This window comes from Lactobacillus colini (assembly GCF_017874575.1).
Taxonomy (GTDB): domain Bacteria; phylum Bacillota; class Bacilli; order Lactobacillales; family Lactobacillaceae; genus Lactobacillus; species Lactobacillus colini.
The window spans coordinates 1-57,671 of record NZ_JAGGLU010000010.1 but is presented as its reverse complement, the minus strand read 5'-3'; the positions used below and the strand labels follow the sequence as shown (position 1 = coordinate 57,671).

Annotated in this window: 50 protein-coding genes; 44 read left to right on the top strand and 6 right to left on the bottom strand. The window is 33.2% G+C overall.

Translation table 11 applies throughout. From position 1 onward, the window contains the following. Nucleotides 1-436 precede the first annotated feature (436 nt). From J2Z60_RS08315 to J2Z60_RS08285, 7 genes are read left to right on the top strand one after another with little or no spacing between them, the layout of a single operon-like run. On the top strand, nucleotides 437-2,485 hold the full coding sequence (locus tag J2Z60_RS08315) for a PTS sugar transporter subunit IIA (RefSeq protein ID WP_209687233.1): 2,049 nt from the start codon (nucleotides 437-439) through the stop codon (nucleotides 2,483-2,485). Beyond that, nucleotides 2,485-3,102 carry a bifunctional 4-hydroxy-2-oxoglutarate aldolase/2-dehydro-3-deoxy-phosphogluconate aldolase gene (locus J2Z60_RS08310; protein WP_209687232.1) on the top strand — a complete coding sequence of 206 codons (618 nt, stop codon included), beginning with the start codon at nucleotides 2,485-2,487 and terminating at the stop codon, nucleotides 3,100-3,102. Before J2Z60_RS08315 ends, J2Z60_RS08310 begins: the two co-directional genes overlap by 1 nt. A 13-nt stretch (nucleotides 3,103-3,115) precedes the next feature. Beyond that, nucleotides 3,116-3,586 carry a PTS sugar transporter subunit IIA gene (locus J2Z60_RS08305; RefSeq protein ID WP_209687231.1) on the top strand — a complete coding sequence of 157 codons (471 nt, stop codon included), beginning with the start codon at nucleotides 3,116-3,118 and terminating at the stop codon, nucleotides 3,584-3,586. Nucleotide 3,587: 1 nt separating this feature from the next. Beyond that, nucleotides 3,588-3,878, top strand: coding sequence for a PTS sugar transporter subunit IIB (locus J2Z60_RS08300; protein ID WP_209687230.1), 291 nt, complete (start codon nucleotides 3,588-3,590; stop codon nucleotides 3,876-3,878). A 24-nt stretch (nucleotides 3,879-3,902) separates the two neighbouring features. Then, nucleotides 3,903-5,297, top strand: coding sequence for a PTS galactitol transporter subunit IIC (locus J2Z60_RS08295; protein ID WP_209687229.1), 1,395 nt, complete (start codon nucleotides 3,903-3,905; stop codon nucleotides 5,295-5,297). A gap of 20 nt (nucleotides 5,298-5,317) precedes the next feature. Then, nucleotides 5,318-6,463, top strand: coding sequence for a galactonate dehydratase (gene dgoD / locus J2Z60_RS08290; protein WP_209687228.1), 1,146 nt, complete (start codon nucleotides 5,318-5,320; stop codon nucleotides 6,461-6,463). A gap of 23 nt (nucleotides 6,464-6,486) precedes the next feature. Next, nucleotides 6,487-6,939 (top strand): hypothetical protein, encoded by a 453-nt coding sequence (locus tag J2Z60_RS08285; protein ID WP_209687227.1) that lies wholly within the window; start codon nucleotides 6,487-6,489, stop codon nucleotides 6,937-6,939. Nucleotides 6,940-7,066: 127 nt separating this feature from the next. On the opposite strand, the gene J2Z60_RS08280 is transcribed toward J2Z60_RS08285, so the two are convergent. Continuing rightward, a complete protein-coding gene (locus J2Z60_RS08280; protein ID WP_209687226.1) occupies nucleotides 7,067-7,816 on the bottom strand; it encodes a MurR/RpiR family transcriptional regulator in 750 nt (249 codons plus the stop codon). Between the two features lie 151 nt (nucleotides 7,817-7,967). Between J2Z60_RS08280 and J2Z60_RS08275 the strand changes: the two genes are divergently transcribed. From J2Z60_RS08275 to J2Z60_RS08180, 20 genes are all read left to right on the top strand, one after another. Continuing rightward, nucleotides 7,968-9,830, top strand: coding sequence for a glucose PTS transporter subunit IIA (locus J2Z60_RS08275; protein WP_209687225.1), 1,863 nt, complete (start codon nucleotides 7,968-7,970; stop codon nucleotides 9,828-9,830). Between the two features lie 12 nt (nucleotides 9,831-9,842). Next, entirely contained in the window at nucleotides 9,843-11,324 is a 1,482-nt protein-coding gene (locus J2Z60_RS08270; protein WP_209687224.1) for a glycoside hydrolase family 1 protein, read from the top strand. 201 nt (nucleotides 11,325-11,525) lie between these two features. Continuing rightward, nucleotides 11,526-12,398, top strand: a complete 873-nt coding sequence (locus J2Z60_RS08265) for a LysR family transcriptional regulator (RefSeq protein ID WP_209687223.1) — start codon at nucleotides 11,526-11,528, stop codon at nucleotides 12,396-12,398. Between the two features lie 103 nt (nucleotides 12,399-12,501). Further along, on the top strand, nucleotides 12,502-13,443 hold the full coding sequence (locus J2Z60_RS08260; RefSeq protein ID WP_209687222.1) for an NmrA family NAD(P)-binding protein: 942 nt from the start codon (nucleotides 12,502-12,504) through the stop codon (nucleotides 13,441-13,443). Nucleotides 13,444-13,464: 21 nt separating this feature from the next. Further along, nucleotides 13,465-14,403, top strand: a complete 939-nt coding sequence (locus J2Z60_RS08255; protein WP_209687221.1) for an NAD(P)H-binding protein — start codon at nucleotides 13,465-13,467, stop codon at nucleotides 14,401-14,403. Nucleotides 14,404-14,635: 232 nt separating this feature from the next. Beyond that, nucleotides 14,636-14,944 (top strand): PTS sugar transporter subunit IIB, encoded by a 309-nt coding sequence (locus J2Z60_RS08250; protein ID WP_209687220.1) that lies wholly within the window; start codon nucleotides 14,636-14,638, stop codon nucleotides 14,942-14,944. Nucleotides 14,945-14,971: 27 nt separating this feature from the next. Further along, the gene (locus tag J2Z60_RS08245; protein WP_209687219.1) at nucleotides 14,972-16,210 is read left to right on the top strand and encodes a PTS sugar transporter subunit IIC; all 1,239 of its coding nucleotides are present in this window, start codon (nucleotides 14,972-14,974) and stop codon (nucleotides 16,208-16,210) included. A 19-nt stretch (nucleotides 16,211-16,229) separates the two neighbouring features. Beyond that, nucleotides 16,230-16,604, top strand: coding sequence for a PTS sugar transporter subunit IIA (locus tag J2Z60_RS08240; protein WP_209687218.1), 375 nt, complete (start codon nucleotides 16,230-16,232; stop codon nucleotides 16,602-16,604). A gap of 12 nt (nucleotides 16,605-16,616) precedes the next feature. Beyond that, nucleotides 16,617-18,086 carry a glycoside hydrolase family 1 protein gene (locus J2Z60_RS08235; protein WP_245328768.1) on the top strand — a complete coding sequence of 490 codons (1,470 nt, stop codon included), beginning with the start codon at nucleotides 16,617-16,619 and terminating at the stop codon, nucleotides 18,084-18,086. Nucleotides 18,087-18,100: 14 nt separating this feature from the next. Beyond that, a complete protein-coding gene (locus J2Z60_RS08230; protein WP_209687217.1) occupies nucleotides 18,101-19,984 on the top strand; it encodes a BglG family transcription antiterminator in 1,884 nt (627 codons plus the stop codon). Nucleotides 19,985-20,184: 200 nt separating this feature from the next. Further along, complete coding sequence (locus tag J2Z60_RS08225) at nucleotides 20,185-21,063, top strand: Rpn family recombination-promoting nuclease/putative transposase (protein ID WP_209687216.1); 879 nt, start codon at nucleotides 20,185-20,187, stop codon at nucleotides 21,061-21,063. 173 nt (nucleotides 21,064-21,236) lie between these two features. Beyond that, nucleotides 21,237-22,637, top strand: coding sequence for an AAA family ATPase (locus J2Z60_RS08220; protein WP_209687215.1), 1,401 nt, complete (start codon nucleotides 21,237-21,239; stop codon nucleotides 22,635-22,637). 213 nt (nucleotides 22,638-22,850) lie between these two features. Further along, the gene (locus J2Z60_RS08215; protein ID WP_209687214.1) at nucleotides 22,851-23,312 is read left to right on the top strand and encodes a fructose PTS transporter subunit IIA; all 462 of its coding nucleotides are present in this window, start codon (nucleotides 22,851-22,853) and stop codon (nucleotides 23,310-23,312) included. Further along, on the top strand, nucleotides 23,305-24,738 hold the full coding sequence (locus J2Z60_RS08210) for a fructose-specific PTS transporter subunit EIIC (RefSeq protein WP_245328767.1): 1,434 nt from the start codon (nucleotides 23,305-23,307) through the stop codon (nucleotides 24,736-24,738). Before J2Z60_RS08215 ends, J2Z60_RS08210 begins: the two co-directional genes overlap by 8 nt. A 10-nt stretch (nucleotides 24,739-24,748) precedes the next feature. Continuing rightward, on the top strand, nucleotides 24,749-25,903 hold the full coding sequence (locus tag J2Z60_RS08205) for a MalY/PatB family protein (RefSeq protein WP_209687212.1): 1,155 nt from the start codon (nucleotides 24,749-24,751) through the stop codon (nucleotides 25,901-25,903). Nucleotides 25,904-25,915: 12 nt separating this feature from the next. Next, nucleotides 25,916-27,502, top strand: coding sequence for a PTS sugar transporter subunit IIA (locus J2Z60_RS08200; protein ID WP_209687211.1), 1,587 nt, complete (start codon nucleotides 25,916-25,918; stop codon nucleotides 27,500-27,502). Nucleotides 27,503-27,608: 106 nt separating this feature from the next. Continuing rightward, entirely contained in the window at nucleotides 27,609-27,779 is a 171-nt protein-coding gene (locus tag J2Z60_RS08195) for a hypothetical protein (protein WP_209687210.1), read from the top strand. A 346-nt stretch (nucleotides 27,780-28,125) separates the two neighbouring features. Beyond that, the gene (locus tag J2Z60_RS08190; RefSeq protein ID WP_209687209.1) at nucleotides 28,126-29,118 is read left to right on the top strand and encodes a LacI family DNA-binding transcriptional regulator; all 993 of its coding nucleotides are present in this window, start codon (nucleotides 28,126-28,128) and stop codon (nucleotides 29,116-29,118) included. 55 nt (nucleotides 29,119-29,173) lie between these two features. Continuing rightward, nucleotides 29,174-30,841, top strand: a complete 1,668-nt coding sequence (locus J2Z60_RS08185; RefSeq protein ID WP_209687208.1) for an alpha-glucosidase — start codon at nucleotides 29,174-29,176, stop codon at nucleotides 30,839-30,841. Beyond that, nucleotides 30,834-32,798, top strand: a complete 1,965-nt coding sequence (locus tag J2Z60_RS08180; RefSeq protein ID WP_209687207.1) for a PTS sucrose transporter subunit IIABC — start codon at nucleotides 30,834-30,836, stop codon at nucleotides 32,796-32,798. Before J2Z60_RS08185 ends, J2Z60_RS08180 begins: the two co-directional genes overlap by 8 nt. 245 nt (nucleotides 32,799-33,043) lie before the next feature. On the opposite strand, the gene J2Z60_RS08175 is transcribed toward J2Z60_RS08180, so the two are convergent. From J2Z60_RS08175 to J2Z60_RS08165, 3 genes are read right to left on the bottom strand one after another with little or no spacing between them, the layout of a single operon-like run. Then, on the bottom strand, nucleotides 33,044-34,492 hold the full coding sequence (locus tag J2Z60_RS08175; RefSeq protein WP_209687206.1) for an FGGY-family carbohydrate kinase: 1,449 nt from the start codon (nucleotides 34,490-34,492) through the stop codon (nucleotides 33,044-33,046). A gap of 9 nt (nucleotides 34,493-34,501) precedes the next feature. Next, nucleotides 34,502-35,446, bottom strand: a complete 945-nt coding sequence (locus J2Z60_RS08170) for a transketolase family protein (protein WP_209687205.1) — start codon at nucleotides 35,444-35,446, stop codon at nucleotides 34,502-34,504. Further along, a complete protein-coding gene (locus tag J2Z60_RS08165) occupies nucleotides 35,439-36,272 on the bottom strand; it encodes a transketolase (protein WP_209687204.1) in 834 nt (277 codons plus the stop codon). The genes J2Z60_RS08170 and J2Z60_RS08165 overlap by 8 nt, the downstream gene beginning before the upstream one ends. Before the next feature lie 131 nt (nucleotides 36,273-36,403). Between J2Z60_RS08165 and J2Z60_RS08160 the strand changes: the two genes are divergently transcribed. From J2Z60_RS08160 to rpe, 11 genes are all read left to right on the top strand, one after another. Next, complete coding sequence (locus tag J2Z60_RS08160; protein WP_209687203.1) at nucleotides 36,404-37,426, top strand: LacI family DNA-binding transcriptional regulator; 1,023 nt, start codon at nucleotides 36,404-36,406, stop codon at nucleotides 37,424-37,426. 104 nt (nucleotides 37,427-37,530) lie between these two features. Next, on the top strand, nucleotides 37,531-38,985 hold the full coding sequence (locus J2Z60_RS08155) for an L-fucose/L-arabinose isomerase family protein (RefSeq protein WP_209687202.1): 1,455 nt from the start codon (nucleotides 37,531-37,533) through the stop codon (nucleotides 38,983-38,985). 84 nt (nucleotides 38,986-39,069) lie between these two features. Beyond that, on the top strand, nucleotides 39,070-40,371 hold the full coding sequence (locus tag J2Z60_RS08150) for a glycoside hydrolase family 140 protein (protein ID WP_209687201.1): 1,302 nt from the start codon (nucleotides 39,070-39,072) through the stop codon (nucleotides 40,369-40,371). 240 nt (nucleotides 40,372-40,611) lie between these two features. Beyond that, a complete protein-coding gene (locus tag J2Z60_RS08145; protein ID WP_245328766.1) occupies nucleotides 40,612-41,454 on the top strand; it encodes a PRD domain-containing protein in 843 nt (280 codons plus the stop codon). 15 nt (nucleotides 41,455-41,469) lie between these two features. Further along, nucleotides 41,470-43,680, top strand: a complete 2,211-nt coding sequence (locus J2Z60_RS08140; RefSeq protein ID WP_209687200.1) for a beta-glucoside-specific PTS transporter subunit IIABC — start codon at nucleotides 41,470-41,472, stop codon at nucleotides 43,678-43,680. A 211-nt stretch (nucleotides 43,681-43,891) separates the two neighbouring features. Further along, complete coding sequence (gene rbsK / locus J2Z60_RS08135; protein WP_209687199.1) at nucleotides 43,892-44,815, top strand: ribokinase; 924 nt, start codon at nucleotides 43,892-43,894, stop codon at nucleotides 44,813-44,815. A 5-nt stretch (nucleotides 44,816-44,820) separates the two neighbouring features. Next, nucleotides 44,821-45,216, top strand: coding sequence for a D-ribose pyranase (gene rbsD, locus J2Z60_RS08130; RefSeq protein WP_209687198.1), 396 nt, complete (start codon nucleotides 44,821-44,823; stop codon nucleotides 45,214-45,216). 15 nt (nucleotides 45,217-45,231) lie between these two features. Then, nucleotides 45,232-46,710, top strand: a complete 1,479-nt coding sequence (locus J2Z60_RS08125; protein ID WP_209687197.1) for a sugar ABC transporter ATP-binding protein — start codon at nucleotides 45,232-45,234, stop codon at nucleotides 46,708-46,710. A gap of 1 nt (nucleotide 46,711) precedes the next feature. Continuing rightward, nucleotides 46,712-47,668, top strand: coding sequence for an ABC transporter permease (locus J2Z60_RS08120; RefSeq protein WP_209687196.1), 957 nt, complete (start codon nucleotides 46,712-46,714; stop codon nucleotides 47,666-47,668). Between the two features lie 40 nt (nucleotides 47,669-47,708). Then, the gene (locus tag J2Z60_RS08115; RefSeq protein WP_209687195.1) at nucleotides 47,709-48,707 is read left to right on the top strand and encodes a substrate-binding domain-containing protein; all 999 of its coding nucleotides are present in this window, start codon (nucleotides 47,709-47,711) and stop codon (nucleotides 48,705-48,707) included. Nucleotides 48,708-48,791: 84 nt separating this feature from the next. Then, on the top strand, nucleotides 48,792-49,436 hold the full coding sequence (gene rpe / locus J2Z60_RS08110) for a ribulose-phosphate 3-epimerase (protein ID WP_209687194.1): 645 nt from the start codon (nucleotides 48,792-48,794) through the stop codon (nucleotides 49,434-49,436). Nucleotides 49,437-49,463: 27 nt separating this feature from the next. On the opposite strand, the gene tnpA is transcribed toward rpe, so the two are convergent. After that, nucleotides 49,464-49,928 carry an IS200/IS605 family transposase gene (gene tnpA / locus J2Z60_RS08105; protein WP_209687193.1) on the bottom strand — a complete coding sequence of 155 codons (465 nt, stop codon included), beginning with the start codon at nucleotides 49,926-49,928 and terminating at the stop codon, nucleotides 49,464-49,466. A 95-nt stretch (nucleotides 49,929-50,023) separates the two neighbouring features. Between tnpA and J2Z60_RS08100 the strand changes: the two genes are divergently transcribed. Further along, the gene (locus J2Z60_RS08100) at nucleotides 50,024-51,343 is read left to right on the top strand and encodes an RNA-guided endonuclease InsQ/TnpB family protein (protein WP_209687192.1); all 1,320 of its coding nucleotides are present in this window, start codon (nucleotides 50,024-50,026) and stop codon (nucleotides 51,341-51,343) included. Nucleotides 51,344-51,638: 295 nt separating this feature from the next. On the opposite strand, the gene J2Z60_RS08095 is transcribed toward J2Z60_RS08100, so the two are convergent. Further along, the gene (locus tag J2Z60_RS08095) at nucleotides 51,639-52,598 is read right to left on the bottom strand and encodes a LacI family DNA-binding transcriptional regulator (protein ID WP_209687191.1); all 960 of its coding nucleotides are present in this window, start codon (nucleotides 52,596-52,598) and stop codon (nucleotides 51,639-51,641) included. Between the two features lie 146 nt (nucleotides 52,599-52,744). Between J2Z60_RS08095 and J2Z60_RS08090 the strand changes: the two genes are divergently transcribed. The 5 genes from J2Z60_RS08090 (at nucleotide 52,745) to J2Z60_RS08070 (ending at nucleotide 57,620) form a co-directional block, all read left to right on the top strand. Continuing rightward, the gene (locus J2Z60_RS08090; RefSeq protein WP_209687190.1) at nucleotides 52,745-53,959 is read left to right on the top strand and encodes an MFS transporter; all 1,215 of its coding nucleotides are present in this window, start codon (nucleotides 52,745-52,747) and stop codon (nucleotides 53,957-53,959) included. A 33-nt stretch (nucleotides 53,960-53,992) separates the two neighbouring features. After that, a complete protein-coding gene (locus J2Z60_RS08085; RefSeq protein WP_245328765.1) occupies nucleotides 53,993-55,522 on the top strand; it encodes a DUF5060 domain-containing protein in 1,530 nt (509 codons plus the stop codon). 314 nt (nucleotides 55,523-55,836) lie between these two features. Continuing rightward, the gene (locus J2Z60_RS08080; protein WP_209687189.1) at nucleotides 55,837-56,250 is read left to right on the top strand and encodes a heme-binding protein; all 414 of its coding nucleotides are present in this window, start codon (nucleotides 55,837-55,839) and stop codon (nucleotides 56,248-56,250) included. Next, nucleotides 56,247-57,230, top strand: coding sequence for a Gfo/Idh/MocA family protein (locus J2Z60_RS08075; protein ID WP_209687188.1), 984 nt, complete (start codon nucleotides 56,247-56,249; stop codon nucleotides 57,228-57,230). The genes J2Z60_RS08080 and J2Z60_RS08075 overlap by 4 nt, the downstream gene beginning before the upstream one ends. A gap of 9 nt (nucleotides 57,231-57,239) precedes the next feature. Continuing rightward, nucleotides 57,240-57,620: a VOC family protein gene (locus J2Z60_RS08070; protein WP_209687187.1), complete on the top strand. Its 381-nt coding sequence runs from the start codon at nucleotides 57,240-57,242 to the stop codon at nucleotides 57,618-57,620. Nucleotides 57,621-57,671: the final 51 nt, after the last annotated feature.

Here is a 57,671-nt window from a genome sequence, read left to right as displayed (position 1 = left end):
AAGCATCTTAGAAGCTTATTTACCGTGAGCAGAATAAATTCAGGGAAACTGTAAATAAACTACTAGCAAATGAAACCCGATCCTACCCACCATAGTTAGAACCGGGTTTTTAGATACTCTGTTATGATACGTGATACGCTTACGATAAAAACTTCAAAATTAGAATAAGAGTTTTAAAATCATTTAATAAAAATTGAAGAGCTGATACATTGGAATTTAAAACTCATGTGTATTAACTCTTTTATATTATAAATTTTCAATATTTACTTTTATTTTCTGACAATTACAAGATACCGTTGACTAACAATAACGTATCTATTCATAATTCTACAAATTTTGTATTGTTATCAATGTCTATAATACACTTTTTGAAATGAAAAGGCATACATGGCGCAAAAAAGTAATGTAACATTATGAATGAAAGGGGAGATTAAATGTGAACGATAGAATTCAAAAAATAATATCCCTTTTTCTTGAGAAACCAAATATAAAGATTACGGAGATGATGCAAGAGTTATCGCTAACTAAGAGACAAATTAATTATGCAATTAATATTATTAATCAGAAATTGTATGACAATGGATTTTCACTGATAAAACATCATAGAGACGGTAGTTTTTCTTATCCAAATGAGTTAAAACTTTTCTTACTAAAGCCTAAAAAGTATAGCACAGATAATACTTATTCTGATAAAGAAAGAGTGACTATGATTGTATTTTATCTTATTGCAAATAATAAATATGTCTCATTAGATCATTTAGTCAACTTTTTACAATATAGTAAAACAACTGTTTTGCAAGATATTAAATCTGCAGAAGCTGAAGTTAAAAAATATAATCTGGGTATTATCTATGATAGGACTAAGGGTTATTCATTAAAGGGTGACGAGCAAGATATTTTTTTAATGATGACCAATTTGATTTTACAGAATAGAAAGTTATTAACTAGTGATTTAGCGTCAGAAGTCATTGGCAATCCAAAGGTAGAGAAAAAAGCCATTTTAATCATCATTGAATTTGAGCAAAAATTTAAGATGACTTTTTCTGATAAGTACTTTGAAGTTTTAAAAACTATAATTCAGCTTATTTATATTAGAACCACCCATAAAAAAGATATAGGAATACAAGTAGATTCCTTTATTGAAAGAACAGCAGAATATAAGTATCTGAAACAATTGTCATTGCTTAAAGATACAAGCGATATAGGGATAAAGTGGATAGCCTTAGAAATATTATCATCTAATGTATACGATAAGGCTACATCATCTTTTAATTATGAAGAACTAAAGATCAATGACTTTATTGACCAAATGATCATTAGTTTTGAAGCTAAAACATTGGTGAAGATTCAAGATAAAGAGAATTTTGAACAAAGATTATTGAATCATTTGAGACCAGCATGCTATAGAGTTAAATATCATATTTATGGTATTGATCATATTGAAGTAAAAAATGATGATCATAAGTTTCTAATAGCAATTATAAAAGAACTTATTAAACCTTTAGAAAAGTGGATAGGACAAAAATTTCCAGACTATGAAATTCAACTCTTAACTTATTACTTTGGATATCAGTTAGTTAACGGATTAGACAATGTTTCATCACTTATACCAAAGTATAAAGCTGTTGTTGTATGTTCTAATGGAATAATGATGTCTAGTATTCTAATTCGAAATTTAAAAGAATTATTTCCAGAATTAAACTTTCTTTTTACTCTTTCTGCTAGAGAATTTGAAAATTCAGAACAAAATTTTGATGTAGTTTTTACAACTATACCATTAAAGACCAAATGTCGGCAATACATCGTAAAGCTAAATATAGATTATTCAGAAAAAATCAGCTTAAGATATAGAGTTTTAAATGAATTAGGAATTGAAAAGACAGACTTAAAAGTTCAGAAATTATTAAAACTAATTTCTAAATATGCTGATGTTTACGATAGTGAGTCCTTAAAAAATGATATGGAAAAATTATTGATTTCTAATCATTCAACAGTTAGCGATAATAACCAAAAAGATAATCTTCCAAATCTACTTGAGTTTATACATCCTGAATATATTAGAGTAGTTAACCAGAAAATCATTGATTGGCATACTGCTTTAACAACAGCCTTGCAACCACTTAAGGATGCTAAAAAAGTTAAAGATAGTTATTATCAAGAACTAGAAAAACAAATTGATACTCCTTATAATTACAGCTTTTTAGGTCAGTATATGGCGATACCTCATTCTTCCCCAGAAAAAGGTGTTATTGATGATGGATTTTCTTTACTTATTTCTAAAAGTCCGATCTTCTTACCATATGGAAAACAAGCCAGAATAATAGCCCCCATAGCAGTTCTTAATCATGAGAGATCTAAAAAAGCGATTAATCAATTGGCAATGCTTGCAACAAATGAGATTGTTATTCAGAGATTAATCAACTCGAAAGATTCAAAAGAAGCGTATAAAATTTTAAAAAAATATATTCAAGAAAGGAGTAAATAATGCAGATAGGAAAATATCCTAGATACACTATTATAATGCGAGAATACTCACTTGATGAATCTCGCTCAATACTTAAAGCTTTAAAAGGTTTAGAAAATGAATTTGCAGTTGAAATAACTATGAATACTGTTGGCGCAACCGATATTATAAAAAAACTAAATGATGAGTTTGGTGAAAAAATAATTATTGGTGCAGGTACAGTTTTAAATTTCGATAGTGAGGTTAGAGCTATAAATTCAGGAGCTAAATTTATTTTAAGTGCATGTACCTTTGATAAAAAAATGATAGATTATGCAAAAGAACACAATGTTTTAACTATACCAGGTGCGATGACTCCTACGGAAATTTATAGTCAACTATCTTTGGGTGCCGATATTGTTAAAGTGTTTCCAGCTAATACTGTTGGAGCTGATTATTTTAAAAACATATTTGGTCCATTAAATGGAATTAGGTTAATGGCAGTTGGTGGTATATCTAAAAGTAACGCAGAATCTTTTTTTAAAAATGGAGTTAGATATTTAGGAATAGGTTCGGGTGCTTTTAATAAGGAAGATGTTAGAAACATGGATATTTCAAAATTGCATCAGTCATTAATTGACTTGGTACATATTTCTTAGAGAGGCAGTTATTATGGAACAAATCAATTTAGATGACAGATTATTCTTTAGAAACTGTTCCTTTAATTCTAGTAATGAAGTCGAAAGTTTTTTGTCAGATCAATTATTTAAGTATGGATATGTCAAAAAAGAATATAAAAATGCAATTTTGAAGCGAGAAAAAGAATTTCCTACGGGCTTACCATCTTCATCACCAGCCATTGCAATTCCTCATGCAGATACTAATTTAGTAAATAAAACTACAATTGCGGTACTAACTTTAGATAAAGCTGTTACTTTTAAAAATATGGCTGTTATTAATGAAAATGTAGATGTTCAAATAGTTATTATGCTAGCTCTATCTGAACCACATAGTCAAGTTGAGATGCTTCAAAAAATTGTTGAAATTGTTCAAAGCGAAAACTTGAGACGGAAGATTTGTAATACGAATAGTAATCAAGAATTAATAAGTTTAATAAAAAAAGAATTACAGGGAGAAATTTAAAATGTCAAAGAAGATTTTAGTAGCTTGCGGTAATGGAATTGCAACTTCTACAGTTGTTGCAACAAAAATTAAAAAATATTTAGCTGAGGAGGGCATAGATGCTGAAACGACTCAAACTAGATTGACAGAAGTAACTGGTAAGGTAGCAAGTTATGACTTACTGGTAACCACTGGTCAATTTAGTGGTCAGACACATGGAGTGCCTTATGTTTTAGGGATGTCATTGCTCACAGGTATTGGAGCAGATGAGACTTTAAAGAAGATAAAGGAAGTCTTAATGCAAAACAGTTAGTTGGATTCTTGTGGAGGAATAACTATGTGGATACAAGTCGGTAAGATATTTATGGATGGCTTCCAATTTATTATTAATTGTGGGGCCACTGTAATGTTACCAATAATTATTACGATAGTTGGTTTAATATTTGGTCTTAAAATTACAACAGCGTTTAAGTCTGGATTAACTTTAGGTATCGGTTTTGCGGGGATTAAATTAGTTTTAGACTTTATGACTACTAACATTGGTCCTGCCGCAAAAGCCATGGTAGAAAGAACGCATGTTCATCTTGATGCTTTGGATGTTGGATGGGGCTCAATAGCAGCTATAACTTGGGCTTCACCAATTATTGCTATTCTAATTTTTGTGATTTTAGCTATTAATATTATTTTGTTAATTTTAAAGGCCACACATACATTAGATGTTGATATTTGGAACTACCACCATATGGCCATTGTTGGTATTATGGTTTACTTCGTGACTAAGAATGTTTTTCTAGGAGTTGGAGCTGCAGCGGTTATGGCTGTATTAACATTTAAAATGTCTGACTGGTCTCAACCTATGGTTGAAAAATTTTTCCAGATGCCTGGAGTTTCTTTACCAACTGTTTCAGCCTTATCAAGTTTAGTGATAGCAGTTCCTTTAAACTGGTTATTAGATAAAATTCCTCTTTTTAGAAAATCAAAATTTAGTATTAGAGATGCACAAAAATATTTAGGATTTTTTGGGGATTCTATGATTATGGGCCTTTTGATAGGGCTAGCTATTGGTGCATTGGCTGGATATGATTTGCAGCGTGTCCTTCAATTAGGAGTAAGCATGTCAGCTGTTTTAGTATTAATTCCAAAAATGACAGCAATGTTTATGGAAGGATTGATGCCTATTTCCGAATCAGCACAAAAATGGTCACAAAAGAAATTTAAAGGCCGCAAGTTATTTATTGGATTAGATGCAGCTGTAATAGTTGGTAATCCTGATGTTATCACTACGGCACTTATCATAATTCCTTTAACTATTGCAATGGCAATTGTTTTGCCAGGGAATAGGGTGCTGCCGTTCGCTGATTTAGCCGTTGTTCCATTTAGAGTTGCAATGGTTGTTGCATTAACTAATGGTAATTTACTAAAGAATATCATTATAGGGTTAGTTGTTACTGCCTCCCTATTATGGTGCGGCTCTGCAACTTCTCCAGTTTTAACAGCTATAGCAAAATCAGTAGGTATTAAATTAACTACTGGTGGTAGTTTATTAATCTCATCATTTGCTTCAACAGCTATGATTCAAAGTTTTATCGTATATTTTGCATTTACTTTCCATCCGATTATTAGTATTCCAATTTTACTAATTGTAATCGCAGGCATTTGGTATTACTTCGATAAAGTAAAGCATATTAATAAAGATACTGAAGATGAAGAGAAAGCTCTTAAAGAAAGTTAATTATAGATAAGGATATTTAAATGAAGATTTCTGATTTTATTATTTATAAAGTAAAACCACGTTGGATTTTTATAAAAATAAATACTGATGAAGGTATTTCTGGCTGGGGCGAAATGGTTTCTGGGACTAAAACAGAAACTGTAGTAGCTGGTGCTAAAGAAATGGGGAATAGAATTATTGGAGAGAATCCCTTTGAGATTGAGCGAATCTGGCAAAGATTGCATAGATCGTTTTTTAGAGGAGGTCCAATTAATGGAACTGTCATTTCAGGAATAGAAATGGCACTTTGGGATATAAAGGGTAAAGCTCTGAATGTACCTGTTTATGAATTATTAGGAGGAGCAGCTCGTGATAAGTTGAAAGTTTATTCCTGGATTGGTGGAGATCGCCCATCCGATGTTGTAAAAATGGCTCAAGAAAGATGGAATAAAGGCTTTAGAGCTGTCAAAATGAATGCAACTTCTGAATTACACTATATTGATTCTTTCGAAAAAGTTGAGGCTGCAATTGAAAGAGTAGCTTCAATTAGAGAAAGATTCGGCAATGAGATGCAGATAGGAATAGATTTTCATGGACGTGTTCATAAAGCAATGGCTAAAGTATTAGCTAAAGAATTGGAACCATATCATCCAATGTTTATTGAGGAACCTGTTTTGCCAGAAAATTGGGAGAGTTTTGAAACTATAGCAAATGAAGTTTCTACGCCAATTGCAACAGGTGAAAGACTTTATACCCGTTGGGAATTTAAGCGTTTATTTGACCAAGGAGCAGTTGATATTGTACAACCAGATATTTCACTTTGTGGCGGTCTTTTAGAGGAGAGAAAGATTGCAGCTATGGCTGAAGCATATGATATGGCAGTTGCCCCTCATGCTCCATATGGACCAGTTGCTTTAGCAGCTACATTCCAAGTAGATGCATGTACTCCAAACGTATTTATCCAGGAACAAAGTTTAGGTATTCACTATAATCAAGGGTTTGACTTACTTGATTTTGTGAAAAATAAGGAAATATTCCAGTATAAAGATAGTTTTGTTGATATTCCGGATAAACCTGGTCTTGGTATTGAAATGGATGAAGATAAGATAAAAGATGTAGCGCAAGAAGGTCTGGTATGGACTAATCCTGCTTGGAAAAATTATGATGGAACAATTGCAGAATGGTAATTAGTTATTAAAAAGGACTATTCATGGAAGAAGTAGTTGCAATTGTCATCTTTATCCTGCTAATGATGGGTATACAAATAGCAAAATTAAGAAAAATAGTTATTTATGCTAAATTTAACTATATTAAAATGATCATGTCAGTAGTTATATCTAGTGGAATAATTATATTTTTTTGGACAGACAATATAGTACGATTAATAGAATTAATTGCAGTTGCAATATTAGTCTTATTTGTAGGGATTATTCCTGAAGGACTTGGAAAAAAGCAGGTTATTAAATTTGGCATTATAGATGGTAAATTTAATATCTACAAAAGTATTGAATTAAGGCCATTAAAAGACCAAAAGTACACTAGAATAGACTTTTTGATGAAATCTAATAGATGTACATCCATAATAGTAAAAGATAACATTATGAATATTAAGCGATTTTTTCAACGAAACAATCAAATTAGAAATAAAATAGTTGTTAAATAGCGCAAATATATTCTCATATAGTATTAATAGAAGTCTGTAATAATATAAAAGCACAGTTCAATTTTGTGACTGTGCTTTTTCCATGTAATAAATTAAAGTAGTGCCTTCAATTTAAGTATAGTTTATTTTAATGATTTAATTTGCTTTCATATACTAGTTGCCCTATTAGCTCGACAAAAATCGAAGGAATAGATTGAGCGTCAAAAGGCATCTTTTGAGATAATTGAATTCCAGGTAAGACAATAGTGTTTTTAAAAAGACGTTTCAATTGTGCATTTTTATTCATAGTTATCAGATAAGAATTAGAACATTGTGATATAGCCTCTCCCCAAAAGTCTTCATAATGTGTAATAGCACCAGTTATAGAAAAGACAATAATGGTAGAATCTTTTGTTGAATTGACTAAAAGGTGCTCACCTTTAGTGTAGTCATCAGCGTAATAGGTTCTAAGTCCTAAATCTTGTAATTCTAATGCAAGTAAGTGAGCAGGAATACTAGAAAAATATATACCTAAAGAATAGTTAGGATGATTGTCTAACAATGAATCTACTAGATTGTTTAATACTCGTTTATTCAGATTTTTAAAGTTATCGATAACTTCTTTGTATCCATTAACATAAATAGAAGAAAATGATCCTTTAGAACTATCCTTTTGCTTAAGTCCGCTTAAAAAAGCATATTTAAAGTCTTTATATCCTTTATATCCAATTTTTCGAAAATATCTTTGGGCAGAAGCGATTGAAGTACCAGCGTTAGCAGCTAGCTTATTAATAGTTAACATTTCAATTTTATTGGGATTATTCTCAATATAGAGTTTTACTAGATTTTCTGATTCTGAAAAGTTGCTGTTAAATTTTAAATTATTATCAAATTTCATAATTTTTCCCTACTTTCATTGTTAATTTTAACATTAATTAGATATTTTTATCAATTAGTATTTGCAATCGCTTTCTTTTATGATAATATATAAGTGTTAAAAATATCAGATTAATGATAAAAATAACATTAATTAAATTGGAGGAGTTCTTATGGACTATCACAAAATCGGAAAGGATATAGTTAAAAATGTTGGTGGTAAAGCTAATATTAGTAATCTCACACATTGTGCAACTAGACTTCGCTTTACATTAAAAGATGTATCAAAAGCTAAGAAGAATGCCATAGAAAATATTGACGGTGTTGTTGGTGTTGTTTATGCCGGTGGTCAATATATGGTAATTATGGGACAACATTTAATTCCAACATATGAAGCTATAGTAAAAGATACAAAAATTGAAACAGGTGCTCCAATTAATGAAAATTTAGATAGCCTACCCGAAGATAAATGGACTTGGAAAAATTCTGGTAGTAAAATTATTAGTTTTGTTCAAGCAACTGTGACACCAATGATTCCAGGTTTAATTGCTGGCGGTATGTTAAAGGTGTTTTTAATTATTATTACAACTTTTATTGCACCAGCTTGGGCAAAAACAAATGGTTACTTATTAATTTCTGCCGTTGCAGATGCGCCATTTTATTTTATGCCAATTATGGTAGCTTATGGTGCAGCTAAAAAGTTAGGTGCCACTCCAGTTTATGCAATGATGGCTTCAGCTGCTTTGTTGCATCCTAACTTTACTGGACTGGTAAGTCAATTTGCTGCAAATCCCAACTTAAAGGTGAGTTTATTTGCAATGCCAATTAAGTTACTAAGCTACAGCACCTCACTATTGCCTGCAATTTTAATTACAATTTGTGCTTATTGGTGCGAAAAAATACTAAATAAGGTTATTCCAGGAATATTCAAAACAATTTTTGTTGGTGCTGGTACCATTTTTATTGCTGGAACATTAGGTTACTTAATCTTAGGACCTCTGGGAGATTACATTGGTCAAATTATTGCAGGAATTTTTATGTTCTTAAGCAAAACAGTTGGCCCTATCGCTGTTGGCTTATTGGCAGCAGCACTCCCATGGATGGTAATGACTGGAATGCATCAAGCTATTACACCATTTATGCCTCAATTATTGAGCAATCCAGGTTATGATGCTTTACTTCGTCCTGCATTTTTAGTTCATAATATGGCTGAAGGTGGCGCTAATGTTGGGGTTGCGTTAAGAGCTAAGAGTAAAAAATTAAGGAGGGAGGCCTGGTCATTAGCTGTTGGCGCCTTAGTTGCAGGAGTTACTGAGCCATCGATTTATGGTATTAACTTTAAGTATAAGAAGCCTATGTATGGTGTAATGGCTGGTGGCTTTGCTGGTGGTGTAGTTGCAAGTTTAATGGGAGCTCGTGCTTATGTAATGGGTTATTCAAACCTACTTGCTTTGCCAATTTTTGAAAAAACAGCAGTAGGGATGCTTATTGGGGCAGTCGTTGCAATTATTGTAGCAGCATTAGTAACGTTTGTTATTGGGTTTGATGAGGAAAATGTTGCTAACAAGATTACTGAACCTGTTAAAGAAACATTCTCAGATGATGCTATTTTATCGCCGGCTACTGGCGAATTAGAAGATCTATCACAAGTTAAAGATGAAGCATTCGCAAGTAAGGCTTTAGGTGATGGTGTTGCTGTTAAATTAGATGGTGATTTTGTTACGGCACCAGCTAATGGTAAGCTAACAGCACTGTTTCCAACTGGTCATGCTTTTGGGATTGTAACTAATGAAGGAATTGAGATACTAGTTCATATTGGTATCAATACCGTTAATTTGAAGGGTGAAGGCTTTGATGTTCTGGTTCATCAAGATGATAAGGTTAGGGCAGGACAACCAATTGTTAGAATTAATCGTAAGAAAATTGAAGAAATGGGTTATGACTTGACAACTATGATGATTTTTACTAATCCAAATGGCAAGAATATCAAGGTCAAGACTAAAGGTAAAGTTGAAGCAGGAACACAGATTAATTAGGAGAGAAAAATAATGAGTAAACAATTACCAGAAGGATTTTTATGGGGTGGAGCCACTGCAGATTTTCAATATGAAGGAGGTTTTGGTGAAGGAGGAAGAGGAGACCTTTCTCATGATTATGAAACAAATGGATCATTAGAAAATCCTCGTCACCATACAATGAAGCTAGCTGATGGTAAAATTATTTCACCTAAAAGCTCTTTTATTGATGCAGAAGATGTGCCCGAAGATGCTGTACCAATTTACTTAGATAGTCAATATTATCCAAGTCACAAAGCTGTTGACTTTTATCATCATTATAAAGAGGATATTAAGCTAATGGCTGGTATGGACTTTAATGTTTTTAGATTTTCAATTGCTTGGAGTCGTATTTTCCCGACAGGTGAAGAAAAAGAGCCTAACGAAGAAGGCTTACAATTTTATGATAATGTTATTGATGAGCTGGCTAAATATAATATGCAGCCATTGATTACAATTTGTCATGATGAAATGCCGATGAATCTTGCTGTTAAATATAATGGTTGGGCAAATAGAAAGCTTATTGAATTCTATCTTAAGTTTGCCAAAGTACTATTCAAAAGGTATGGGGATCGCGTTAAATATTGGTTGACATTTAACGAAATTAATGCTGTTCGGGGCTTTGGACCTACTGGTGTAAGAAAGTCACATGGATTAGACCGTTACCAAGCTGCACATAATATGTTTGTAGCCTCTGCTCAGGCTGTAATCGCTGGACATGAAATGATGCCAAATAGTATGTTTGGAGCTATGTATGCCTTAAGCGCTTTTTATCCTGCTACTAGCAAACCAGAAGATATTTTTCATAATATGCAACAAAATAAGGAAAATTGGTATTTTGTTGATACTATGGGGCGTGGCTATTATCCTAGCTTTGCTGATGAGGTATTGAAGCGACATGGTGTTCTAGGTGGATTATCTGATATTAAAATGAATCCAGATGATAAAGAAATCCTTGAAAAAGGTCAACTGGATTATATTGCCTTTTCATATTATCGATCAGCAACTAGTAAGGCAGGAGATAAGTTTGTTAATGTGGGTGGAAACGATAATCCATATTTAGAAAAGACTCCGTGGGGTTGGGGCGTTGATCCATTAGGTCTACGTTATACTATGAATTTAATTTATGATAGAATTCAGAAACCAATTTTTATTGTTGAAAATGGCATGGGAGCAATCGATAAAGCTGATGAAAATGGCTATGTCGAAGACGATTATCGAATTGATTATTTACAAAAGCATTTATCAGCAATGGCTGACGCAATTAACATTGATAAAGTTCCATGTATAGGATACACAATGTGGGCCCCAATTGACTTAGTATCACTTTCAACGGGTGAAATGAAGAAGCGTTACGGTTTTGTTTATGTTGACATGGATGATTTGGGTAACGGGAGCTTAAAACGTACACCTAAAAAGTCATATAAATGGATGAAGCATATCATTGAAACTAATGGAGCGGCATTAGATGATTAAAGGTAAAACATCCTAGCTTAGTGCTAGACAGTTATTCGACAGAATAATTGTTTAGCACTTTTATTTTTGCTTAAAATAAAAGAAAGATAAAGTGCTTAATTCTTTTTTGGGAAAAGCAGTACTTAATTACATTATTGAAAGGAACAGTAAAAAAATATACAGTCTAAATTTAAGTTTAAAAATAGTAAGGATGATACACAAATGGTAACTTTACTAAAACTAGGATATTTTATTGATGTAGTAGAACTATCAAGTTTTACTAAAGCAGCGCAAAAAAATTACGTTGCTCAAACAAGTATTAGTCAGCAAATTAAGGAACTTGAAAAAGATTATAGTTGTATGCTAATTAATAGAACTAATACTACACCTACTGAAGCCGGGAAAGTACTCTATCAACATGCTAAAATTATTCAATCAAAAATTATGGACTTGGATAATGCAATGGAGGGGTTTACTGGTAATGGATTAAATATTGCTTATACTTCATTGCTTGATGTTAGCTGGCTTATAAAAATTTTTTCTAAATCGTTTGAATTTCAGAATAATTTAAACATAAAGAAAATAAATATGAGCGAGGTAACTCCCGGATTACAAAATGGACGTTTTGATTTAGCAGTAACATTTGATTCTGAATTTCAAAATGATAAAGAGATTGTAACTATCCCACTTCAATCTGGTGCTTATTCAATAGCTGTTGATCAAGATCATCCATTGGCTAAATATTCAAATGTAAATATTGCAGATGTTTACAAATATTCCTGGGTAATGCTTAGTCCCAAAGATATAGGTAAATCTTTCAAAATTATGGAGGAAAGATCCCATAACTTAAATTTGAAACCTAAAATTAAATATTTTGCAGATAATATAGAAAGTGAGATATTTCTTATTCAAAGAAGCAATTTAATTGGATTTTTTCCAGAAAATTATCCAGTTGAATCTATTAGTAAAAGAGTAAAGCTTATAAAAATTAAGAAATCACCCCATACTTATAAAATTGTAGCTGCATTTCCAAAAAATGGAAAAGTAAGTAAAAATAAGAATTTAATGCGTATTTTGAAAGAGACATCTATGTAAGGTATTGTTATACTTTTTATCTCTCAAGTCATAGGATTAATATATTATTCTTAGTTAGCGCTTTCAAATAAAATAAAGCTAGATTAATTAGGAGGAAAAAATCATGACAAAATATATTCTTACTGGTGTTGATGGCAATTTAGGTGGACAAGCTGCTAATTATTTAATGAAAGAAGCTAATAAAGATGATTTAATCTTTGTTGGTTATTCAGAAAGTAGTTTGAAGAAGTATTCTGATCAAGGAATTGAAACTAGACAAGCTAATTTTAATCACTTTGAAGGATTAGTTAATAAATTCAGAGGTGGAGATGTACTAGCTCTGATTTCTATGCCATTTGTAGGTGAAAAGAGACGCAACGCACAAAAGAATGTAGTTGATGCGGCTAAAGAAGCTGGTATTAAGAAGATTATATATACTTCTCTTGTAAATGCTGGTGATCCTATGAATCCAAGCAAAGAAAAAATTGACCATGCTTATACAGAAAACTATATTGAAAATAGTGGCTTGGATTATATCTTTTTACGTAATTCTCAATATGCAGAAGCAATGATCACCAATTACTTTACTTTTGTAAAGAATGGAGGTGTGCTTAAAAATAATCAAGGTAATGGTCTAATGGCATATATTTCTAGAAAAGATTGTGCACAAGCAGTTACTAGCGCTTTACTGGCTGATGATTTGCATTATCGCATTTTAAATATTAATGGTGCAGAATTAATGACAATTTCTAAATTTATTGAAATAGGTAACAAAGAAACTGGTAATCATGTTACCTATCAAGAAATTAGTGATGAAGAAAATTATCAAATATTTGATGCAATGGGAGTACCTAGAACTACTGATGGAAAGTTTAAAAAAGATTCAGAAGCACCTTTTAGTTCTGATGGTATGGTAACTTTCGGTCAAGCAATTAGGGAAGGCAAAATGGATTTGCACACAGATGATTTTAAAAAGTTGACTGGTAAAGATCCAATTACAGTAGACTACATGTTTGCTAATAATGAAGATTTTCAAATTGGTGAGCGTCATTCTCAAGATAATTAGAAAATAGGGAGTATCACTAAAATGAAAAAAATAGTTATTAATGGTGTAGATGGCAATTTTGGACAATTAGTAGTTAAGGATATCTTGAAGTTGATTCCTAAAGAAGAGCTAGTATTTACGGCTCCTAAAGAAGAAAAACTAAAAAAATATCATAAAATGGGAATAAAAACTTCCGTTGCAGACTTTAATAATCCTGATGGATTAGCAAGTATTTATCAAAATGCCGATAAAGTATTATTAATTTCAATGCCATTTGTTGGAATAAAAAGACGAAAAGCCCACAAAAACTTTGTCGATGCTGCAGTTAAAGCAGATGTAAAGCAGGTTATTTATACTTCTGTTCTTTCGGCGGGGAATCCGTTTAACCCCAGTGTAGAAAATGCAGACCATGGTTATACGGAATCTATAATTCAAAACACTGGATTAGATTATATTTTCTTACGTAATTCTTTATTTGCAGAGGCATTTATTACAGATTATTTTAGAGCTGTAAATAACCATGAATCTACTATTGAAAAGAATATGGGTGATGGTAGAGTTTGGTTTATATCTAGAAGAGATGCCGCTTTAAGTGCTGCTAGTGCATTAAATAATGATTTATTGCATCGAGACGTTTTAAATATTAATGGTGGTGAGCCGTTTACCTATGATCAATTTCTTAAAGTGGGCAATGAAGTGACTGGTAATAATATCAAATATATTAGGAAAACTGACGAAGAATTATACCAATACTTTGATAGTATCGGAGTGCCGCGAAATACTGACGGTGACTTTTCTAAAAGCCCAATTAAAGCAACTTCCGAAGGAATGGTTACGTTCGGAACAACTGTGAGAGAAGGCTACTTAGATGTACCTGTTAGTGATTTTAGCAAATTAACTGGTAGAAAACCTACTACAGTTAAATATATGTTTGAACATCAAGAAGACTATCAACTAGGTGACAGACATCCAACTGAATAAGACACTTTTTTCAAAAATAGCCATAAAATAGATCAAAATTTCTTACTAAAAATAGAATTTTGATCTATTTTTTTACCCGAAAAGTTATTTTCTGAGATTTCAAATTGTGACAACCCGATCTATGTATTTTGTGCACTCAACGGTGCAAAAGTAAAGTTTAACGTAAGCGCTTTATAGTTCATTATATAGCTGTAAAGAGAAATGCAAAGTTTTCAATTAGGAGGAAAAGAAAATGTCGAAGAATATTTTATTAATTTGTGGCTCAGGTGCATCATCAGGTTTTATGGCAGCAAATATGCGTAAAGCTGCTAAAAAGGAAGGATTGGATTATAAAATCCAAGCAAAGAGTGAAGCAGAACTGGCTGATTACGCTGATCAAATTGATGCATTGATGGTAGGTCCTCACTTGAAGGCAGAATTTGATGCAATTAAGAACCAAGTACCAGAAAATGTTCAAGTTATTCTTATGAAGCAAAGTTACTATGCATTATTAGATGGTGCAGCAGCTATTAAAGATTTGAAAGAACATTTAGAAATTTAGTTTCATAAAAATAGAAAGAGTAGAAAAATGAATACCCTTATAACATTCTTAAATACAAAGTTTGCTCCAAAAGCATCAAAGGTAAATCAGAATGTTTGGATTAACGTTTTAAAAGATTCAGTTCTTCAAACTTTACCATTCATTTTGGTTAGTTCTTTAGTAAGTCTGTTATCACTTTTTGGAAATATTTGGCAGTGGTGGCCAAACTTATATCCTATTAGCAATTTTACTTTTGGTTTAATTTCAATCTTTATTGCTTTCTTAGTTCCATTTAATTTAATGGAAAGAAAAAAATTAAAGAAGCAGCGTATTATATCAGGTTTGACCTCAATTGCATTATTTTTAATGGCAACGCGACCACAAATTGATGCTAATTCTATTGCAAAGATTAACTTTGGTTACTTTGGCGCTGGTGGAATGTTTGTAGCAATGATTTGTGGAGTAATCGTTGGCTTAATTATGGAAGCATTTGGCAAATTTTCATTTTTCAGTGAAGATACAGTAATTCCTGATTTCGTTACTTCATGGTTTGACTCAATGCTTCCCATCGGTATTGTTATCGTATTAGGTTGGATTGTAATTGATCTATTAAATTTCGATATGTATAACGTTATCGTAAATTGTTTTAAACCATTAAGTTCAGCACTACAAACATTACCAGGCTTTATGCTAATTATGTTTATCTATTGCTTTTTCTATTCAATGGGTGTTTCAAGCTGGGTATTTACTCCGATCATAACTCCTTTACTGATTCAAGCAATTAATGAAAATGCTAAACTAGTTGCCGCTGGAAAAACTCCTACGGAAATTGTTACTTATGAAGCTATCTTTGTAGGTTTCTTATGGTGGGGTGGTGTAGGTAATACAATGCCATTAAACCTATTTATGCTAAGAGCCAAATCAGCAAGACTAAAGGCTTTAGGCAAAGCATGCATTGTTCCAGCGCTTTTCAATATTAATGAGCCTACAGTCTTCGGTACGATTGTATGGAATCCTTATTTAATGGTTCCAATGTGGTTAAACGGTTTAGTCTTACCAGCAATTATGTGGTTAGGACTTAAGTTCGGTATTACGGCAATACCGCAAGCCGTTGATCAATTGTGGTATATTCCATTTCCAATTGGGAGTTGGCTAGTTAGCCCACATATTGGCTCAATTATTTTGGTACTTATAATCTTTGTTGTATCAGCCTTAATTTGGTACCCATTCTTTAAGGTCTATGACAATAATCTTTATAAGAAGGAAAAGGAAGAAGTTAAAGATTAATTTTAAGGAGAAAATAAATATGTCAGAAGAAGACAGTAAAGATGTTCAAGTATCAATGCAAATCATCCTCAATGCAGGGGATGCACGTGCATTGATAGAAGAAGCTTTTAAGGAAGCTAATAAGCTTAATTATGATAAGGCTAAAGACTTGTTAGAACAAGCTGGTAAAAAACTAGTTGTAGCTCATCAGTTCCAAACCGATAAAATTCAAGAAGAAGCAGAAGGTAAGCCAATTAAATATTCAGTCTTATTCACTCACGCACAGGATACCTTAATGACTATCGATACTGAGTATAAATTAGTTAAGTTGCAAGTTGAAACTATGCCAGATCATGATAAACGCTTGGTTAACAGTGTAATTGATACATTAAAAAAGCAAGGTAAGCTAGGCTAGTGGGAGGTTTATATGACTATTGAAATGAAAAAGAATAGATATCCGTATTTTCCTAAAGGCTTTCTTTGGGGAGGAGCTCAAGCAGCTAGCCAAGCTGATGGAGCTTATCAAGAAGATGGAAAAGGAATGAATTCTTCCGATGTTCAGCCATATTTAAAAGGAATGTCAAATAAAGAAATTCAAAAAATCGAAACTGAAGGTATGACTGAATCTGAAGTAGAAAGAAACAGTAAAGATACGACCAATTATTATCCTAAACGTTACGGTATTGACTTTTACCATACTTATAAGGAAGACCTAAAGCGATTAGCTGATGCAGGATTTACAACTTTTAGAACTTCATTAGATTGGTCACGTATCTTCCCTAACGGTGATGATGAAGAACCTAACGAAGCAGCTTTGAAGCATTATTCAGACATGATTGATTACATGCTGGAATTGGGCATTGAACCAATTATTACAATGAATCATTACGAAACACCAATTAACATAACTCTAAAGTATAAGGGATGGCCAAACAAGAAAGTTATACCAATGTTTGAGAAGTTTGGTAGAACACTTCTTGATAGATTTGGTAATCGAGTAAAGTATTGGATTGTAGTTAATCAAATTAATATGGTTCAAATTGAACCATGGCTATCAGTTGGTGTGGCATCAGACCAATATAAAAATATGAACGAAGCATTGTATCAAGCAATGCATAATCAATTTGTAGCTGCTGCAGCAATTAAAGACTATGCTAAATCTCTCCATAATCCAAATATTCATATTGGTACAATGGTTGCTGATGGAACAGTGTATCCTGCTTCAAGTAAGCCAGATAACATAATCTTGGCTATGCAACAAAATAGAATGCAATACTTTGTTACTGATGTTCAATTCCGTGGCGAATATCCTAAATTTGCTTTGAACTATTTTAGATCTAATAACATTCATATTGATATGACTGAAGATGAATTACAATTAATCAAAGCAAATCCGATGGATTTCTTAGCAATATCTTATTACTATTCTAAAATGGTAGATTCAACTAAAAATAGTATGCAGCCAGCTGATACTACAGCCAATCCTAATTTAAAGGAGAGTGATTGGGGATGGGCTATTGATCCACAAGGTCTCTATAATAGCTTATCCCAATATGCTGATCGTTATCAGAAACCAATCATTATCGCAGAAAATGGCTTTGGTGCATATGATACGCTTGAAGAAGATAAAACTATTCATGATAAATACAGAACTGACTATTTAGGGTCACATATTGAACAAGTTGGTAGAGCTATACATGATGGAGCAGATGTGATTGCATATTGTGCATGGGGACCAATTGATATTGTTTCTTGTTCTTCGCAGCAAATGTCTAAACGTTATGGCTTTGTCTATGTTGATCTAGATGATGAAGGTAATGGTTCTGGTAAGCGATACTTAAAAGATAGTTACTACTGGTATAAGAAACTAATAGCGTCTAACGGTGCAGAAATATAAGGATATGGGAATTAATGACAAAGAAGTCTAATTTATTATCATTTATGCAACAAAACTCTGATTGGCATACATCAAATGAGCTTGCAATAGAAATTGGCGTTTCTGTTAGAACAATTAAGAATTATATTAATCAATTACGGGATGAAGGTAATCAAATAGATTCAAGCAGCCAGGGATATAGATTCATTTATTCCAAAAATAATAATTCCCCTCTCTATGAAGGAATGAATCCAAATAGTGTTCCCTCTACTTCTGATGAAAGAATAAACTATATTATCAACTACTTAGTAAATGAAAAGTCAGAAGTTAACTCATATGACCTGGCTAACCAACTTTTTGTCAGTAATACTCTTATCTTGCAAGATATGAAAAGCGTTCAACGTAAGGTTGGACGTTTTGGTCTATCATTAAGAAGACATGGTGATACTTGGACTTTAACAGGAACAGAAAGACAAAAGAGAAGTTTACTAGGGGCTTTAATTTATGCAGAAACTTCAGGAAGTTTTCTTAATCAAAGTGTTATTCAGTTGAATTTTAAAAATATTGATGTAGATAGAATTAGACAAACAGTTGTTGACACTTGTAATACAAATAATATTTATCTAAATACATTTAATCTAAATAACTTTATATTGCATTTGGTTATTATCATTGAACGAGTAAAGCAAGGAAATACTATAACGACTAATCAGTCAATGAGCACCACAAGAAATAATTCAGTTGCTTCTAAAATAGTATTTACAATCAAAGAAAAGTTAGGCTTGGAATTTGAAGAAGCGGATATTGATGAGCTAATTTCTCTTTTAGAAACTGAAATTAACGGCACTCACAAAGAAAAAGGGTATAGTGAGGAAACTGCGCTGTTGGTAAGTAATATTATTGCATACATTAAGGAAGTTTATGATATTGATCTTGCCAGTCCATCTTTTAAAGAAAGATTTACATTTCATTTAGATAGATTAATTAAGCGTTCAAGAGGCAACAGTATCTCCCATAATCCTATTGCAGGTGAAGTTAAGATATCTTCTCCAACTATCTATGAATGTGCAGTATTAATTGCACATAGAATTTCTGAAAAAGCTAATATTCAACTAGAGGATAATGAAATTGCCTACATTGCCTTGCATGTTGGGAATGCTATAGCTGAGCAAATTGAAGAAAGTAAAAAGCTAGCTGTTGTTATATTGATGCCCGAATACTACAATAATGCTGCTATTATTTCGAATAAACTTCAGAATCTTTTTGTTAATGCAATTAATATTACTAAAATAGTTACTGATCCAAGTCAAATTGATATTTCAAAAGAAAAAATTGATATGATAATTGCTTTCAACGCTAATTATGAAATACCAAATATTACTACAGTTCACTTATCACAATTTGTATTGTCAAATGATATAAAAAGATTATCAGTAGCAATTTCTGATAAGCAGCATCAAATTAAGAAAGAACGATTTCAAGAAAGACTATTGCAATTCTTTAATCCACAGAACTTTACTGCTACAGATAACATAGTTAATATTGACCAAGCATTTGATTATATTACTAAAAGCTTTCAAGAAGAAAATATTGTCAATACGGATTATAAAGAAAAGCTGTATCAAAGAGAAAGAATGTCTTCTACTGCCTTTGGTAGGGTAGCAATTCCACATTCATTTGAAATGAGTGCAAAGAAGAGTAGAGGATTTATCATTATTAATCCTAAAGGTATTCAATGGAGTAACGGTAAAAAAGTTTATATCGTAATTGGTCTAGCTATTGATCCCAAGAATTCTCAGTTATTCAGAGATGTTTTTGATGAATTATCGGAAATAGTAACTGACATTAATAATGTTACTAAATTAGTAAAAAGCACAAATTACAGAGAATTTATCATGAATCTAGTAAATTCTCTATAGAAAATACTGTAATTGTAAGCATCCTAATTAAAGAAGATGAATTTTAATTATAACGATTGGCTTTTAGTATATGGATTATCTATGAATATAAAGATTTTCTTAAGTAAATAATTGGCAAATAATTATACTACCTTTTTGAGTAATAAGTTATAGAGAGGTCAATTACTTCTCAAACTAAACGATAGGAAGGTATAATAATCTTGACGAAAAGTTATGATTATCTGCTTGGACATCCAACACTAAGCGTTGATCCAATTTTTGGTTATGTGATGTCTAAAAAGGAAAATTGCTTGAAGCTGCTTCAAGCAGCTTTGCCTAAACTGAACTTGACTGCGATTATTAGAATTGCGCCGCAAAAGCATCTTAGCTTGAAAATGTTTGAGCAAGACAGTCGCTACGATATTTGGTCAGTTGATAAGCAAGGGCGTAAGTATGATATCGAAATTCAAACCAGCAGCGATCCAGAGATTCTTGAAAGAGCATGGCGCTATTTGCTTAGACTGCAGACCAGTGTTGAACCGGTTTTGAAGCCTGGGGAGAAACGTGGACCGACCCACTCATCGTATGTACTGTTCTTTTGCACTTTCCCGCCTGGCAAGGAAACGCGCGCAAAATATAGCTACAGCATGCATGATGACGAATTTGTGGACAGACGGTTGGATCAGTTAGGACATATCGTGATGTTTAATGCGCTGGCTCCTGACAGAAGCATGATTTCTGCTGAGATGGCAGAGATTTTGGATTTTTTAGTTGGTAAAATGCGCCAGCAGCCAGGTAAATTTATAATTGGATTAAACGAGCTAATGACGGAATATCTTAATACGCAGGAATGGAGAGATTACATGAATGACTTTCAAAGATATAAAGAAGAATTGAGCCGAGAGAAATTTAATGAAGGACAAGCTCAAGGTGAGGCTATAGGTAAAGCCCAAGAACGCACCATTGCTGTGCGTAAAATGGCAGCGCGGCTAAGAAAGTTACATCTTTCCGATACAGAAATTATGCAGAGTCTGCAAGAAGATTATGGATCAAGCTTCTCTGAAGATCAGTTATTAAAATTTATAAATAATGCAAAGTAGTTAGTAATATTTTAAGAGGACATTGTCCTCTTTTTTTGTGTAAAGATAAGTATATCAAGGCATTTCATTTGAAAATGTCTGCCTTTTAATTTGCTAAATCAAACTTTAGTAAAGTATAATTTAGTAAATTATAACTTAGTAAAATACATATTAGTATTATTAAGAGGCGTATTATGTTTATTGGTCGAACAGAAGAATTAACTAAGCTAGAAGGAATGTATCAAACGAATACTTTCCAATTTGCAGTGATATACGGGCGTCGCCGCATTGGCAAGACAGCACTAATTAATCGATTTATCCAGGATAAAGATTCCATATATTTTGTAGGGCTTGAGGAAAATGCTCATGATAACTTGGTTCGTTTTTCAACTGCAATTGCAAATTTTGAAAGAGAAGATAGTGAATTAGAGGGCTTTTCTTATGGAAATTTTGAAAACTGTTTTAAAGAAATTACAAGAATTGCCCGAAAGAAAAAAATAGTATTGGTAATTGACGAATATCCTTATCTAGCACAAGCAGCTCCAGAAATTAGTTCAATGCTTCAATCATATATTGATCATGAATTTAAAGAGACTAATTTATTTTTGATTCTATGTGGGTCATCCATGTCTTTTATGGAGAATCAGGTACTTGCTTACAAGAGTCCACTTTATGGAAGACGAACCGGACAGTTTAAACTGCAACCATTTACCCTGCAAGAGGCTGAGCAGTATTTTCCCAATATGAAAAAAGAAGATGCTTTTGTTTTAAATACTATTACTGGTGGGATACCACTGTACCTATCTTATATGTCTGAAGACAAGACTTTATTGCAAAATATTCAGTCGAATATTTTGGAGGTAAACGCTCCATTATTTCAAGAAACTGATAGCTTATTAAAGCAAGAACTGCGTGATCCTACGAACTATAATTCTGTAATTAATGCAATAGCTGCAGGTGCTAGCCGAGTAAACGACATTGCAACTAAGGCGCATCTTGAAACTTCAGCCGTTTCAGCATACTTAAAGAACTTAATTGATCTGGGAATAGTTGAAAAGAAGGTTCCTGTTACAGATGAGGCTAAACCGCGGCCTAGAAAGACAATTTACCAAATTAAGGATGGATTGTTTAGATTTTGGCATACTTATGTTAGCAAATATATGAATGCAATTTTACGTGGTGCAAGTAGTACAGTCTTAAATATTATCCAAAAAGATCTGAACAACTTTATGGGTCCAGAATTCGAAAAATTGGCCCAAAATTACCTCTGGCAGCATGTAAATGATTCTAATATAATTCCTGATCCATTTATTTATCTGGGCAATTGGTGGGGTACAGATAATAGAAATAAGAAGCAGGTAGAATTAGATGTGGTTGGAATTGGTGTAGATGAATATACTGGGTATTTTGGAGAATGTAAATGGAAAAATGAGCCGATTTCTAGATCAATTTTAGAAAAATTAGTAGATTTGAGTACAATTTTTCCATATCCTAAGAAATATTATTTTCTATTTTCGAAATCTGGCTTTACAGATTCTTGCAAAGAATTGGCAAAAAAGCTGGACTGCCAACTGATTGATTTTAAGCAAATGTAATATTACACGTTAAATTAAAAAATAAATTTTTGATAAGTCGTTGAATTAACAAGTAGTTATGAAGGCGGCTTTTTATATTGTTAAACGCATGGATTTGTCTAGATTTAAAGACAAAATATATATTATTGAGTATTTGTCAATTATATGAGACAAAATCACACTAAAAACAAGTTAGCGCTTACAGTATCATAAAAGGTGAAAGGGGTAATTTAAATGGAATTTAATTCAGATAATATAATTTTGGATGCAGAAATCTCAAATCAAAAAGAAGTATTAGAGAAAATTGCATCGACAGCAGTAAATTTAGGCTTGGCAAATAATGCTAAAAAATTAACTAATGATTTTTTAAAAAGAGAGGAGGAGTTTTCAACAGGCTTTGGTAATGGTGTAGCTATACCACATGCTAAAACAGAAGCTGTTACAAAAGCATCGATTATTTTTTTGAGACTCAAAGATGGTATTGATTGGAATTCAATGGATGGAAAGCCAGTGAAACTAATTATAGCAATAATTGTTCCCGTGGAGGCTTCTAAAGAACATTTGAATACTTTAGCTAAGCTTAGTAGAAAAATTATCCATCAAGAATTTATTAATAGACTTACCACTGAGGATAAACCAAAAATAATTGAATTAATACAGGATACTCTTAATGAAGGAGATATTAAATATGACTAGAATAGTTGCTGTTACAAACTGTCCAGCTGGTATAGCTCATACTTATATGGTAGCTGAGAAGATAGCAGATGAATCTAAAAAAAGAGGCTTCGAGGTTCATGTCGAAACACAAGGTGCTAGTGGAATTGAAAATAGATTAACATCTCAACAAATTGCAGAAGCTGATTATGTTATATTGGCTTTAGGTAAAGGTATAACTGATGAGGATAAAGATAGATTCAATGGAAAAAAAGTTGTTGAAATTCCTGTTTCAGAGGCCTTGCGAAATATTCCTAAAATAATGGATAATCTTGAATCAGAAGCAAAATTATTTTCTTCTTCAAAAATAAAATTAGGTGATAAACAAGAAGCAGTTCAAAATGGCTTAATTAGTCACCTAATGGCGGGAGTATCGGCTGCATTACCATTTGTTATTGCTGGTGGATTATGCATGGCTTTAGGAAGTATAATGGCACAGTTTGGTATGCCGAACGTTGCTCCAAAGAATGGTAATATTGGATCAATTGCGTGGGCTTTGAACGAATTAGGCAGCTTGGGATTTACATTCATGGTACCGATAATGGGGGCTAATATTGCTTTTTCAATTGGTGATAAACCAGCTTATGCCCCAGCCTTTATCTGTTCACTTTTAGCAAACTCACCAGATTTATTCGGTAAGAAAACAGGTGCAGGTTTCATCGGTGCTGTATTATTGGGGCTAGCTATTGGATATTTTATAAAATGGTTTAAAACTATCAAAGTAGGAAAGACATTCCAATCTACAATGGGATTTTTAGTAATTCCATTTGTAACTTTATTAATATTTGGACTATTTACTTGGTGGTTGGTTGCACCATTTGCCTCTTTACTTATGGGCATTTTGCTTAACTTCTTAAATACTATACCACCTTCTTTGAAGTTAGTCGGTGGATTTGTTGTAGGTGCCATGCTTGCTTTTGATATGGGTGGTCCTATTAACAAGGCCGCATGGTTCTTTGCATTTTCATTAATCGGATCACATGTATATTCTTGGTACGGTGTAGTAGGGGTTGTAACAACGCTTCCTCCTGTTGCAGTAGCTATTGCATGTTGGATAAAGCCATCATTGTTCACTAAACAAGAAAGAGCGGCTGCATTACCAGCATTATTAGTGGGTGCTACAGTGGCTACTGAGCCAGCTATTCCTTATGCATTGGCAGCACCGTTGCCAATGATTTCGGCAAATACCTTAGCTGGAGCAATTACAGGCGCTTTAACCATGTTATTGGGTGTTGATAGAATTGCTCCTGGAATTAATGTCTTAGATCCAATTTTAGGTTTAGTACATCCTTGGTATAACTTCTATATTTGCCTAACTATTGGTTTAGTATTGAATGTTTTATTTATTATTGTGTTTAAGAGTATCTGGATAAAGAAACAAAAAGAAAAGACTATAGCTGGAAAGTAGAGGGTTTTGTATGTCAGTAAACTTTGATAAGTATATTGATAGACATAATACATATAGTACACAGTGGGATTATGCAAAAGACAGATTTGGTAGAAATGATGTTTTACCTTTTTCAATTTCTGATACTGATTTTGCAGTACCTGATTCTGTTCAAGCTGCCCTAAAGGATAGAATTGAACACCCCATTTATGGATATTCTAGGTGGAATAATCATGACTATAAAAATGCAATCAAAAATTGGTTTAAAAAACGTTATAATCTCGAATTTGACGAAAATATAATAGCTTATAGTCCGAGTGTAGTTTTTTCAATTTCAGATTTTATTAGAATGCATTCAAATGTTGGTGATGCTGTAGCAACATTTATTCCTATGTATGATGCTTTCTTCAATACGATTGAATCAAATGATAGAATTCTAGTGCCAGTGAAACTAGGTGATGCATATGAAAATTATTCTATAGATTGGGATATGCTTGAAACAGTACTAAGCCAGCCAAAGGTCAAAATATTTTTATTAACTAATCCTCATAATCCTACGGGTAAAGTCTTCACAAAGGAAGAATTGAAAAGAATCTCAAGTCTTTGCTATAAGTATGATACTTATATAATATCTGATGACATCCATCAAGATATAGTTTATTCCCCCAACAAGTATGTACCAATTTTAAAGATAAGAGATACTGATGTAGTTCTTTGCAGCTCAGGATCCAAAACATTTAATATACCAGGATTGATAGGCTCTTATATTTTATGTCCTGGTCTTAATGATTATAATCAGTTCCTGATTGATTTAAAACAAAAGAATGCTTTATCATCTGTAAGTATTCTTGGCATGTATGCACAAATAGCAGCCTATAATGACTCAGATTATGTTGATTCAATGGTACAGTACCTCTATAAGAACATGCAATTATTAAAGGACTTTTTTGATGATAGCAAGATACCATTAAAGTTTAATATCCCCCAAGGCACATACTTAGCATGGATTAATTGTGAAAATGTAAATATGAGTGAAAAAGAATTTCAAAAAAGGTTAGTAGACATAGGTCATGTAGGAATAATGCGAGGATCTGTTTATGGAAATAGTAATCGAATTCGTATGAACATTGCATGTCCTAAAAGTAAACTACAGGAAGGACTGAAAAGAATAAAGAAAGCTATATAGGTGTATAAATATATGTTATCTGAAAGACAAAATCAGATTATTAATTTACTGAAAAATAGTGATATATCTGTTCATAATATTTCAAAAAAATTAGGCGTTTCGGATAAAACTATTACTCGGGAAATAAAAGCAATTAATGATGAAATAAGTAAATATGCTTATATCAACATATGCGAAGGACAATTACATTTAAATATTATATCGTCTATTGGGTTTTATCAGCATATAGAACAGATAGTACCTGTTGAAATACGACTATTATATCTTGTTTTGATAAATGAAAGTATATCTTTAGATGAATGTGCAGATATGCTATATATTACTAAATCTAAAATTAAGGAATATATCTTTGAGCTTAATAATAAATTACGTAGCAAGTTATCAATTGAATTAAAGCAGGGAATAGGAATAGTAGTAAATTGTCCTTTAAAAACTAAAATTGATTTGGTTACAAATATTATATTTGATTACAAAGTAATAGAATATAATAATTACAAGGTTAATTTTTTTGAAACAATATTTATCCAAGACTATTATAATTTTGCTGCAAAATATATTGACCATAAAGCGTTAGAATGTCAAATATTAGCTTGTAAAATGCTAAATGTTTCTTTGGATAGTCAGAAACAATATTTCAAAGAAAAAAAGTTATCTTTGGAAAAGTTCGAGTCAAATGAATCGAAAATAAAAGCAGATATTATCAAAAGCTTTTTAAAAAATGGTTTAGATATCCCTAATGATAAAATATTAAATATGTGTCTGGCACATATAGAGCGAGAAATATTATTTTCAGTTATTTTGCTGAAAAATAAAGCCAATATAAAAAATTATTTAAAAGTACAACCTATTGCTTTTGATATAGCAAAAAAGATATCCAACATGCTATTTCAAAATTATGATATTGATGTTAACGCATACTACATTTCTTTATATGTAATGCTAGTTTTATCAACTACTGATGATAGTATTTATAAGATTATCTTAATTTCAAGACGTAAATCAGTAAGCTCAATAAATAAATACTTGATAGAAGCTAAAATCGATGGTAGTAAAGTGAGTGTAATTGATAATTCTGACGCATTGAGTGAATTATCTTATGACTATACAGTTGTATTAGATTCAGAATTAGTAAATGAAATAAAATTGCCAGAAATAGATTTGATTATTTCTGACTTAGTAGCGGAGAGAGACATAAAAAAACTAAAATCTATTGTTAGAAAGAAAACTTTTTCTAATTTGATTGATGATACACATAAAAATTATACATTCTCAATAAATAATAATTCCTCTGATTTTTTTCTTGCGTTAACGGATTTTCTTACTATGCTTACAAATAAAGAATTAATTAATGACAAAGAAATAAAAGCGATAATTAATAGAGAAGATGCTGGAAATCAGTTAATAATTGGTGACTATTCGATACCTCATATAATTTCAAATAGCAATAAAAATTTTCAATTATTTTTAGCCAATCTTAAGACTCCGGTAGTAGTAGAAAAGCAATTTATAGATAAGATTTTGATAGTTATTATTAGTACAAGAGTAAGTAATAAAAGTGAGATTTTTAAATATCTATTTGAAATAATTAATCCTGAATAGTAACCTAGTGTGTCAATAACCAACTATACATTTATTAGTTGTTCATATATTCTATTAAAATTTGCCTTAAAACATGGCTCCGAACAGAAGCATGCTTTCTGCTGAGATGGCAGAGATTTGGGATTTTTTAGTTGGTAAAATGAGCCAACAGCCGGGTAAGTTTATAATTGGATTGAACGAGCGAATGACAGAATATCTTAATACGCAAGAATGGAGAGATTACATGAATGACTTTCAAAGATATAAAGAAGAATTGAGCCGAGAGAAGTTTAATTAAGGGCAAGCTCAAGGTGAAGCTCGAGAGCGTACCATTGCTGTGCGTAAAATGGCAGCGCGGCTAAGAAAGTTACATCTTTCCGATAAAGAAATTATACAGAGTTTGCAAGAAGATTATGGATCCAGCTTCTCTGAAGATCAGTTGTTAAAGTTTATAAATAATGCAAAATAGTTAGTGATATTTTAAGAGGACATTGTCCTCTTTTTTTGTGTAAAGATAAGTATATCAAGGCATTTCTAGGATAGTTATATAAGATTAAAAAATTTTCTAAAAAATTATTGACAAGTTGTGTAAGCGGTTGTATCTTTATATATGGAATCGATACCATATATAGGAGATGAAAATTATGGCAACTATCAAGCAAGTTGCAAAGGAAGCGGGTGTTGGAACTACTACAGTTTCTCGTTATCTGAATAATCAACCTTATGTTAGTGATGATATAAAAGATAGAATTAAAGCCGCAATTAAAAAGTTGGATTATACACCTAACAGAGTGGCAAAACAATTTAGAACTAATCAGACCAAGCAAATTGGCGTTTTGGTATCTAGAATTACTAATCCATTTTTTGCTTATTTGTTTGATAAGATTGAGCGTGAGTTTCATAAATATGGCTATACTGCAATGATTATGCAAACTTATGATGATCCTGAAATAGAAAAATATTTTTTGAATATGATTGATAGCCATGAAGTAGATGGGCTAATGCTAGCTTCAGTTGAAGATGACAAGCAAGTCATGGAGATGTTTCATAAATATCCTAAAAGCATAGTTTTAGTTAATGAATATATACCAGAATTAAAGGATGTATCAATTAGGCTGGATCATTATCAAGCCACTTTAAATGGACTTAAGTATTTGTTTGATAAAGGAAATAAGAAAATAGCCTATATTACCGGTGGTAAATTTAAAAATAATAGCCATGGTAATATCAGAAATAGAGCATATCGACAATTTCTTGAGGATGTTCATCAACAGATAGATACAGATCTAATCTTTGAAAATCTTCATAGTAGTGAAGATGGAGAGAAGTTAGGCGAGATCTTGTTTAAAGCAGATCAGAAACCAGATGCAGTATTTACGAACTCTGATGAAGTTGCAATTGGACTGATTTCATCTTTGAAAGATAATGGTATCAGAGTGCCAGAAGATATTGCAGTAATGGGCTATGATGATCAGCCGTTTTCAAAGTATGCCTTAGTGCCATTAACTACAATCGCACAGCCTGTAAATGGACTAGCTTTAAATAGCGTGCGATTGCTATTGAACAATATGGATGTTCAAAATAATATTAAAAAAGAACCATTAAAACTAAAAATAATAAAAAGGCAGAGTGCCTAATTTATTATTTTTTAAGCAATATGGTAACGATACCATATAAGGAGTGAATTAAAAATTGAATTTAAAAAAAGAAATATTTTATCAAATTTATCCATCTTCATTTAAAGACTCAAACGATGATGGAATAGGAGATTTAAATGGTATTTCAGAAAAGATTCCATATTTAAAAAAATTAGGGGTTACAACTATATGGCTTTCACCAATTTATAAGTCACCAATGAAAGATAATGGTTATGATATTTCTGATTATTATCAAGTAGATCCAAGGTTTGGAACTATGGAAGACTTAGATAGACTTATCAGTAAAATTCATAAAAATGGCATGAAATTAATTATGGATTTAGTAATTAATCATACTTCAGATCAACATATATGGTTTAAGAAAGCTTTGGATGATCCTACTTCTAAATATCATAATTATTATATTTTTAAAAAAGGAAGCAATGGCAATCCACCCAATAATTGGAGGAGTAACTTCGGTTATGGATCAGCTTGGAAATACATAGGAAATAATGAATATTACTTACATGTATTTTCTGAGCACCAGCCTGATCTAAATTGGGAGAATCCTGATTTAAGATCCGATATTTACTCAATGATTAATTGGTGGCTTGATAAAGGAATTGATGGTTTTCGAATTGATGCAATTACTTTTTTAAAGAAAGATCAAGACTTTAGTTCACTTGAGCCTGATGGCAAGGATGGTCTAGCAAAAGTTAAGAAAAAGTCTGAAAATCGACCTGGAATTGAAAAGTTTTTAAATGAATTAAACCAAAAATGCTTTAAAGATAGAGATATTGTCACAGTTGGTGAAGCCTCAGGAATTAAGTATCAAGATTTAGGAAAATATATTGGTCAAGATGGTGTATTTTCAATGGTTTTTGATTTTCACTATGCGGACATAGATGTTGAATCTGGTTCTGAATGGTATAAGCGCACTAATTGGAAGCCCCAAGAACTGAGAGAACTAATCGATAAAAGTCAATTGAGCATTCAAGCTGTAAAGAATGGCTGGCCTGCAAATTTCCTAGAAAATCACGATCAGCCCAGAAGCGTTACAAAGTATATTAAAGATCCTAAATATAGAAACTCTACTGGCGCTAAAGCACTAGCTTTAATGTATTTCTTTTTAAGAGGGTGCCCATTTATTTATCAAGGGGAAGAATTAGGAACACAGAACTTTGAAAGAAGTAACATCAATGAATTCAATGATGTTTCAAGTATAAGTAATTATAAAAGGATGCTAGATTTAGGCTATTCACCAGATCAAGCTCTCTATTATGTTAACCTAAGATCCCGTGACAATGGTAGAACACCGTTTAAGTGGGACAGTACTGTTAATAGTGGATTTAACACTGGAGCTAAACCCTGGTTAGAATTTAATAATAATTTGAATAATCAAAGTGCAGCTCAAGAAATTGAAGACCAGAATTCCGTTTTTAATTTCTATAGAAAAATGATTGAAATTAGAAATAAACCTGAGTATGAAAAGGAGCTGATATATGGAGAATATGCACCAATTAAGGATTTACCAAGTAATGTTATTGGATATCAAAGGGGAAATAATTTTAAAGTACTTGTAAATTTATCTACAGCAGATGTTACGATTCCAGTTAAAAATTGTAGTGTTATTTTAAGTAATTATAAAGCAAGTAATTTTGCTAATAATAATGAATTGCAACCATATGAGGCTGTTTTATTAGAGGAGATTAACAATGGCTAGAAAAAGAAAAGACTATAGTGATGTTGCTAAACAGCTAATATCAATAATTAGTAAGGATAATGTTATTTCGGTAACTCATTGTGAAACAAGATTACGATTCGTCGTTAAAAATAGAAAAGCAATCGATGATGAAAAAATCAAAAATCTACCTGATGTAAAAGGTGTCTTTGAAGGTTCAGGTCAATATCAAGTGATTTTTGGCACAGGTATTGTCAATGATGTATATGAGGCAATTGATAACTTACACGAAGTTAATGCCATTTATGGCAAAGATGATATAGCAGGTGGGAATAGTACTGCTGGAGACAATAAAGATTTGCCATTAGGTAAACGAATCATGCAAGCTTTAGCAGGGATATTTATTCCGATTGTTCCAGTTATTGCTGCAACAGGTCTATTCTTAGGGTTAAAGAGTACTTTTACCAATGCCCAAGTTTTAAGTTTGTTTGGTATGGTACCAAGTCAAATTCCAGCCAGTCTTATGACCGTAGTTACCGTTTTAACTGATACTGTATTTTCATTCTTACCAGCTTTACTTGTTTGGTCAACTTTTAGATATTTTAAAGGGACACCAATTATTGGAATTGTTTTAGGAATTATGTTAGTGTCGCCATTACTGCCGAATGCCTATGCAGTAGCTGGCGGTACAGCTAAAGCTATTAAATTATTCGGAACTATTCCGGTAATAGGATCTCAAGGCTCTGTTCTAACAGCGGTAGTTGCTGGTTATCTTGGTGCTAAACTTGAGCACTTCTTTAGGAAACATATACCTGACGTAATCGAGCAAATTTTAACGCCATTCATGGTATTATTAGTAACCTTTGCCATTATGATTTTAGGTGTTGGACCAATTGTTCACTGGGTTGAAGGATTATTAATTCAAGCCGTTGAAGCTGTCATTCATATTCCATTTGGTATTGGTGGATTTATTATTGGTGCATTATATCCTTTAATGGTTGTTGTCGGCGTTCACCAAATGATGATTGCTATTGAGACGTCACTATTAGCAGCTACTCACTTAAATCCATTGATTACTTTAGAAGCTATGTATGGATTTGCCAACTTAGGTGTGGCTCTAGCAATCTTTTTGAGAGCTAAGTCCAAGACTGCCAAGCAAGATGCTGCATCAGCTATGGCATCACAAGTATTCGGTGTTTCTGAACCTACTATTTTTGGTGTTTTAATTCGATATAATATTAAGCCGTTAATTGTTACTGTATTAACTTCTGGTCTTGGAGCTGCTGTTTTAGGGATGTTTAATGTGGCTGCTAATACTTATGGATTGGCAGTGTTACCTTCATATTTGATGTATATTTATAATTTTAGATTTTTAATTATTTATACGATTGTTTCTATCTTGACTATCATTGTTGCTTTTATCTTAACTAATATGTTTGCAATTCCAGATGAGGTATTAAAACCAGATAAGTCAAAAAGTATTAAAAAGCCCGATGTAAGAGACTTTTATGCTTATGCTCCTGTGAGCGGAGAAGCCATTGAACTAGGAAAAGTTAACGATCAAGTATTTGCTTCGAAAATGATGGGTGATGGTCTTGCTATTAAACCTAAAGGAAAAGGGATCATTAATATTTATGCACCTAATAATGGCCAAATGACAGTAGTTGCAGAAACTGGACATGCTTATGGATTGCAGACAAAGAATGGAATGGAAATTTTAATTCATGTTGGTATAGATACAGTATCTTTGAAAGGTAAAGGATTTGAAACTAAAGTAAAAGTTGGTCAAGAAGTAAAACAAGGGCAGCTTCTGGGCACAGTTGATCTTAGTGTTTTGGCTAAAGCCCAATTAGATCCAACCATTATGGTATTAGTAACTAATTCTAAAGACTATGCAAGCCTTGAACACGTTGAAGGTTATGTTGATGCAGGTAAAGAAATAATTGTTGTTCAAAAAGAAGTAGAAAATCCTTCAGATAATTTAAGTTTTTCAAATTAAATAAGACATACTAATTTAGTGTTAGATGATCATACGGTGGTATAGTCATCTGGCACTTTTTTAGCATTAAATACATTTAAAAATGAATTCACAATAAATAATACAAAGCAAAAAGCCAGCTCAAATTAATGAACTGACTAAATAAAAATTTTATATCAAACTCTGATAACAAACCTATTAATTTATTTATAGGGGGGAAAAGTAATTAACAGGTCAGCATATTTTAGAGAAAAATTTTATTTTAATTAGCTAAGTTTGTGGATCCAATTGAGCCATTCAGAAACAGCGCTTTGTGCAGTTTGTTTGCTCATTTTAGGATTATAAGTATCAGTAAAAGTACTGATATCTTTTTTATTCATTGCATTTAGTGCGCTGCCCATAGCACTGAGTTCGGATATATCAGCGATATCAACCTGACGCTGGGTTATATTGCTAAGGTATTGCATTAAGTATCGATTATGGATCATTCCACCATCAGTATGAATTTCAGAATTAATTGTAGGGGAAAGAGTTAGAAATTCATTGATAATATCATTTATTTGGTAAACAAGAGAATTGAGCGTTGCACGAACCAGTTCTTTTTTTCCTGTTGTTGCAGTCATACCTACAAAGGCAGCCTTCATATTACTTAACCAGTATGGTGTTCCTAAACCTGCAAACGCAGGAATGAGGATAGTATGATCTTCAGGATTAGCAGTTAGTGCTAATTGTTCAGTTTCTTCAGGAGTATTGATTAAATGGAGTTGATCCTTCAGCCATGTGACAGATGCACCAGCGTAATTTATATTTCCTTCTAGTACATAGTTAATGTTTCCGTCAATTTGCCAAGCAATAGACGTGTTAAGCTTATTATTTATATTATTAGGTAATTTATTACCAATATTTAACATAACAGATGACCCGGTACCAAAGGTAACTTTGAAATCGCCTAAATTAAAGCAACCATGCGCATAGAGAGCAGCTTGTGAATCACCTAAGACACTGCTAATAGGAATCTTATGATCGAGTAAGCCAAATAAGTCTGTTTCACCAAATTTAGCATTAGAGTCAACAATTTGAGGGAGAGATTCTATATCAACTCCAAAAACTTCACATAATTTATGATCCCACTGTACCTTATGGATATCCATCAATTGTGTTCTGCAGGCATTTGATGGCTCCGTTTTAAAACTAGAGCCATTAGTCAATTGATAGACTAACCAGCTATCCATTGTTCCTAAGGCTAGATCATTATTATGCCTAGCTTGAATTACTTTAGGTTCATTGATAAGCATCCAGCCCCACTTTGCACCGGTAAAATAGGGAGATAATTCAAGACCAGTCTTATTTTTTACTAAATGGCGAATTTCTGGAATGGCAATTCGCTTAACAAGATCATCTGCTCGATTATCTTGCCACACTATAGTTTTAGCTAAAGGTTCACCTGTTTTGAGCGACCAAGCAGCTGCACTTTCACGTTGATTAGTAATAGCAATTGATTCTATTTGCTGACTACTTACTTGATTTAGTGCTGATTCAAAGAGTTGCTTTAGATTGGACTTTATCTCGTTGAGATCATGACTGACCCAGCCTTTATTATTAATAATTTGTTTATGAGGGAGAGAATTTTTCCAAAAAATTTTACCATTTTTATCAATAAGTAGTGTTTTTGTACCTTGAGTACTTTGGTCGATAGCTAAGACATATGAAGGCATTTCTATCACCTACTTAGATAAAACCTTTTTAACAGAGTTGGCAATCCCTTCACTATCTAAACCATAATATGCTAAGACTTCATCTTGAGTGCCTTGAATAGCAGGTTTATCTGGAAAGCCTAAGATATTAACTTTGGCATGTGCATATTGGGCTGCAATACTTGCTACTGCTGACCCGATACCATTTATTACATCATGCTCTTCAACAGTTATAATATTATCGAATTCTTGTGCAAGTCTTGAGATCATTTCAGTATCTAGCGGTTTGATTGATCCTAGATCAACTACTGCTGCGCTAATTCCATCTGATTCTAGCTTCTTAGCAGCTTGAAGGGTAAAGAATAGTGTTTCACCGGTAGAGATAAGACAGACATCTTTGCCTTCTTTAATCATTGTCGCTTTACCAGGAACAAAGTTAAAGTCTTCATGGTAAACATTATCAAGTTTGCGTTTACCAATACGAATATAAGCCGGTTTATTAGAATTAATTAAATACTTGAACAAAGCTTTAACTTGATATTTATCACATGGTTGGTAAACTTCAAGATCAGGTATGGCACGAGTGATGGCAACATCATTTAATGAATGGTGGGTGTTACCGAGCCAAGTATAAGAGTTACCACCAGAGATACCGACTAATTTTACGTTTGTCTTATTGAAAGCTACATCTACCTTCACTTGTTCAATTGATCGCATTGCTAAAAATGAAGCTGGTGAAAATACAAAAGGATGCTTGCCTCCATGAGCAAGTCCAGCAGCTACTGTAACTGCATTTTGTTCAGCAATTCCCATTTCTACAGTACGATCAGGATGAGCATTGGTAAATTGGACAAGTCCAGCTGATCCACGGGAATCGCAAGTTATAACTAGTAAGTTAGGGTCTAGTTTAGTTCCTTCATCTAAAACTTGTGCAATAGCTGCATTTGCGGTTAATTTTTCATCAGTATTACTCATGATTGAGTGCCTCCATTTGTGCGTCTAATTCACGGATTCCTTCTTCAAATTCCTCTTGAGATGGGACTTTATGATGCCAGTCAGCTCGATTTTCGGCTACAGTTATACCTTTACCTTTAACTGTATTAGCTACAATTAGTCGCGGCTTACCAGTATTATTTTCACTAGTTAAAACGTGAATTAAAGCTGCTAGATCATTTCCGTCGACTTCAATAACATTCCAGCCAAAAGCCTCATACTTGTTACTAATAGGGTTTGATCGCATAACAGAATCTGTTGTACCAGTAATTTGTAAATCATTGTGGTCAATAATGGCTGTTAAGTTATCAAGATTGTAATTACTTGCAGCCATAGCCGCTTCCCAGATTGATCCTTCGGCCTGTTCACCATCACCCATTAAAACGTAGGTATGCTTTTTTAAGCTATTCATTTTAGCAGCTAGTGCTACACCAACTCCTAGTCCTAATCCGTGCCCTAGTGAACCTGTGTGAAATTCCATTCCTTTAACGTCTGTTGTAGGATGTCCAATGTAAGGGCTATTAAATGTGGAATATCCCTTTTCAAGATCATCTCGGTCAATATATCCCTTATCAGCTAAAACTTCGTACCAGATTTCAACTGCATGACCTTTACTTTGAATGTAAGTATCTGCTTCTAATGTTCCAACCGTTTCTGGCGTTTGATTCAAGACATTATAGTAGAGTGCAACTAGAATGTCTGTACAAGATAGGTCTGAACCAGTGTGTCCATTTTTATGATTGTATATTAGTTCCCAAGTGCGTTTTCTGAGCTGTACAGCTTTCTTTCTTAGCTCTAAGATATTCATTTAAATCACCTCATATAGCAAAAAAATGTAACCGTTTTTACGATTTATATGCTATCATCTAGATGATAAATTAAGCAATATTCTAACTAAACTAAAAAATTAGTTTAGTGCTAGTTTATATAGAGGTAATTATGCTAAAAATGGAAGATATCGCTAAAATGGCTGGAGTATCACGTTCCGCAGTTTCGTTAGCGATTAATGGTAAACCTGGTGTTAGTAAAAAAACACGTGAAAAAATATTTAATGTAATTAATGAGAACAACTATGTCCCATTACGAAAGCATCATGGAGATAAAACTCATAAATTATCTCAAGTAACTTTTTTGATCATTACTGATCATCGAGGGATGGTTAAGGGAAATTATCGTGCACTGCCTTTTTTTGATAATTTACTTTCGACATTGACTGATGGAATTTCTAGTTATGGTGGTAGTGTACAGATTCATAATATTGAGTCGGATAAATTGAAAAAGGGTGTTTTAGACCTAGTAGAGAATAAAAAGCTAAAAAATTTTGTTGTTTTGGCTACAGATTTATCTAAAGAACAAATTATTTTCTTAAAAGAACACCTAGGCGTATCAGTCTTTGTTGATACTTACTATGATGATGTGTCAGCTGACTTTGTCACAATGGATAACTTCCAGGGAGCATATCAAGCAGCTGAATATATTTTAAGTAAAGGGTATAAAAATGTAGGTTATGTAGCCTCTAACAAGCTGATATCTAATTTTCAAAATCGTAGAAGGGGCTTTTATCAGGCGATGAAGGATCATAATCAGGAAGTGGCACCGGATCATTTTTATAGTATATCGCCCATGATGAAGTTAGCTGATAGTGATGAATTGAAAGAAATGCTAAAAGATCAGCATACTATACCCGATGCACTATTTTGCGAAGATGATTATATTGCAATTAGATTAATTAAAGAACTGACAAGTTGGCATATTAGAGTTCCAGAAGACATTGCTGTAATGGGCTTTGATGATATTTATGCTGGGACAATGATTTCACCTGAGTTAACTACGATACATGTACCAATTCAACAAATTTCTAGTCAAGCACTTTTTCAGTTGCAGCAACAAGCAGCTGATAAATTTTGGCAGCCGCAAAAAAGTTTGGTTTCTACTAGGATAGTCAAAAGGGATTCAGTATAAAAATCCTTATTCTAGCTTAGTTTAGTTAAATTAGTATTTAAGTTTAATCAGAATCATGATAATTTAGTTTATATAGAAAGTGATTACATGATTAGGAGGTCATTATGACTGATAAGTTGAGCTTAAAGCAAATAAAGTTGGGCTTTGTGCCTACTAGAAGGAATATTTTTTCTGCTGATGCAGCAATTGAATTTGCTGATAAAACAAGAGATAAGTTAGATGAATTAGGTGTAAACTACGTCGATATTAAAGATGTAAATGATGACGGTTTATTATATGATGATGCGGGTTTAGAAAAAATTACTCAAAAATTTAAAGAAGCAAAAATTGATGGTTTATTTATTGCTAATGAAAACTTTGGTACTGAATATGAAGTTGCCCGTTTAGCTGCTAAATTTAATGTTCCAGTTCTTTTATGGGGTCCACGCGATGAAGCACCAGCTCCAGATGGATCAAGAAGACGTGATACACAATGTGGCTTATTTGCTATTGGAAAAGTCTTACGTCATTTCAATGTTCCATTTACTTATATTAGAAATAGTGATATTGATGATCCTTCATTTAGCAAGGGAGTAATTGACTTTATCAGAGTCTGCAATGTGGTTAAGACGTTTAGAAATACTAGAATTTTACAAATTGGACCACGTCCATTCGATTTCTGGTCAGTAATTGTCAATGAAGGAGAACTATTAGAAAAGTTCGGCATCCAGCTTTCACCAATTCCACTAGGTGAACTTACTTCATACATGAGAGACTTAATTGCTAAGAATGATCCTAGAATTGAAGAAACTAAGGATGTATATCATAAGTGGGCTGATATTCAAATTGAAGATGAAGACTTTACGAAGGTAGCGGCTTTGAAGCTAGCTATGCAAGATAAGATGCATGAATATGGTTGCAATGCCGGAACTATTCAATGTTGGACTGAACTTCAAGATGAAATTGGTATCTTACCATATGCTTCTGAAGCCCTGCTTCAAACAGAAGGTATGCCAGTAACTTGTGAAGTCGATATTAATGGTGCTATTTCTGAAGTTCTAGCAGAAGCTGCTACATTAGGTGAAGAGAGAGCATTATTTGCAGATGTTAACTGCCGTCATCCAGAAAATGAAAATGGCGAATTATTGCAGCACTTAGGTACATTTGCATTCCAAACTGCTAAGAGTCGTCCAGTATTACCACCTACTCACTTTGTATTCGATTATCCTGGTTCAGCTGCTTTTGACGTTAAGGATGGCACATATACCTTAGTAAGATTTGATGGCGATCATGGTAAATATTCAATGCTAATTGGAAATGCCAAGACTTGTGAGGGACCATATGAGCAGGGAACTTATGCTTGGTTCCAATTCAAAGACTTAAATAGATTTGAAGCTAAGTATGTTTATGGTCCTTACATTCACCATATGGCTGGTGTACGTGCAGATGTTGTACCAATCTTGGCAGAAGCAGGTAAGTATATTAACGTTAAGCCAGATTACTTTGATCCAATTGAAGATAAGGTAGATGCATACTGGTATGGTGATTTAGATACTATTTTAGACGATGATCAAAAATAATATTTAGCTTGTTATATTAAGTTGACAAGGCTCCTACTTATTGATTAAGCACGGTCTTGTCTTTTTTGAAGGAGAATTTTAATTATGTTAGAAGCTAAGGGACGTTATTTGTATAAAGACGGCAAGAGATTCTTTTATCTAGCAGATACTTGTTGGAGTGCATTTACTAGTATTGAAATGCCTGATTGGCGTTACTATTTAGATACAAGGAAATTTCAAGGATACAATGCTGTTCAAATCAATATTTTACGACAATGGGATTCTAGTCTACCAATTAAAGGGAGAGAGCCATTTGCTATTGTTGAACATGAAGACGGTTCTTATGAATATGACTACACTAAGATTAATGAAGCTTACTTCGATAATGCAGAGAAAATGCTAGCAGAAATGATTAAGCGTAATATGGTGCCAGTACTAGTTCTCCTCTGGGGAAATTTTGTTCCAGGTACTTGGATGAGTAATTTTACTAAGAATAATGTAATGCCATTTGAGCAGATTAAGCCATATGTGGAATATGTAGTAAAAAGATTCAAAAAATATGATCCGATTTGGTTTGTAACTGGGGATGTTGGCTTTGCTGAAAAAGAAGGTCAAGAAATTGAAGAACCAACAAGATATTATCGAGAAGTATTGCAATCTGCAAAGTCTGTAGATCCAGATGGTATCTATACCTTCCACATCAATGGCGAATCTCATGAATTACCTGAGGACTTTTTAAAGCAGGCAAGTTTCTTCATTTATCAATCAGGTCATGGTAAAAATGGTCAGGCAACAGCTTATACTATTCCGCAACTGATGCGAAAGAACGGCTATACTGGTCCAATGATGGATGCTGAGATTTGTTATGAAGGATTCACTAAGATGACTCCACCACAAGAAAAATCCACAGAAGTTGAGCGCTATACTTCTTATGATGTTAGAAAAGCTGCTTGGAAAGCTGTCTTATCAGGTGCAGATATGGGGATTGGTTATGGTTGTTTTGGTATTTGGCCATGGAATGATACAGCACATCCAGAACAGAAGTTAGGCATGAACTTTAATGTTGAAATAGTCCCATATGATTGGCGTCAATGCTTACAGCTTCCAGGAGCTAGCGATATGGGAATTTTAAAAGAATTAGTTATGGAATATGGTGCACAAGGCTTAGAACCTATTGCAAGTCCAAGTAAGAATAACCCTGCTATTAGAGCTGCCCAGAATGATGAATATCTGCTAGTCTATCTGCCGACAGCTGGCATCTTTGACTTTAAAGAGATAGGGATCAATCCAGATAATGTTAAGATAATTGATCTAGATAAGAGACATGTCTTAACTGGCAAGCTTGTTGATGGCGTATTGCAAATGATGCCAGTTAGAGAGGATTCACTTTTAATAGTGAAGAAATAAGAGATTTAACTTTTAGATAGTATGTTAGCAGCAATATCAGAAGTGACTCTAATTTTTTATTACTAGAATAAGCTAAAATAAGAGATAATGTTTTAGTAACTATTGTAACCGATTTCATTAGAAGGTATAATTTACATGAAATAAGAAATCGGATTGTTACATTCAGTTGGCAAGACCACAATAATCATCCCTTTTAAGGGTGTTGTGTGTCTTGCCTTTTTTATTTGGAGGACATAAATAATGATTATAAAAAGAGTACTAAATAATAATGCTGTTATTGCTCTTGATGATAACCAACAAACTTTAGTAGCTCTTGGAAGTGGGATTGCCTTTCAAGGAAAACCAGGAGATTTAATCGAAGATAAAAAGATAGAGAAAGTTTTTTATCCTCAAGATGAAAGTGCAACTAATTCAATTAGCCAAACGCTGTTACAAATAGATCCATGGTACATTGAATTATCCGACAAAATTATTTCAGAAGCAGAGGCTAGTTCTGGAAAGAAGTTAAGTGATGATATTTATTTTTCATTGCCAGATCACTTACAATTCGCAGTTGAAAGAGTAAGTAAGGGAATGATAATACAAAATCGTTTAACAATTGAAACGATGCAAACATATCCGGATGAATTTCAATTAGGTAAACGATCAATAGCATACTTATCAAAAAAGACAGGATTAACTTTTAGCGATGATGAAGCAGCAAATATTGCAATGCATATTATTACAGCACAAGAAGGAGAGTCTTTAGAGAATACCGAAGGAACAATTGAATTAATTAACAAGTTTATAAAAATTATCGAAGAAATGCTCAATAAAAAAATCGATATTAAATCTGTTACATATTACCGTGCAATCACTCATTTGAAGTTCTTTATTCAAGGAATAAAGAACCGTACCGTGAGAAATCAAACTATGGATGATAAAGAGCTATTCAATATGGTAATTCATAATTATCACAAAGAATACGTTATTGCTCAAAGAATTTCGGGAATAGTTTTAAATGAGTTTGACTATCAAGTTTCTGATGATGAAATAATGTATCTCACTATTCATATCCATCGTTTAAATATTTCAGAGGATTAATGAGGTTTAGGGGTTATGAGTAGTGAATATAAAAAAATAGGAAACAAAATAGTTCATAGTGTTGGTGGTAAAAATAATATTTCTGAAGTTTATCACTGTATAGCTAGAATAAGAATTCATTTAAAAGAAAAAGATTTGTTAAATGAACATGAGCTAAAAAAGATACCTCAAGTTTTAGAAGTAACTTTTGAACACGATGAATTGCAAATTTTAATAGGTAATGATGTTGATAAATATACTGAAGCAGTTACTAAGATAATTAATGCTAATAAGGATTATTCTCGAGCTAAAAGAGGAGAAATAAAAATGTCTAAGTCAAGTAACAAAGATAAGCAGCTAGCTCAAGAAATAGTTAAGCTAGTTGGTGGAAAAGAAAACGTAAATAGCTTAGTCCACTGTGTGACGCGTCTGCGTTTTAAATTAAAAGATGAAAGTAAAGCTAATGATAGTGAGATTAAGCAATTAAAAGGAGTCATGGGAGTCGCCCATGCAGGTGGTCAATACCAAGTTATTATAGGCAGTAATGTTGCTGATGTTTATGATGAAGTAATGCCATTATTGGGGTTGGCGTCGGGCAATACTTCTGAAGATACGAATGATGAAACTGACAAAAATGTGTTTAATAAATTTATTAAGCTAATAACTAGAATATTTACCCCATTTTTGGGAACATTGGCAGCAGCTGGTGTACTAAAAGGATTTTTGGTTTTATTAACAGTTTTAAATCTTGTAAGCCAAAAAAGTGGAACTTATATGATTTTGAATGCAGCTGGAGATGCCTTATTTTACTTTTTACCTATAATGGTAGGTTTCTCAAGTGCTAAAGCATTTAAAATCAATGAATACTTAGGAGCAATTATTGGAGCAGCACTTTGCTATCCTACACTAGTCCAAGCATATCAAGCAAAGCAGAGTATAAGTTTTTTAAATATTCCTGTTATTTTAATGAATTATACTCAAACGCTCATTCCAGCAATTGTGGCAGTATGGCTAGCTTCGATCATTTATAAATGGTTAAATAAGGTTCTACCAGATTCATTAAAGAGTATTTTTTCACCATTAATTACTTTAGTAGTTGTTGTGCCACTATCTTTTTTAATAGTTGGACCAATAACTTCATATTTAAGTCAAGGCTTAGCAAATATCGTACTTTGGGTTTATGAACATGCACGAATTGTAGCAGGATTTATTTTAGCTGGCATATGGCAAGCTGTAGTTCTTTTGGGCTTACATTGGGCATTTATACCTATATTTTTGAATAACATTGCTACTAAGGGATTCGATCCAATTAATGCAATGTTATATTGTACAGTATTCGGTCAAGTTGGTGCTGCCTTAGCCATGACTTTAAAGGCAAAGTCTACTAAATTTAAAGAAGTTGGCTGGCCAGCAGTTATTTCTGGCTTTTTAGGAATTACAGAGCCAATAATTTATGGCGTAACACTTCCACATAAAAAATCATTTATATTTGCATCTATCGGTTCAGCATTCGGTGGTGCAGTTGCTGCAATGTCGAGTGCAAAAATGTTTGGGGGATTTGCATCAGGCGGTATTTTTGGTATTCCGATGTTTTTGGACCCTAAGTATGGTGCTAATACGAATTTTATTGGCTTTAGTTTATCGTTGATTATAGCATTCGTAATAGCATTAATTTTAACTTTAATTTGGGGTGATTCAGTTGTTGATAATCCTAAAAATAATGAAGGAGTTAAGACCGCAGAATTTAAAGATAGTTTAGTTAGTTCGCCACTACAAGGTAGCATAGTAGATCTAAAACATGTTAATGATGCTGTATTCTCATCTGAAACTATTGGTCAAGGGCTTGCGATTAATCCAAAAATTGGAAAAATTACAGCTCCTTTTGATGGGAAGGTCGTGTCAGTATTTTCTACTAAACATGCTATTGGCTTAAGATCTAATAGTGGTGTTGAATTATTAATTCATGTAGGTATAGATACTGTTAATTTAAAGGGAAAATATTTTGAATCATTTGTTAAGAACGGTGATGAAATTAAACAAGGACAATTACTAGAAAACTTCGACATTGAAGAAATTCAAAAAGCTGGTTATGACACAATTGTTCCAGTAGTTGTTACTAATTATACTAATTTTGATAATATTATTTTAGAGAAAAAAGAGGGTGACAATATAGAATTTGGTGATCAATTGATATTAGCAACAGTAGATCAAGAATTAGATGAAGCTTCTGCTGCAATAAAAAGCTGAGAAAAGGTATCAATAGTGAGTAACGTAAAAAGAACCGAATCGTATAATTCGGTTCTTTTTACGTTATTTTATTTATTAAGTAAATACTGTATATGGACATTAATTAGTTAAAACAAAATTATTTTAATAATACTATTGAAAGCGTATTCAAAAAGTGGGTATAATTAATTTGTAAATAAGACCGGTCCAATTTTTTGGAAGGAGAAATACAATGACAAATAAAATAATTGTTGTTGGAAGTATTAATGTAGATAAGACATTGCATATCGAAAGAATTCCCCAACCAGGAGAGACGTTGAAGGTAACAGATATTACTCAAGCTGCAGGAGGGAAAGGAGCTAATCAAGCTGTAGCATCTAAAAGAAGTGGCGCAGAAGTATCTTTTGTAGGTGCTGTTGGAGATGATGCAGAAGGAAAATTTATGCTATCTGTTTTAGAAAAGGAAGGCATAGAAGTAGAGCATATAACTACTGTAGATGAATCTAAAACAGGCAATGCCACAATTTTATTAACAAAAGAAGGACAAAATAGCATCCTAGTTTATCCTGGTGCTAATCAGGAGATTACTAATCAGCAAATTAATAATTTGCAATTAAGTTTAAACAATACTGATTTTATTATCGGTCAATTTGAAACTAAGAAGGAAGACCTTTTAGAAAGCTTTACATTAGCTAAAAAATTTAACACAGTAACAATTTTGAATCCTGCCCCAGCAGATAGAATTGATGAAAATTTATTACATATCACGGATATAATTGCTCCCAATGAAACTGAGAGTGAATTAATTACAGGTATTCATATTGATGATGAAGAAAGTATGGTGAAAACAGGAAAGTACTTTAGAGATAAGGGCGTAGCTATTACTTTAATAACATTAGGATCCAAAGGCGTATTCTTATCTTCTCCAACTGAGAACAAGATGATCCCAGCATTTAAGGTGAATGCTAAAGATACTACTGCTGCTGGTGATACCTTTATTGGAGCGATGGCTTCTGAATTAAAGCCAGATTTATCAAATATAGAAAACGCGATTAAGTATGGGCAAATGGCTTCATCAATTACAGTTCAAAATATGGGAGCGATTCCGTCGATACCTACAAGAAAGCAAATTTATGAAACATACAAGAAAGAGTGACTTTTATGAAAAAAAGAGGAATCTTAAATTCTGATATATCTAGAGTTGTAGCAGATATGGGACACATGGATTTGTTAGGTATTGGGGATGCGGGAACCCCAGTCCCAAAAGGCACAGAAAAGATTGATTTAGCTGTGCGTGCAGGATTACCTAGTTTTATAGATGTGCTAAAAGAAGTTCTAGAAGAATTAGAGGTACAGAAGGTTTATATAGCTGAAGAAATAAAAATAGAAAATCCTGATCAATTAAAGGCTATTCAAGAAACTTTACCTAATGTTGAAATAAAATTTATTCCTCATTCAGAATTAAAGAAAAAATTGTCTGATTCCAAAGCCTTTATTCGCACCGGGGAAGAAACACCATATTCAAACGTTATTCTTGAAAGTGGCGTGATTTTTTAGGAGGTGGACTTCTGTATGAAAATTGAAATGACTGGCATCGAAAAAGCATTCGGAACAAATAAAGTACTTCAAGGTGTTAATTTCGATGTTGAATCAGGTGAAGTTCATGCGTTAATGGGTGAAAATGGTGCTGGTAAATCAACTTTGATGAATATTCTAACTGGTTTATTAAAGAAAGATGCAGGATCTATCAAAGTTGACGGTCAAGAGACTACATATGCTAGTGCGTTAGATGCAGAACACCATGGTATTAGCTTTATCCATCAGGAAATGAATAACTTTCCTCAAATGAGTGTCATAGACAATATGTTCTTGAATAAAGAAATAAAAAATAAAATTGGCTTGATGAATCAGAGGAAAATGAAAAAACAGGCTAAAAGCTATCTAGATCAATTAGGCTCACACATAAATGTTGATAATAAAATAGCTGACTTGTCTGTGGGTGAACAGCAGATGGTCGAAATTGCCAAATCATTAATGACAGATGCTAAATTTATTATCATGGATGAACCAACTGCGGCTTTAACAGAAAATGAAACTAATATTTTGTTTAAGACAATTCGTGATTTAAAGAAAAAAGGCGTTGGTTTCATTTATATCTCACACCGAATGGAAGAATTATGGAAAATTTGTGATCGAGTAACAGTGATGAGGGATGGTATTTCCGTAAATACTTATAGAACTCAAGATGTTAAAGAAGAACAAATTGTTCATGACATGGTTGGGCGAGATATAGGTGATTATTATCCAAAGAGAAATCCAGATTTGGGACCAGTTGCACTGAAAGCAGAAAAGTTATCTGGTAATAAATTTACTGATATTAGCTTTGAAGTTCATGAAGGTGAGATTTTAGGCTTTTCTGGCTTGATGGGAGCAGGACGCACAGAGACTATGCGTGCTTTGTTCGGAATTGATAAATTAAAATCAGGTAAGATATATCTTCATGGCAAAGAAATAAAATTTAAGGATCCTAATGATGCTATAAAACATGGAATTGGCTTTTTGACTGAAGATAGAAAGTCAGAAGGACTAGTGCTTGATCAGTCTCTTGAAGATAATATTGCCTTACCAAGTATTGACGGTTTTAGAAAAAGATTATTAATTGATCAAAAGAGCGAAGATGAAATGGTCAATATGTTAATGAAAAGATTAACCGTCAAAGCACAAAGTGCTAAGGTGTCAGCAAGTAGCTTATCAGGAGGTAACCAACAAAAAGTAGTTCTAGCTAAGTGGGTCGGAAGTGGATCAAGGATTTTAATCCTTGATGAACCTACAAGAGGTGTTGACGTAGGTGCCAAGAAAGAAATCTATGAGCTAATGAATCAATTAACTGCTCGTCATGTTGCAATTATTATGATTTCCAGTGACTTGCCTGAAGTATTAAGCATGAGCGATAGGATCGAAGTATTATATGAAGGCAAACAAATGGGAATTATTGATGCTAAGGGAGCAACTCAGGAACAAGTAATGAAATTGGCTACTGGGGGTAAATAAGATGGATAAGACTAAAAAGAAATTTGATTTTTCTAAATATATGGCATTAATTGCCTTAATTATTCTTGTAATAGGCATCACAATTATGAATCCGCAATTTATTGCACCAAATAACTTACTGAACTTGCTTAGACAAGCCTCAGTAAATGCATTAATTGCCTTTGGTATGACGTTTGTCATTTTAACTGCCGGAATTGACTTATCTGTTGGATCAATTTTAGCTTTCACAGGTGCAATAATTGCTACGCTTATTCTAGGAGGAACTCCAGCATGGCTAGCAGGATTGATTGGGCTTGCTTTAGGTGCAGTATTGGGAGCAGTTAATGGTTTATTTATTACTTGGGGTAAAGTGACACCATTTATTGCTACTTTAGCCACAATGACCATTTGGAGAGGTGCAACTTATGTGTTTACCGGTGGTAACCCTGTAACTGGCGGTAAAATGAACACTAGCTTCTTCTTCCAATTTATCGGACAAGGTTATTTATTCGGTATACCATTTCCTGTAATAATTACTTTGGTAGCATTTATAATTTGCTTTATCTTACTTCATAAGACTGCCTTTGGGCGTAAGACATTTGCCCTTGGCGGAAATGAAAAAGCAGCCTTTATCGCAGGTGTTAAGACTAAAAAGGTATTAATTATTATTTATACTATTTCTGGTTTATTAGCAGCTCTTGCAGGATTTATTTTAACTTCTAGATTAGGCTCTGCCCAACCAGATGCTGGTATGTCCTATGAAATGGATGCGATTGCTTCTACTGTTATTGGTGGTGCTAGCTTAGCAGGTGGTAAAGGTAGAATGTCCGGTACTTTAGTTGGTGCATTACTTATTGCATCACTAAGTAACGGTATGAATTTATTGGGTATTAATAGTTTCTATCAACAAATCGTTAAGGGTGTTGTAATTTTAATCGCTGTTATGATCGACTCTCAAACTCGTAAAGACAGCGAATAAAATTCTGTGTTAGTGGATATAATTTTCAAGGAGAAGAAAAATGAATTTCAAAAAGTTCTCAAAGAAGTTTACTAAGATTGCAGCAGTAGCTTCAGTTGTTCTTATTGCTGGCGGTGTTCTTGCCGGATGTGGATCAACTGGCTTGAGTAATGGGTCTGGCTCATCAACAAAAGTAGAAAAGAAAGAGCCTAAGGACTTAAAGATTGGTGTTTCACTTTCTACATTAACTAATCCAGCGTTTGTAAATTTGAAGAATGTTATCAGTAATTATGCTAAAAAGAATGGCTCAAAGGTAATTATTGATGATGCAAACAACGATACGTCAAAGCAAAATAACGATGTTGAAGATTTAATTACCCAAAAGGTAGATGCTTTGATTATTAATCCTTGTGACTCTTCAGCTATTTCTACAGTAGTTAAGAAGGCAAACGAAGCTAATATCCCAGTAGTTTGTGTTGACCGTAGTGCTGACTCAGGTAAAGTTGTTTCAACAGTAGCATCAGACAACGTTGCTGGTGGTAAGATGGCAGCTAATTGGTTAATTAAGGAATTGGGTGCTAATGCAAAAGTAGCAGAAATTCAAGGTATTCCAGGAGCATCTGCAACCCGTGAACGTGGTAAGGGATTTGATAGTATAGCTGACAAGAAGCTCAATGTTGTAACTAAGCAAACTGCACAATTTGATCGTGCAAAAGCCTTAACAGTTACTGAGAATATCTTACAAGCTCATAAGGACATTAAGGGTATTTTTGCTCAAAATGACGAAGAAGCTGTAGGTGCTGCTCGTGCAGTAAAAGCTGCTAACAAAAAAATTACTATTATTGGTTTTGATGGAGCTTTAGCAAGTTTAAACTTAATTCAAAAAGGTGAAGTAACTGCTACTGTAGGTCAACAATGGAACAAGATTGGTGAGCAATCAGTTCAAATGGTTTACGACCACTTCCAAAATAAGAAGGTTCCAAAGAATGACAAAGTTGCTGTAAAAATTGTTACTAAGAAGAATGTTGCTGAATTTAAGAAGCAAGTATACAACAAGTAATAGTTAAATGTTGAAGAAATTATTAGTATTGAAAAAGCTCTCAGTACATATTGAGAGCTTTTTATTTTAAGGTAGGTAGGGACTATGATTATTGCACCGTCAATATTGAATGCAGATAGCCTAAATTTGAGATATCAGATTCAGGAAGCAGTTAATGCAGGAATAGTTAGATTCCATATTGATATTATGGATGGACATTTTGTACCTAATTTATCATTTGGACCGCAACTTGTTAGTGATTTTAAGCGTGATTTTCAAAATATTAAGCTTGAAGTTCATTTAATGAGTAACAACCCTAAGGACTTGGTACCAATGTTTGTTAAGTCTGGTGCAGATATTATTGAGCTGCACTATGAATCAATGTCAGAAAATAAGCTTAAATATTGGATTAATTATTTAAAAGAAAAGAATGTCAAGGTAGGGTTAGTTCTGAACCCAGATACGGATATTAACGTGGTAAAGAAGTTCAGTACTCAAATAGATCAGGTATTAGTAATGAGTGTTTATCCGGGCTTTGGTGGACAAAAGTTTATTTCTGAATCTGTGGTCAAAATCCAAAAGTTAAAAGAAATATTGGATGATAATATTCCAATTGAAGTAGATGGCGGTATTAATGAAGAAACAGCAAAAATGGTAATAAATGTTGGAGCCACTATCTTAGTAGCTGGATCTTTTATTTTTGGGTCAGACAATATACGTCAGCAAGTTAATAAGCTTGAAGAATTTTAATGAAATTTGCCCGAAAATCCAGGGATTTTAATCCCTGGATGGATAGGGCTTTTTTTCTTTTTTCGCATTGTATATCTGATCATTGATATATTTTTCGACAATTTCTTTCGACATATTTCCTACAGTCCCCAAGTAGTAACTAGACGACCATAAGTGTCCACTCCACATTTTAGAATTCTTAATCTCAGGATGAGTTTGAAAAAATAAAAATGCGCTTCTTCCCTTTAGAGCTTTGATTACGCTTGAAGCTGCTTTATGAGGCTTGAATGAAATAAGCAGATGAATATGTTCTGGCATTACTTCAATTTTTTCGATTTTGATGTCATTATCTTGCGCAATTTGTAGTAACAGCTCTTTCATCTCATTTGCCAGTGTTTGAGTAGTAAAAATTTGATTACGATATTTGGTACACCAGATTAGATGATAGTGAGTATTATAAACATATCTTCTTTCATAGACTGCATCTTTTATTTTGTCTCTTTTCTTATTCATTGACATTTATATATTCTCCTATATTACCTGACATTAACAATATAATTGTATCATACATTGGCATAAGGTATAATTAATTGCAGGAGGTGAAAAACATGCGTAAAACGGAAATGAAGTACATGCTTGGTCTTAAGATGCGAGCTTTTCCTAATCATAAGCAAGAAGCCATTATCAAAAAGAACACGGACACTGCTCGCTTTATCTATAATCAGCTTTTAGCTAATTCTTATACTGACAGTGCAATTCATCGTAATAAATTAGATAAGCATTATCCAATACCTGAAGAGTACTGGCGCTATAATTCTAAAGGAAACGTGATCGCTAAATCAAAGAAGAGATCGACTGGACTAGACAGAATTACTGCAGATAAATACCCTTGGCTAGCTGATAAAGATTTAGATAGCTTGATGCCTTATAATACTCAGATTAATTATCAAGCTGCCTGGAGCTTATTTAGAAAAGTTAATCATGCAGGTCATCCTAAGTTCAAACGTAAATCTGCTCCAAAGCAGTCTTATTCAACTAATTGTCAGTATGTTGGACTTAAAGATAATAAGCCATCTTTATTCAATGGGACAGTTAGATTTATTGATAAGAAGCACTTAAAACTGCCCAAATTAGGCAACTTGAAAGTTGTTCTTTCTCGTTCTTTGCCTGAAGGCGAAGAAATTAGGATTACGAAAGCCACTATTTCTCATCTGTCGTCTGGTGAATACTTTATCTCACTCTTAATTAAAAGCAATGATGCCTTAGCTGAAACATATTCTAAAACTAGTTCTGAAGTAGGTTATGACTTGAATGTTAAGAACTTCTTGATGGATACAACTGGACATGAAGAGCCTAACCCAAAGTATTATCAAAAGATCAAAAATAAGCTAGCTAGAGAACAAAGGAAGCTATCTAGAAGAGCCAGAAGAGCCAAGAAAGAAAAGCGCAAGCTTTGGCAGTCTAAGAATTATCAAAAGCAAAAGATTAAGGTGGCTAAACTTCATCGCAGAATCTTCAATCAAAGACACAGTTTTTTAGATCAACTTTCAACTGCATATATCAAGAACCACGATTTAGTAGTTGGTGAAAATCTAAAAAGCAAGAACTTATTGAAGGATCACGCTTTGGCTATGAGCATTAGCGATGTTGGTTGGCGAACATTTATTGGAATGCTTCAGTATAAAGCACCGCTGCACGGTAAAACTTTCGTTTTAGTCAATCCAGCTTATACAACGCAGACTTGTTATGACTGTAAATTTGTTATGGGGACAAACGGTACAAAAAAGCTTACGCTAGACCAGCGTGAGTGGGATTGTCCTAATTGCGGAAAACATCACGTTAGAGACTACAATGCCGCTAAGAATATTCTAGCTAAAGGACATCAATCATTAAAAGTAGCTAATAACGAATATGTCTTTTGTAGATAGACAATAAAGAATCTATCGGTGTTTGGTAACTCACGTCGAAAGTCCTGGTAATTGGCGTGTAAGACCAAGAGTCAGTCACGAAAGCTTGCTTTCGTCAACGGCTTGAGGCAGTGCCTTATCTGGATAAGTTGCAGCTAGTAGAGCTAAGGTGATGAGCTGAAGTTTGAAGTCTGCAAGCCAGCTACTTTAGTAGCTGGTAGTTAACTTTATAATTCGAATAAGATTAATTAGAATAAAAAAGACGCTAGACTTACGCATTAGCCATTAATTCTGATGCTAAGTTAACGTCTTTTTATTAATTGGTTGATTGACGCTTAATTTTAGTAATTGGAGTAATAGAGTTCATCGATGATGTATCACCTCTTATTAACTTTAATAATCTATTAGCAGCGGTTTCGCCAATTTCTTCAGGATGTTGATCGACTGTAGATATTGCTGGATTAGTATATGAAGATATGGGGTTATTGTCATAACCAACAATTTGAATATCTTGAGGAACACTAATATTCCGTTCATTGGCTATTTTGAGTATTTCTGCTGCATAAAGATCGTTAACAGTAATTATTGCATCATAATTTGGTGAAAAGCTGATTGCTTTTTTGGCGTCATCACTAATGCGAGGATTACCAACTTCCATCAAGGTATAATTTATTTTTCGATGATTTAATTCTTTGATTGTCGCTTCAATTCTTTCACGAACTGTTGGTAGGCTTAGCGACATATGTTGAATTAGGACGTGTCTAGTATTATTTCCTAGTAGTTCAACACAAGATTTACCACCACTTATATTGTCTGAGGCAATTCTAACAATATTATCGTCAATATTGGCGCTATCGTACATTACAAGTGGAACAGTAATGGTATTATCTAGACTAATATCAAAAGCTGAAGTAATAATGCCATCAATATTATTTTGCTCAAAGTTTTGGATGAATTGCTTATACTTATCATTATCAGATTCGGCTCCAAATGAAATGAGAGCTGTATATCCTGCAGGTTGCAATATTTTTTGAATTCCGTCAATAATCTCAGCGTAAAATGAATTTTCTAAATATGGCACAATAATACCGATCATTTTAGATCTTTTTTTGTAAAGGTTTCGCGCCACTTGATTAGGTGAATAGTTAGTTTGTTTAATAGCTTGTTCAACTTTTTGACGAGTTTTTTCTGTAACATTGTTTTTATTGTTTAAAATTCGTGATACCGTTGCTACTGATACACCAGCTAGCTTCGCAACATCTCTAATTGTTGTCATTAAAAGGGTTCCTCCTTTATTAGGGTGATAAATTTCATATTAGTTTAGTTTTATTTTATTTAAACTAAATTGAAATGTAACCGGTTACAATATATCATTAAAAATGTAAATAATGAAACAAAAAGGTTTTAAGAAAGGAAAAAATTATGGATGTTGAAGCAATAAAACAACAAAACAAACATAATTGGAAATTAAAAATTGGTATTTTAGGAATATCTTTGTTTTTGCAAGTAGCAGGGTCTAATTTAGCTGCGATACCATTCATTGCTAAATCATTTCCGAATATTTCAATAACGCAAATTCAATCATTATTTACTTTACCATCATTTACTATTATGCTATTCATTTTATTTAGTAATGCATTTATTAAATGGGTAGGTAAAAGAAACACTGTTATCATAGGGATGATTGCGACCATTATTGGTGGATTAATTCCATTCTTTGTCAATAATTTTCCAATTATTGTTGCTAGCAGATTATTAGTTGGTGCAGGGATAGGTTTGTTTACTTCACTTGCAGTTTCGTTGATTGGTGACTGCTTTAGTGGTGAAGAACAAAAGACCTTGATTGGTATTCAAGGTGCTATGGGTACTTTAGGTAATAGTTCCATGACTTTTATTGCAGGACTGTTTCTTGGAATTAAGTGGCAAGCTACTTTCTTATACTGGCTATTTGTAGTCCCATTTTTAGTTTTATTTATGATTAGCTATACTTCAAAAATGGAGAAATCTACAACAGTAGAAACATCTAAGACTGCAACTACAGGTCAAGAAAAAGACCATGCTAAAATTCCAGCAGTAATTTATGTAGCATTCTTTATGTTATTTTTATTCTTTACAGCATTTATGGTTGAAGCAACAGCATCTGCTTTAGTTATTGCTCAAAATAAATTGGCAAATCAAGGAATGCTTTCAACAGAAATTGCTGTCGCTGGTCTAATTGGTGCACTGATTTCGATGGCTTATAGCAGGATATTTAAAGTGTTTAGGCACTTTACACCAGTTTTAGGTGTGGTAGTAGGTGGTATTGGATTTTTGATTTGTAGTAGTGCAAGTAATATGATTATTTTCTTTATCGGATTACTGTGCATGATGATTAGTAGTATTATTATCCCTTATGTTTATGACACTATTTTAAGTGATGTAGATAGTTCTATTAGTAATATGGTTATTTCCATTGCGCAAGTCTGCAACAATTTGGGCGCATTTGCGTCACCGTACATTATTTCTGCAATTAGTAAAGCAACAGGGTTAACCACAGCTGTAGAACAAATGAGAATTAGTGCTGTTATTCTATTTATCATCGGTGTCGTATTTGTTCTAATGGCAATCTCTCGTCAAAAAAATAAAAAGATTGCTTAGATAATCGGTATTTAGATATAGAGGTATAAAATTATGCAAGTAGAAAAATGGAAAAGGTATGAATTAAGGTTATCCGGTCCGACAACAGGTAATCCATTTAGAGATGTTAGATTAACTGCAACAATCGAACATAATAATCACAAAGTTGAAGTTACTGGCTTTTATGATGGTGAAGGAACTTATAAACTTCGCTATATGCCCGAAGTTGAAGGTGAATATGAAGTAATCACCCATTCTAATATTAATGAATTAAATCATAGAAAGGATAGCTTTAGCGTTGTAGCAGCGGGTAAGAATAATCATGGACCAGTCAGAGTATCAGGTAAGACTCACTTTGCCTATGCTGATGGTTCAAGTTATATTCCGTTTGGTACTACTGCTTACGCATGGACTGTTCAACCCCAGTATATCCAAGAGCAGACTCTTGAAACTTTAAAGAAAAACAAATTTAATAAGATTCGTATGCTCGTCTTTCCTAAGAGTTATGACTATAATATTGAGGAACCAGAGATATATCCTTTTGAAGGTGAGCCTAAGGTAAAGCGTGGAGGCACTGATTGGATCTTTGATGCAACAGATACAGGCTTTGATTTTACTAGACCTAATCCACAATATTTTAGAAATTTAGAAAATAATATTGACCAACTGGATAAGCTGGGTATTGAAGCAGATTTAATTTTGTTTAGTCCATATGATCGCTGGGGCTTTGCCAGAATGGGATTAGAAAATAATCTTGAGTATTTAAAATATATTATTGCCCGTTTAGCTTCATATAAGAATGTTTGGTGGGCTCTAGCTAATGAATATGATTTAATGGATTTAGTTGGTCAAATTCCACTTAAAGATTGGGATGTAATTGGTAAATTTGTTCATGAAAATGACCCTTCAGATCACTTAGAATCTATCCATAATTTCTATGATCCACCTCAACATAAAGACACACTTAAGAATTGGTATGACCATACTAAGCCATGGATTACGCACTTAAGTGTCCAAAGTGATAATGTATTTTTAATTCCAAAATGGATTGAAGAATATCAAAAACCAGTTATTGATGATGAATGTCGCTATGAAGGAAATATTGAATTTGGCTGGGGAGATAATTCTGCTCAAGGAATGATGGATAACTTCTGGCGTGTTATTTTACGTGGTGGAGGATGTAGCCATGGTGAAACATACATTGATAAGCCAGGTACTGACCGTCCAATTTGGTGGGCTCATGGTGGCAAACTCTATGGAGAAAGTCAAAAGAAAATTAATTTCTTGTATAACTTATTGACTAGGAATGGCTTCGATTGGGTTAAGCCACAAGCAACTAGCGGACCACATTGGGAATTAGCCGTAGGATCAACTCCTGATGAAAAGAAATGGCTGGTCTACTTTGGTGATAATCAACCAGAATATGAAATTTTAGACTTTTTGCCTAAAGATAAGAAATATAGTGCAAGATTAATTAATGCATGGGATGAAACAGAAGAAGAGTTTGATCAGGAAATATCTGGTGATAAAAAGTTCCATTTGACAAGAAAGCCATATCAAGCGCTATTATTAACTGAAAAATAAAAAAGAAACTTGAAAGCATTAAAACATGTTGAGTTCTTAAAACTAATAAAATCCCACTTAGTGGATAGTTCAAATGTATAAAATCTGAATTATCTATGGAAGTGGGATTTTTCGTAAGGTAATCAAAAAAATAATTTATCTTTGAATGTTAACGATATTGTTGCATTACATGATGCATTGTTTTGAACTTTTAGTTCACAAAAAAACTCTAAAAACAAAAAATAGCGGACCTTTGTTCCGTAATTGTCTAATTTTATTAAAAAATTACCCGTTTCTTGATAAAACTATAACTGTAAAGAAACGGAGGTAAGAAAATGACCGAAGAGTTAATCAAATTTAAGGAATTTGATAATGATCGGGCTTTGAAATTCTTTGAAGCTGTTCAAAAGATTTATCAACTTAAAAAATTACAAGCAGTTAGAATCAGAGTCTACTTAGACGGTGACATTGTTTTTCAAAAGATCCCAACTGGTAAGAAGACTGATGAATGGCTGAATCGTAAGCAGTTCATTGTCATGGCTAGTGGTCATTCTTCACTTTACGTTTTTGATCATCAAGATGAATTCCCCTGGTTAAGGCATAATCCGCAAGTCATTATGACTGGTGGCGGATATCCAATATATGTTGGTAAGGAGTTACGTGGCTGCTTTGTAGTTTCGGGTTTAGATCATCGTGATGATCATCAATTAATTGTTAATGCGATTAAGGAAATGGAGCAAAAAAGATGAAGTTATTACTTACAGGTGCAGGATTCATTATACAAGATTTTTTATCATTTGCGGATGACTTAAAGGATAAGGGTGTAGAACTGACAGCCATTACCGGTGTAGTAGTTGAAAAAGAAAAAATGCAAGAATTAGCTGATGCTCACGGTATTAAAGAGCTTTACACTGATTATGACCAGGCCTTAGCTAAGACAAGTGCAGATACTGTTTATATCGGTGTTCCTAACTTTTTGCATTATTCTTTTGCTAAAAAAGCCTTGGCTGCTGGTAAGAATGTCATTTGCGAAAAGCCCTTCACGGTTAAATACGCTGAGTTCAAAGAATTAAAGGAACTTGCTTTAAAGAAAGGGCTAGTCTTAGTAGAAGCGATTACTAACCAATACTTAACTAATTACAAGGAGCTTAAAGATGAAGTTAAAAGTCTTGGTCCGGTTAAGATCGTTTCAATGAACTATTCACAATACTCACACCGTTATGATGCCTTTAAGAAAGGCAAAATCCTGCCAGTCTTTGATCCTAAGAAGGGTGGCGGTGCTTTGATGGATCTAAATATTTACAATATTCACTTTTTAGTAGGGCTCTTTGGTATGCCAAAGACAGTTAAATACATGGCTAATATTACTCGGGGAGTTGATACTTCAGGAATCTTAGTACTTGACTATGGCAAGTTTAAGGCTGTGTCAATTGCTGCTAAGGACACGCAAGCACCAATTACTTCAACTATTGAAGGTGAAGATGGCTCAATCATTGTCAATGGTCCAGCCAATGTCATGGATTCTTGGGACCTATACCACATTACTGATCTGGTAAAGCACGTCGATGACAAAGTTTATCCACATAGAATGTATGAGGAATTCGTAGATTTTGCTCAGATTGTTGATAATCATGATATGGCCAAGGTTGAAGAGATGCTTAATCACAGTGATGAAGTAATGCAAGTTGTACAAAAAGCTGTTGACGATGCTGGTCTTGAATTAGAATAGGAGTTTAATATGAAATTTAATTCACTAATGCATGTGGGGATTATCTGCAAAGATTGGGACAATATGGTTGATTTTTATGAAAATAAGCTTGGCTTTAAGAAGAAAGTTGAAGTCAAGTATAAGGAGTATAAAGATCGAATGGATCGTCCTGAACAAGCTAAAAAAGCTGAGACTATGCCTGATGGTGTTATGTACGCTTACTTTGAGATTGCACCAGGCCAATTCATTGAAATGTATCCTAACGAAGATAATCTACTAGAAGATGTGGCTTGGCATACTAGAACAGGGCTGTTTCATTTTTCATTGACAGTTGATGATATTCAAGAAACTTACGATGAATTTGTGAAAAAACATACTAACTTAGTGTTAGGTAGTTATTCGACGGAATAATTGCCTAGCACTTTTATTTTTACTTAAAATAAAAGTAAGATGAAGCGCTTA

Bases quoted from the DNA above. Each gene is read 5' to 3' on its own strand.
- J2Z60_RS08070 (WP_209687187.1), top strand. From the start codon at position 57,240: ATGAAATTTAATTCACTAATGCATGTGGGGATTATCTGCAAAGATTGG.
- J2Z60_RS08115 (WP_209687195.1), top strand. From the start codon at position 47,709: ATGAATTTCAAAAAGTTCTCAAAGAAGTTTACTAAGATTGCAGCAGTA.
- J2Z60_RS08095 (WP_209687191.1), bottom strand. From the start codon at position 52,598: ATGACAACAATTAGAGATGTTGCGAAGCTAGCTGGTGTATCAGTAGCA.
- J2Z60_RS08100 (WP_209687192.1), top strand. From the start codon at position 50,024: ATGCGTAAAACGGAAATGAAGTACATGCTTGGTCTTAAGATGCGAGCT.
- J2Z60_RS08265 (WP_209687223.1), top strand. From the start codon at position 11,526: ATGGTAACTTTACTAAAACTAGGATATTTTATTGATGTAGTAGAACTA.
- J2Z60_RS08155 (WP_209687202.1), top strand. From the start codon at position 37,531: ATGACTGATAAGTTGAGCTTAAAGCAAATAAAGTTGGGCTTTGTGCCT.
- J2Z60_RS08200 (WP_209687211.1), top strand. From the start codon at position 25,916: ATGTTATCTGAAAGACAAAATCAGATTATTAATTTACTGAAAAATAGT.
- J2Z60_RS08230 (WP_209687217.1), top strand. From the start codon at position 18,101: ATGACAAAGAAGTCTAATTTATTATCATTTATGCAACAAAACTCTGAT.
- rbsD (WP_209687198.1), top strand. From the start codon at position 44,821: ATGAAAAAAAGAGGAATCTTAAATTCTGATATATCTAGAGTTGTAGCA.
- J2Z60_RS08240 (WP_209687218.1), top strand. From the start codon at position 16,230: ATGTCAGAAGAAGACAGTAAAGATGTTCAAGTATCAATGCAAATCATC.
- J2Z60_RS08220 (WP_209687215.1), top strand. From the start codon at position 21,237: ATGTTTATTGGTCGAACAGAAGAATTAACTAAGCTAGAAGGAATGTAT.
- J2Z60_RS08255 (WP_209687221.1), top strand. From the start codon at position 13,465: ATGAAAAAAATAGTTATTAATGGTGTAGATGGCAATTTTGGACAATTA.
- J2Z60_RS08085 (WP_245328765.1), top strand. From the start codon at position 53,993: ATGCAAGTAGAAAAATGGAAAAGGTATGAATTAAGGTTATCCGGTCCG.
- J2Z60_RS08180 (WP_209687207.1), top strand. From the start codon at position 30,834: ATGGCTAGAAAAAGAAAAGACTATAGTGATGTTGCTAAACAGCTAATA.
- J2Z60_RS08285 (WP_209687227.1), top strand. From the start codon at position 6,487: ATGGAAGAAGTAGTTGCAATTGTCATCTTTATCCTGCTAATGATGGGT.
- tnpA (WP_209687193.1), bottom strand. From the start codon at position 49,928: ATGAATAAGAAAAGAGACAAAATAAAAGATGCAGTCTATGAAAGAAGA.
- J2Z60_RS08245 (WP_209687219.1), top strand. From the start codon at position 14,972: ATGAATACCCTTATAACATTCTTAAATACAAAGTTTGCTCCAAAAGCA.
- J2Z60_RS08090 (WP_209687190.1), top strand. From the start codon at position 52,745: ATGGATGTTGAAGCAATAAAACAACAAAACAAACATAATTGGAAATTA.
- J2Z60_RS08250 (WP_209687220.1), top strand. From the start codon at position 14,636: ATGTCGAAGAATATTTTATTAATTTGTGGCTCAGGTGCATCATCAGGT.
- J2Z60_RS08195 (WP_209687210.1), top strand. From the start codon at position 27,609: ATGGCAGAGATTTGGGATTTTTTAGTTGGTAAAATGAGCCAACAGCCG.
- J2Z60_RS08075 (WP_209687188.1), top strand. From the start codon at position 56,247: ATGAAGTTATTACTTACAGGTGCAGGATTCATTATACAAGATTTTTTA.
- J2Z60_RS08125 (WP_209687197.1), top strand. From the start codon at position 45,232: ATGAAAATTGAAATGACTGGCATCGAAAAAGCATTCGGAACAAATAAA.
- J2Z60_RS08210 (WP_245328767.1), top strand. From the start codon at position 23,305: ATGACTAGAATAGTTGCTGTTACAAACTGTCCAGCTGGTATAGCTCAT.
- J2Z60_RS08170 (WP_209687205.1), bottom strand. From the start codon at position 35,446: ATGAGTAATACTGATGAAAAATTAACCGCAAATGCAGCTATTGCACAA.
- J2Z60_RS08160 (WP_209687203.1), top strand. From the start codon at position 36,404: ATGCTAAAAATGGAAGATATCGCTAAAATGGCTGGAGTATCACGTTCC.
- rpe (WP_209687194.1), top strand. From the start codon at position 48,792: ATGATTATTGCACCGTCAATATTGAATGCAGATAGCCTAAATTTGAGA.
- J2Z60_RS08235 (WP_245328768.1), top strand. From the start codon at position 16,617: ATGACTATTGAAATGAAAAAGAATAGATATCCGTATTTTCCTAAAGGC.
- rbsK (WP_209687199.1), top strand. From the start codon at position 43,892: ATGACAAATAAAATAATTGTTGTTGGAAGTATTAATGTAGATAAGACA.
- dgoD (WP_209687228.1), top strand. From the start codon at position 5,318: ATGAAGATTTCTGATTTTATTATTTATAAAGTAAAACCACGTTGGATT.
- J2Z60_RS08145 (WP_245328766.1), top strand. From the start codon at position 40,612: ATGATTATAAAAAGAGTACTAAATAATAATGCTGTTATTGCTCTTGAT.
- J2Z60_RS08300 (WP_209687230.1), top strand. From the start codon at position 3,588: ATGTCAAAGAAGATTTTAGTAGCTTGCGGTAATGGAATTGCAACTTCT.
- J2Z60_RS08140 (WP_209687200.1), top strand. From the start codon at position 41,470: ATGAGTAGTGAATATAAAAAAATAGGAAACAAAATAGTTCATAGTGTT.
- J2Z60_RS08260 (WP_209687222.1), top strand. From the start codon at position 12,502: ATGACAAAATATATTCTTACTGGTGTTGATGGCAATTTAGGTGGACAA.
- J2Z60_RS08295 (WP_209687229.1), top strand. From the start codon at position 3,903: ATGTGGATACAAGTCGGTAAGATATTTATGGATGGCTTCCAATTTATT.
- J2Z60_RS08280 (WP_209687226.1), bottom strand. From the start codon at position 7,816: ATGAAATTTGATAATAATTTAAAATTTAACAGCAACTTTTCAGAATCA.
- J2Z60_RS08305 (WP_209687231.1), top strand. From the start codon at position 3,116: ATGGAACAAATCAATTTAGATGACAGATTATTCTTTAGAAACTGTTCC.
- J2Z60_RS08205 (WP_209687212.1), top strand. From the start codon at position 24,749: ATGTCAGTAAACTTTGATAAGTATATTGATAGACATAATACATATAGT.
- J2Z60_RS08270 (WP_209687224.1), top strand. From the start codon at position 9,843: ATGAGTAAACAATTACCAGAAGGATTTTTATGGGGTGGAGCCACTGCA.
- J2Z60_RS08275 (WP_209687225.1), top strand. From the start codon at position 7,968: ATGGACTATCACAAAATCGGAAAGGATATAGTTAAAAATGTTGGTGGT.
- J2Z60_RS08120 (WP_209687196.1), top strand. From the start codon at position 46,712: ATGGATAAGACTAAAAAGAAATTTGATTTTTCTAAATATATGGCATTA.
- J2Z60_RS08215 (WP_209687214.1), top strand. From the start codon at position 22,851: ATGGAATTTAATTCAGATAATATAATTTTGGATGCAGAAATCTCAAAT.
- J2Z60_RS08150 (WP_209687201.1), top strand. From the start codon at position 39,070: ATGTTAGAAGCTAAGGGACGTTATTTGTATAAAGACGGCAAGAGATTC.
- J2Z60_RS08310 (WP_209687232.1), top strand. From the start codon at position 2,485: ATGCAGATAGGAAAATATCCTAGATACACTATTATAATGCGAGAATAC.
- J2Z60_RS08175 (WP_209687206.1), bottom strand. From the start codon at position 34,492: ATGCCTTCATATGTCTTAGCTATCGACCAAAGTACTCAAGGTACAAAA.
- J2Z60_RS08190 (WP_209687209.1), top strand. From the start codon at position 28,126: ATGGCAACTATCAAGCAAGTTGCAAAGGAAGCGGGTGTTGGAACTACT.
- J2Z60_RS08080 (WP_209687189.1), top strand. From the start codon at position 55,837: ATGACCGAAGAGTTAATCAAATTTAAGGAATTTGATAATGATCGGGCT.
- J2Z60_RS08165 (WP_209687204.1), bottom strand. From the start codon at position 36,272: ATGAATATCTTAGAGCTAAGAAAGAAAGCTGTACAGCTCAGAAAACGC.